The sequence below is a fragment of the Hyphomonas sp. genome, assembly GCF_041398465.1.
Classification (GTDB): Bacteria; Pseudomonadota; Alphaproteobacteria; order Caulobacterales; family Hyphomonadaceae; genus Hyphomonas.
In genome coordinates, this window is record NZ_JAWKUS010000005.1 from 1 (window position 1) to 54,646 (window position 54,646).

General features: G+C 60.1%; 58 protein-coding genes and 1 tRNA gene (1 of these 59 cut by a window edge). 23 read left to right on the forward strand and 36 right to left on the reverse strand.

Annotation, left to right across the window (positions count from 1 at the left end; all coding sequences use genetic code 11):
* Positions 1-203 precede the first annotated feature (203 nt).
* Together R3C98_RS15005 and R3C98_RS15010 are read left to right on the forward strand one after the other, a co-directional pair.
* Positions 204-440, forward strand: coding sequence for a DUF2274 domain-containing protein (locus tag R3C98_RS15005; protein ID WP_371314886.1), 237 nt, complete (start codon positions 204-206; stop codon positions 438-440).
* A gap of 4 nt (positions 441-444) precedes the next feature.
* Positions 445-753, forward strand: a complete 309-nt coding sequence (locus R3C98_RS15010; protein WP_371314887.1) for a DUF736 domain-containing protein — start codon at positions 445-447, stop codon at positions 751-753.
* Positions 754-770: 17 nt separating this feature from the next.
* On the opposite strand, the gene R3C98_RS15015 is transcribed toward R3C98_RS15010, so the two are convergent.
* The 6 genes from R3C98_RS15015 to R3C98_RS15040 form a co-directional block, all read right to left on the reverse strand.
* Positions 771-1,487, reverse strand: coding sequence for a hypothetical protein (locus R3C98_RS15015; RefSeq protein WP_371314888.1), 717 nt, complete (start codon positions 1,485-1,487; stop codon positions 771-773).
* Positions 1,487-2,749 carry a type II toxin-antitoxin system HipA family toxin gene (locus R3C98_RS15020; protein ID WP_371314889.1) on the reverse strand — a complete coding sequence of 421 codons (1,263 nt, stop codon included), beginning with the start codon at positions 2,747-2,749 and terminating at the stop codon, positions 1,487-1,489. Before R3C98_RS15020 ends, R3C98_RS15015 begins: the two co-directional genes overlap by 1 nt.
* A complete protein-coding gene (locus R3C98_RS15025) occupies positions 2,746-2,964 on the reverse strand; it encodes a type II toxin-antitoxin system Y4mF family antitoxin (RefSeq protein ID WP_371314890.1) in 219 nt (72 codons plus the stop codon). The genes R3C98_RS15020 and R3C98_RS15025 overlap by 4 nt, the downstream gene beginning before the upstream one ends.
* A gap of 502 nt (positions 2,965-3,466) precedes the next feature.
* Positions 3,467-4,876, reverse strand: coding sequence for a DUF6538 domain-containing protein (locus R3C98_RS15030; RefSeq protein WP_371314891.1), 1,410 nt, complete (start codon positions 4,874-4,876; stop codon positions 3,467-3,469).
* A 127-nt stretch (positions 4,877-5,003) separates the two neighbouring features.
* Positions 5,004-5,078, reverse strand: a tRNA-Gly gene (locus tag R3C98_RS15035).
* A 98-nt stretch (positions 5,079-5,176) separates the two neighbouring features.
* Complete coding sequence (locus R3C98_RS15040; protein WP_371314892.1) at positions 5,177-5,641, reverse strand: winged helix-turn-helix transcriptional regulator; 465 nt, start codon at positions 5,639-5,641, stop codon at positions 5,177-5,179.
* Between the two features lie 81 nt (positions 5,642-5,722).
* On the opposite strand from R3C98_RS15040, the gene R3C98_RS15045 reads away from it, so the two are divergent.
* The 3 genes from R3C98_RS15045 (at position 5,723) to R3C98_RS15055 (ending at position 8,762) form a co-directional block, all read left to right on the forward strand.
* Complete coding sequence (locus R3C98_RS15045; protein WP_371314893.1) at positions 5,723-6,817, forward strand: esterase-like activity of phytase family protein; 1,095 nt, start codon at positions 5,723-5,725, stop codon at positions 6,815-6,817.
* Positions 6,818-7,092: 275 nt separating this feature from the next.
* Positions 7,093-7,698: a 5-formyltetrahydrofolate cyclo-ligase gene (locus tag R3C98_RS15050; RefSeq protein WP_371314894.1), complete on the forward strand. Its 606-nt coding sequence runs from the start codon at positions 7,093-7,095 to the stop codon at positions 7,696-7,698.
* A gap of 44 nt (positions 7,699-7,742) precedes the next feature.
* Positions 7,743-8,762: a family 16 glycosylhydrolase gene (locus R3C98_RS15055; protein WP_371314895.1), complete on the forward strand. Its 1,020-nt coding sequence runs from the start codon at positions 7,743-7,745 to the stop codon at positions 8,760-8,762.
* Between the two features lie 75 nt (positions 8,763-8,837).
* Here the strand turns inward: R3C98_RS15055 and R3C98_RS15060 are convergent, their stop codons facing one another.
* Positions 8,838-9,155, reverse strand: coding sequence for a DUF1476 domain-containing protein (locus tag R3C98_RS15060; protein ID WP_371314896.1), 318 nt, complete (start codon positions 9,153-9,155; stop codon positions 8,838-8,840).
* A 182-nt stretch (positions 9,156-9,337) separates the two neighbouring features.
* On the opposite strand from R3C98_RS15060, the gene purC reads away from it, so the two are divergent.
* Together purC and purS are read left to right on the forward strand one after the other, a co-directional pair.
* Complete coding sequence (purC, locus tag R3C98_RS15065; protein ID WP_290932324.1) at positions 9,338-10,111, forward strand: phosphoribosylaminoimidazolesuccinocarboxamide synthase; 774 nt, start codon at positions 9,338-9,340, stop codon at positions 10,109-10,111.
* A gap of 92 nt (positions 10,112-10,203) precedes the next feature.
* Positions 10,204-10,449 carry a phosphoribosylformylglycinamidine synthase subunit PurS gene (gene purS, locus R3C98_RS15070; RefSeq protein ID WP_371314897.1) on the forward strand — a complete coding sequence of 82 codons (246 nt, stop codon included), beginning with the start codon at positions 10,204-10,206 and terminating at the stop codon, positions 10,447-10,449.
* A gap of 3 nt (positions 10,450-10,452) precedes the next feature.
* Here purS and R3C98_RS15075 read toward each other — a convergent pair whose 3' ends face one another.
* Both R3C98_RS15075 and R3C98_RS15080 read right to left on the reverse strand, forming a co-directional pair.
* Positions 10,453-11,022, reverse strand: coding sequence for a hypothetical protein (locus R3C98_RS15075; RefSeq protein WP_371314898.1), 570 nt, complete (start codon positions 11,020-11,022; stop codon positions 10,453-10,455).
* Positions 11,023-11,079: 57 nt separating this feature from the next.
* The gene (locus R3C98_RS15080; protein WP_371314899.1) at positions 11,080-12,351 is read right to left on the reverse strand and encodes a glycosyltransferase family 4 protein; all 1,272 of its coding nucleotides are present in this window, start codon (positions 12,349-12,351) and stop codon (positions 11,080-11,082) included.
* Positions 12,352-12,535: 184 nt separating this feature from the next.
* Here R3C98_RS15080 and R3C98_RS15085 point away from each other — a divergent pair, with 184 nt between their 5' ends.
* Both R3C98_RS15085 and R3C98_RS15090 read left to right on the forward strand, forming a co-directional pair.
* A complete protein-coding gene (locus R3C98_RS15085) occupies positions 12,536-13,144 on the forward strand; it encodes a TetR/AcrR family transcriptional regulator (protein WP_371314900.1) in 609 nt (202 codons plus the stop codon).
* Positions 13,145-13,181: 37 nt separating this feature from the next.
* Positions 13,182-13,988: a lysophospholipid acyltransferase family protein gene (locus R3C98_RS15090; protein WP_371314901.1), complete on the forward strand. Its 807-nt coding sequence runs from the start codon at positions 13,182-13,184 to the stop codon at positions 13,986-13,988.
* Here R3C98_RS15090 and R3C98_RS15095 read toward each other — a convergent pair.
* The 8 genes from R3C98_RS15095 to R3C98_RS15130 all read right to left on the reverse strand — a co-directional run bounded on the left by R3C98_RS15095 (position 13,985) and on the right by R3C98_RS15130 (position 21,297).
* Positions 13,985-14,482 (reverse strand): DNA-deoxyinosine glycosylase, encoded by a 498-nt coding sequence (locus tag R3C98_RS15095; RefSeq protein ID WP_371314902.1) that lies wholly within the window; start codon positions 14,480-14,482, stop codon positions 13,985-13,987. The genes R3C98_RS15090 and R3C98_RS15095 overlap by 4 nt on opposite strands.
* A gap of 28 nt (positions 14,483-14,510) precedes the next feature.
* A complete protein-coding gene (locus tag R3C98_RS15100; RefSeq protein WP_371314903.1) occupies positions 14,511-14,870 on the reverse strand; it encodes a HesB/IscA family protein in 360 nt (119 codons plus the stop codon).
* Between the two features lie 35 nt (positions 14,871-14,905).
* Positions 14,906-15,289, reverse strand: a complete 384-nt coding sequence (locus R3C98_RS15105; RefSeq protein WP_371314904.1) for an SUF system Fe-S cluster assembly protein — start codon at positions 15,287-15,289, stop codon at positions 14,906-14,908.
* A gap of 9 nt (positions 15,290-15,298) precedes the next feature.
* Positions 15,299-16,534 carry a cysteine desulfurase gene (locus R3C98_RS15110; RefSeq protein WP_371314905.1) on the reverse strand — a complete coding sequence of 412 codons (1,236 nt, stop codon included), beginning with the start codon at positions 16,532-16,534 and terminating at the stop codon, positions 15,299-15,301.
* Positions 16,519-17,745 carry a SufD family Fe-S cluster assembly protein gene (locus R3C98_RS15115; RefSeq protein WP_371314906.1) on the reverse strand — a complete coding sequence of 409 codons (1,227 nt, stop codon included), beginning with the start codon at positions 17,743-17,745 and terminating at the stop codon, positions 16,519-16,521. Before R3C98_RS15115 ends, R3C98_RS15110 begins: the two co-directional genes overlap by 16 nt.
* On the reverse strand, positions 17,742-18,503 hold the full coding sequence (sufC, locus tag R3C98_RS15120; protein WP_371314907.1) for a Fe-S cluster assembly ATPase SufC: 762 nt from the start codon (positions 18,501-18,503) through the stop codon (positions 17,742-17,744). Before sufC ends, R3C98_RS15115 begins: the two co-directional genes overlap by 4 nt.
* An 86-nt stretch (positions 18,504-18,589) precedes the next feature.
* Positions 18,590-20,152, reverse strand: coding sequence for a Fe-S cluster assembly protein SufB (gene sufB / locus R3C98_RS15125; RefSeq protein WP_371314908.1), 1,563 nt, complete (start codon positions 20,150-20,152; stop codon positions 18,590-18,592).
* Positions 20,152-21,297: a cysteine desulfurase family protein gene (locus R3C98_RS15130; RefSeq protein WP_371314909.1), complete on the reverse strand. Its 1,146-nt coding sequence runs from the start codon at positions 21,295-21,297 to the stop codon at positions 20,152-20,154. Before R3C98_RS15130 ends, sufB begins: the two co-directional genes overlap by 1 nt.
* A 108-nt stretch (positions 21,298-21,405) precedes the next feature.
* Between R3C98_RS15130 and R3C98_RS15135 the strand changes: the two genes are divergently transcribed.
* Positions 21,406-22,083, forward strand: coding sequence for an alpha/beta hydrolase (locus tag R3C98_RS15135; protein WP_371314910.1), 678 nt, complete (start codon positions 21,406-21,408; stop codon positions 22,081-22,083).
* Here R3C98_RS15135 and R3C98_RS15140 read toward each other — a convergent pair.
* Complete coding sequence (locus tag R3C98_RS15140; RefSeq protein ID WP_371314911.1) at positions 22,080-23,207, reverse strand: anhydro-N-acetylmuramic acid kinase; 1,128 nt, start codon at positions 23,205-23,207, stop codon at positions 22,080-22,082. The two genes, R3C98_RS15135 and R3C98_RS15140, sit on opposite strands and share 4 nt — an antisense overlap.
* A gap of 50 nt (positions 23,208-23,257) precedes the next feature.
* Between R3C98_RS15140 and tyrS the strand changes: the two genes are divergently transcribed.
* Positions 23,258-24,508, forward strand: a complete 1,251-nt coding sequence (gene tyrS / locus R3C98_RS15145; protein ID WP_371314912.1) for a tyrosine--tRNA ligase — start codon at positions 23,258-23,260, stop codon at positions 24,506-24,508.
* Between the two features lie 3 nt (positions 24,509-24,511).
* Here the strand turns inward: tyrS and R3C98_RS15150 are convergent, their stop codons facing one another.
* Positions 24,512-27,895: an AsmA-like C-terminal domain-containing protein gene (locus R3C98_RS15150; RefSeq protein ID WP_371314913.1), complete on the reverse strand. Its 3,384-nt coding sequence runs from the start codon at positions 27,893-27,895 to the stop codon at positions 24,512-24,514.
* A 96-nt stretch (positions 27,896-27,991) separates the two neighbouring features.
* Here R3C98_RS15150 and bcp point away from each other — a divergent pair, with 96 nt between their 5' ends.
* The 3 genes from bcp (at position 27,992) to R3C98_RS15165 (ending at position 30,403) form a co-directional block, all read left to right on the forward strand.
* Positions 27,992-28,462: a thioredoxin-dependent thiol peroxidase gene (gene bcp, locus R3C98_RS15155; RefSeq protein ID WP_371314914.1), complete on the forward strand. Its 471-nt coding sequence runs from the start codon at positions 27,992-27,994 to the stop codon at positions 28,460-28,462.
* Between the two features lie 197 nt (positions 28,463-28,659).
* Complete coding sequence (locus R3C98_RS15160; protein ID WP_371314915.1) at positions 28,660-29,889, forward strand: peptidoglycan DD-metalloendopeptidase family protein; 1,230 nt, start codon at positions 28,660-28,662, stop codon at positions 29,887-29,889.
* Complete coding sequence (locus R3C98_RS15165; protein WP_371314916.1) at positions 29,873-30,403, forward strand: polymer-forming cytoskeletal protein; 531 nt, start codon at positions 29,873-29,875, stop codon at positions 30,401-30,403. The genes R3C98_RS15160 and R3C98_RS15165 overlap by 17 nt, the downstream gene beginning before the upstream one ends.
* Before the next feature lie 79 nt (positions 30,404-30,482).
* Here the strand turns inward: R3C98_RS15165 and R3C98_RS15170 are convergent, their stop codons facing one another.
* From R3C98_RS15170 to R3C98_RS15180, 3 genes are all read right to left on the reverse strand, one after another.
* A complete protein-coding gene (locus tag R3C98_RS15170) occupies positions 30,483-30,959 on the reverse strand; it encodes an NfeD family protein (RefSeq protein ID WP_371314917.1) in 477 nt (158 codons plus the stop codon).
* Between the two features lie 71 nt (positions 30,960-31,030).
* Positions 31,031-31,948, reverse strand: a complete 918-nt coding sequence (locus R3C98_RS15175; RefSeq protein ID WP_371315183.1) for an SPFH domain-containing protein — start codon at positions 31,946-31,948, stop codon at positions 31,031-31,033.
* A gap of 175 nt (positions 31,949-32,123) precedes the next feature.
* Positions 32,124-32,606: a peroxiredoxin gene (locus R3C98_RS15180; RefSeq protein ID WP_371314918.1), complete on the reverse strand. Its 483-nt coding sequence runs from the start codon at positions 32,604-32,606 to the stop codon at positions 32,124-32,126.
* Positions 32,607-32,730: 124 nt separating this feature from the next.
* On the opposite strand from R3C98_RS15180, the gene R3C98_RS15185 reads away from it, so the two are divergent.
* Positions 32,731-33,291, forward strand: a complete 561-nt coding sequence (locus tag R3C98_RS15185) for a YqgE/AlgH family protein (protein ID WP_371314919.1) — start codon at positions 32,731-32,733, stop codon at positions 33,289-33,291.
* A 12-nt stretch (positions 33,292-33,303) separates the two neighbouring features.
* On the opposite strand, the gene R3C98_RS15190 is transcribed toward R3C98_RS15185, so the two are convergent.
* From R3C98_RS15190 to coxB, 11 genes are all read right to left on the reverse strand, one after another.
* Positions 33,304-34,332 carry an EAL domain-containing protein gene (locus R3C98_RS15190; RefSeq protein WP_371314920.1) on the reverse strand — a complete coding sequence of 343 codons (1,029 nt, stop codon included), beginning with the start codon at positions 34,330-34,332 and terminating at the stop codon, positions 33,304-33,306.
* Between the two features lie 12 nt (positions 34,333-34,344).
* Positions 34,345-34,914: a GNAT family N-acetyltransferase gene (locus R3C98_RS15195; protein WP_371314921.1), complete on the reverse strand. Its 570-nt coding sequence runs from the start codon at positions 34,912-34,914 to the stop codon at positions 34,345-34,347.
* Position 34,915: 1 nt separating this feature from the next.
* On the reverse strand, positions 34,916-36,301 hold the full coding sequence (gene thrC / locus R3C98_RS15200) for a threonine synthase (RefSeq protein WP_371314922.1): 1,386 nt from the start codon (positions 36,299-36,301) through the stop codon (positions 34,916-34,918).
* On the reverse strand, positions 36,298-36,987 hold the full coding sequence (locus R3C98_RS15205; RefSeq protein WP_371314923.1) for an SURF1 family cytochrome oxidase biogenesis protein: 690 nt from the start codon (positions 36,985-36,987) through the stop codon (positions 36,298-36,300). The genes thrC and R3C98_RS15205 overlap by 4 nt, the downstream gene beginning before the upstream one ends.
* Before the next feature lie 108 nt (positions 36,988-37,095).
* Positions 37,096-37,974 carry a cytochrome c oxidase subunit 3 gene (locus tag R3C98_RS15210; RefSeq protein WP_371314924.1) on the reverse strand — a complete coding sequence of 293 codons (879 nt, stop codon included), beginning with the start codon at positions 37,972-37,974 and terminating at the stop codon, positions 37,096-37,098.
* A gap of 77 nt (positions 37,975-38,051) precedes the next feature.
* Positions 38,052-38,630, reverse strand: coding sequence for a cytochrome c oxidase assembly protein (locus tag R3C98_RS15215; protein WP_371314925.1), 579 nt, complete (start codon positions 38,628-38,630; stop codon positions 38,052-38,054).
* Complete coding sequence (locus R3C98_RS15220) at positions 38,627-38,965, reverse strand: hypothetical protein (protein ID WP_371314926.1); 339 nt, start codon at positions 38,963-38,965, stop codon at positions 38,627-38,629. Before R3C98_RS15220 ends, R3C98_RS15215 begins: the two co-directional genes overlap by 4 nt.
* The gene (gene cyoE, locus R3C98_RS15225; RefSeq protein WP_371314927.1) at positions 38,966-39,919 is read right to left on the reverse strand and encodes a heme o synthase; all 954 of its coding nucleotides are present in this window, start codon (positions 39,917-39,919) and stop codon (positions 38,966-38,968) included.
* An 87-nt stretch (positions 39,920-40,006) separates the two neighbouring features.
* The gene (locus R3C98_RS15230; RefSeq protein ID WP_371314928.1) at positions 40,007-40,405 is read right to left on the reverse strand and encodes a hypothetical protein; all 399 of its coding nucleotides are present in this window, start codon (positions 40,403-40,405) and stop codon (positions 40,007-40,009) included.
* Between the two features lie 99 nt (positions 40,406-40,504).
* Positions 40,505-42,175 carry a cytochrome c oxidase subunit I gene (gene ctaD / locus R3C98_RS15235; protein ID WP_371314929.1) on the reverse strand — a complete coding sequence of 557 codons (1,671 nt, stop codon included), beginning with the start codon at positions 42,173-42,175 and terminating at the stop codon, positions 40,505-40,507.
* Positions 42,176-42,198: 23 nt separating this feature from the next.
* A complete protein-coding gene (coxB, locus tag R3C98_RS15240) occupies positions 42,199-43,164 on the reverse strand; it encodes a cytochrome c oxidase subunit II (RefSeq protein ID WP_371314930.1) in 966 nt (321 codons plus the stop codon).
* 159 nt (positions 43,165-43,323) lie between these two features.
* Here coxB and R3C98_RS15245 point away from each other — a divergent pair, with 159 nt between their 5' ends.
* The 3 genes from R3C98_RS15245 (at position 43,324) to R3C98_RS15255 (ending at position 45,897) form a co-directional block, all read left to right on the forward strand.
* Positions 43,324-43,875 (forward strand): tetratricopeptide repeat protein, encoded by a 552-nt coding sequence (locus R3C98_RS15245; protein WP_371314931.1) that lies wholly within the window; start codon positions 43,324-43,326, stop codon positions 43,873-43,875.
* 62 nt (positions 43,876-43,937) lie between these two features.
* Positions 43,938-45,341 (forward strand): metalloprotease TldD, encoded by a 1,404-nt coding sequence (gene tldD / locus R3C98_RS15250; protein ID WP_371314932.1) that lies wholly within the window; start codon positions 43,938-43,940, stop codon positions 45,339-45,341.
* 127 nt (positions 45,342-45,468) lie between these two features.
* The gene (locus R3C98_RS15255; RefSeq protein WP_371314933.1) at positions 45,469-45,897 is read left to right on the forward strand and encodes a rhodanese-like domain-containing protein; all 429 of its coding nucleotides are present in this window, start codon (positions 45,469-45,471) and stop codon (positions 45,895-45,897) included.
* 93 nt (positions 45,898-45,990) lie between these two features.
* Here R3C98_RS15255 and R3C98_RS15260 read toward each other — a convergent pair whose 3' ends face one another.
* The gene (locus tag R3C98_RS15260) at positions 45,991-47,586 is read right to left on the reverse strand and encodes a peptide MFS transporter (protein WP_371314934.1); all 1,596 of its coding nucleotides are present in this window, start codon (positions 47,584-47,586) and stop codon (positions 45,991-45,993) included.
* A gap of 107 nt (positions 47,587-47,693) precedes the next feature.
* Entirely contained in the window at positions 47,694-49,073 is a 1,380-nt protein-coding gene (locus R3C98_RS15265; RefSeq protein WP_371314935.1) for a glutamate--cysteine ligase, read from the reverse strand.
* A gap of 105 nt (positions 49,074-49,178) precedes the next feature.
* On the opposite strand from R3C98_RS15265, the gene R3C98_RS15270 reads away from it, so the two are divergent.
* Positions 49,179-49,817, forward strand: coding sequence for a hypothetical protein (locus tag R3C98_RS15270; protein WP_371314936.1), 639 nt, complete (start codon positions 49,179-49,181; stop codon positions 49,815-49,817).
* On the opposite strand, the gene R3C98_RS15275 is transcribed toward R3C98_RS15270, so the two are convergent.
* Positions 49,814-50,575 (reverse strand): 16S rRNA (uracil(1498)-N(3))-methyltransferase, encoded by a 762-nt coding sequence (locus tag R3C98_RS15275; RefSeq protein ID WP_371314937.1) that lies wholly within the window; start codon positions 50,573-50,575, stop codon positions 49,814-49,816. The two genes, R3C98_RS15270 and R3C98_RS15275, sit on opposite strands and share 4 nt — an antisense overlap.
* A 58-nt stretch (positions 50,576-50,633) precedes the next feature.
* Between R3C98_RS15275 and R3C98_RS15280 the strand changes: the two genes are divergently transcribed.
* The 4 genes from R3C98_RS15280 to R3C98_RS15295 all read left to right on the forward strand — a co-directional run.
* A complete protein-coding gene (locus R3C98_RS15280; RefSeq protein ID WP_371314938.1) occupies positions 50,634-52,007 on the forward strand; it encodes an NAD-dependent succinate-semialdehyde dehydrogenase in 1,374 nt (457 codons plus the stop codon).
* A 62-nt stretch (positions 52,008-52,069) separates the two neighbouring features.
* On the forward strand, positions 52,070-53,200 hold the full coding sequence (ubiA, locus tag R3C98_RS15285) for a 4-hydroxybenzoate octaprenyltransferase (RefSeq protein WP_371314939.1): 1,131 nt from the start codon (positions 52,070-52,072) through the stop codon (positions 53,198-53,200).
* Between the two features lie 31 nt (positions 53,201-53,231).
* A complete protein-coding gene (locus tag R3C98_RS15290) occupies positions 53,232-53,891 on the forward strand; it encodes a DsbA family oxidoreductase (RefSeq protein WP_371314940.1) in 660 nt (219 codons plus the stop codon).
* On the forward strand, positions 53,888-54,646 hold the 5' portion of the coding sequence (locus R3C98_RS15295) for an enoyl-CoA hydratase/isomerase family protein (protein WP_371314941.1). 33 nt of this gene lie beyond the right edge of the window; 759 of the gene's 792 nt are visible here — the first part of the coding sequence; its start codon is at positions 53,888-53,890; its stop codon lies off the right edge, out of view. Before R3C98_RS15290 ends, R3C98_RS15295 begins: the two co-directional genes overlap by 4 nt.

Consider the following 54,646-nt stretch of genomic DNA (forward strand, 5'->3'; position numbering starts at 1 on the left):
TTTGGCACGAAACCGCTCAGACCGCTTTCTGCAGGCCCTGTTCATCGGAAAATCTCCGCCGCTCAGCACCGGATCCACCGGACTATGCCGACCGACAAATCCAATATTACCACGGAAAGGAAGAAGATGATCATTAAACACGGGATAGTTCCGAAGTCGGCATATGACCTCATTCTCAGACCCCATCCACAAGGAGCCACACGATGACCCTTCGTCTCGACAAATTACCTGACCGCACGCCGGTGCGCATGAGCCTGTCGGTCGATCCTGAGCTCGCCAGCGCGCTCAGCGACTATGCCGAAATTTACCGCCAGACCTATGGCGCGGAGGAAAAGCCCGAAGCGCTGATCCCCGCCATGATCGAAAGCTTCCTGGCGTCCGACGCCGGGTTCAAGCGGGCGCGCCGCGCCCTTCATTCCAACGCCAGCAAAGGAGACTGACCCCATGGCACAGATCGGCACGTTCACCCTGAAGGATGGCAGCTATACCGGCACCATCCGCACCATGACCATCAATGTCAAAGCTCAGCTTGTTCCCAATAGTGACAAGGCCTCAGACGGCGCCCCAGACTTCCGGCTCTATGCCGGCGGCGCTGAACTCGGCGCGGCCTGGCGCCAGGAAAGCAAGGATGGCGAGACACCTTACCTCGCGGTCAAGCTGGATGACCCAAGCTTCACCAGTCCCATGCGCGCAGCATTCTTCGAGAACGAGAAGGACGGCACCGGCGTCATGGTGTGGAACCGTGCGAAATGATTAGCCGCCGCGTGCTATCAATTTGGTTGGGGCCCATGAACGCGCATACTGTCGGAAGGCAGTGACAGCGCTGCATGCCAGAGCGACGATTTCTGGACGCGCCTATCTCCTGCGCTGTCCTCGGATTCCTGCATCAAGCCAGCCCACACAAGCGGGCGTATGACGTTCACATACAGCGATGAAGGTCGGTAGTCCCATTGCATTGGAGATGGACCGAGCAATTGTACGGTCAGGTCTTTGACAGAAACCCAGTCATCTGCCGCAAGATTAAGCATGTCGAGATAGTCATACAATTCACCCGGAATCTCCGAGCGCCCGCGCCCCATCGCGGCATGATCGATGTCGAACAAGAACCTTGGAACAATTTCATTGAAAGCGCGGCTGGGATTGCCGATGAGTAACCGTCCGATCTTTGTCGGTCTGAGTTGCCTCTTGACGTGACGAGCATGCTTTGTTTCGAGCAAGAGCTGATGGATCACCCACAGCGGAAACAAGTCCTCCTCATTGAGCACTTTGTTCACACGATACAGCTCGTCGACTGTGTAACCGGGCCAGTCGAAAGTCTCAGCCGCCCAATCGACATGCACTCGCTTGAGCGCACGCCCAGGCGTCAGTCCAAGACCGCCACTCTTGTCGGCATGCTCAAGCAGCGCGATCGCGCAGTTGGAGAGTCGCGCCAGCCTGATATTGGGCGAACCAGTTTCGATATTGCGTAACGGTGACTCGGTATCCATCAGGACTCGAACCGATCCAGAAGTAACTTCGCTCGCTCTGTCACAATGGCGCATATCTCATTCAGCCGCTGTTGCCGATCATTCGGCAACACAAGCGCGACCGCAACTCCATCCGATTGCCCAATGATGGCCTCTGCGATTTCTCCCATCCGCTTGCGGACAAATGGCGCGCGTATCTCGATGTCCTTCGCAAACTTGTCGAGATCGGCGGAATAAATCTCTTCCAGCGTCCGGCGTCCGCCGATCTTCATGGCGAAGCGCTGGCTGAGGTCCGGATAGGCGATGGTGGAGAGAAGATCATAGAGCGGTGCGAGCTGCGTTCGGTCAGGCAGATAGAGCAGGCTGAAATTCTTCGCATGGGCATCGGCATTGCCGATGATCGCGTTGAACAGGGCTGCATCCAGTAGCTTGAGAGCTTCAGCCGCAGGCCGGGTTGTCACTCGCCGCACGAGCGCAAAACAGTCCCGAAAGACCGGCCCGCCATCGCTTGCGTATTTGCGCGCAGAGGTGAAACCGAGGGCCTGGCAGAAATCCTCCTGATGGAGACGAACGGTCTTACCGTTCTCGCCGACCTTTCGGTCATAGCGTTCGATCAGCAGGAAACGCTTGTCGCCAACGGTCCGATACTGAACTTCGGCCACATCAAGCCCGATGGCGCGGGCGAGCCGCATGCAGAAGGCCTCGTTCTCGGCGGTGCCGTCAAACCGGGCGATTTCCGGCTTGAGGATATGTGTTGTTGGCTGCCCCGGTGCGGGCAGCGCGATCTGGCCATTTCTATAGATCACAGGCAGTTTCGACTGCGCGCCAGCGAGCGAAAGCCGCAATCCGTCCTCGCCGCCCGCCAGCATGGGTCGCGTGGGTAACCGGTCGATCAGCGCGACCAGCTCATCATCGCTCAGAATTCGGGACGTGCCTAATGGGCTGGATAAGGAGGGCTCGAACCCCTCCGGCCACACTTCGATCGCGCCCGCGACCTCGCCGCCAATCTCTTCCAGGAGGCGGAATTCATTTCGCTCGGAGATGCCGAGTGCCTGCGCAATCGCGGTGCGCTGCGACGCCTCAGGCAAAAGACCCTCGAAGAAAGGGAGGGTTGCCCGCCGGTCGAAGGGTTCGGGCTTTAGCGGCAATGAGGCTGATACTGGCCTCGCATTCGCCATAGCGAGCCAGTCAGCTGCATAAGTGAACTCAGGTTCGCCGTACTGGTTCAGCGCAAGCTCGCCCACCCGCACGCAATTCCACCAGACGATCAGCCGCCGCGTCACGCAGCATCCCCGTCAGGCAAGGTAAGCGAAACGTCGATACCAAGCGCCGCCAGAACGGCCAGCGTCTTGCCAATCTGGGCCGTTTCCTTGCCGGCTTCCAGCTCGATCAGAAAGCGCACGCCGACATTGGCCGCCGCCGCAAGCTCGTCCTGCCGGAGGCCCTGCGCCTTGCGTGCGGCGCGTATGGTGGTTCCGATGTCTGTAGTCGTAATCATGGCAATCTTCCTGAACGGGAAGATATACAATCGAAGCGACGGTGTCAAGAAAAATGTTCCCGAACGGGAAGAAGAAGGCAAGTTAGGCCTGCTTTGGGTAATTTATCCCCGTTCGGGAATTTTATGAACGGGTTCTGTGTTTGACGAAACCCGATTCTGTATCCCCACAGTGTACAAACGCGCCCGCTTTCAAAAGACCGCTCAAAATTTGCAGCATGCGCCGCATGCGCGTTCGGTCATCTTCCGAACCCTTGCAAAGTCATGTCGATCGCCCGGCGCATTCACGAGGTTCCGAGGTGGCGGCACTTGCGGTCCTGTCTGATCATGTCGAGCATGACGGTTTCGACGGAAGACCTTGAGCGAGCGCGCGCCCTCGCGGCGCGGATCGTTGCTGAGTTCGGCGACAGGTTTCTGCCGCTATTCGAAGTCCTCGACGCAGACTTCGAGCGCCGCAGGTCACTCACCGAAAAAATCGACCGTGTTCAGACGCTCTCGGCCCAAACTAGGCCGCGCGCGCTGCGTCGAAGTCTGCGAACAAATCCGTTGGCACAGGGTGCGCAATCTTCATCAGCTCATCACGACGATAGCTCAACGAGCCGCCATCCCCATATTTAGGCCGGTCATGCTTGTGCCCCATCAGGAGACAGCGCAAAGCGTAGTCGATGTTGGCCTCCTGCATCCGCTTCTCGAAGGAATGCCTGAACGAGTAGATGACATGATCCGCTGTCGGGAAGAGCTCGCGGCGGCGGAAGGCCGCGCTCATCGCTGCAGAGAAGGAATTGGATTTGTCGACATAACGCGGAAATCCGCCCGGCGCGCGTTTGGCTGCTTCAAGTGCGACACCGACCAGAGGGATTTCGCGGATCGAGGTCTCGGTCTTGGTCTCCCGGTCGTCCCGCGCCCGGATGGCGATGTGCGGGACCTTTGCTTTCAGAACAATATCCTCCGACCGCAGGTTGATGATCTCGCTTGGGCGGCATCCGGTTTCGATCAGCATGAAGGTGACGAGATGAAGCTCCTCGGTCAGGCCATCGAGCGCGCCGCGGATAAGGATCTTCTGGCGCACCCAGGCATCCGGAAACGCCGGGATGACCGTCCGCGACTTGCCCTTGAAGTTCATGTTGCGGAACGGGTTCTGGCGATCCTCTTCGCCCATGTATCGAAAATACTCGGCGTAGAGCTTGCGGATGTCGCTGAAGTGCCGCGCCGCGGTTTTCGGTTTCTTCGGTTTTTCGTCTGGATCGTCCGGCGAAAGCTGCTGGTTCCACCAGTCGAAATAGGCCTGCGCATGCTCGCGTGTGATCTCGGCGATAGGCAGGTCGCCAATCACTTCGACAAAATATCGAAGCGACCGATCCTTCGTGGCGTGCCAGAGCTTTTTCTGAGCCGGTGACTTGCTGCGCAACTCGCCAAGCGCGATCTTCGTCTTGTAGATATCCATCGCTTCCGAAACAGTCGTTTTCGGCTCGCTGACGCCGCCCAGGACGGCATTCACCACAGCTTCGTTCAGACGTCCGTCCGATGCGGTCTGCTGCTCGACAGTGAGTAGGCGCCTGACGATATCCTCAATCTGGGATGGATCAGCGAGCTGGTCCACGGGGCGATAGGTGTAGCCCGCCGCCATCGCGCGCGCCTTGGCGATTTCATAGCGTTTGCGCGCATGGGCCGTGTCCATGGCTTGCCCGGCTTTTTCCAGGTCAAGCGAGAGCTTGAGTTGGGCCCAATAGGCGTCATCCGCTTCGACAAGTTCATCCCGGCGCATTCGGGCGATGTCGGGCGATTGCGTGCTGAGCGCGAGGCGGATCGTCTGGCTCTCATAGAAGGGTTGAACCCGACGCGGAATGTGCCGGTAGTAGTAGTACCATCCCGCCCGCTGGCGGAGGTATCGATCACCATCGAGAGGTCGGGCCATGGCATTTTATGGCCCAAATTCTAGCAATATTCTAGCCCAAAAATTGCACGAAAAAGATTCGAATGCGCAGAGAAAGCAAGTAATTCCTTGCTTTTCAATGACTTATGAAGTTTTGAGAAAAGAAATCTGGAGCGGGCGATGAGATTCGAACTCACGACCCCAACCTTGGCAAGGTTGTGCTCTACCCCTGAGCTACGCCCGCGTCCTGATAGGGTATGCGGCAACCGGGGCTGCCGAGAGGCGTGATTAAGCGCATAGCGGACGGCTTTGCAAGGCCGAATTTCGGTGCCACTGCACAAATCATCCGCGGAGGACGGGGCGGATTTGATCAGGGCGTACTTCTCGCCCCTCAATATCCACAAAAGCCGCACGGATCGCCGATTTGGAGCCCGCTTTCGTAAAGCTGATCGGCGGCGTTTCCCCCTGCCCGAGCCATGCGTCACCCCACTGGGTCAGGCCAATCAGAATCGGCCGCAACGACAGCCCCATCGGGGACAGTACATATTCAGGGCGCGAGCGCTTTCCCGGAGATTTGTAGGCGCGCTTGGTCAGAAGGCCATCCTCGACAAGCTTTTTGAGGCGTCCCGACAAAACCGTCCGCGGGCAGCCGAGCTCTGCCTGGAAATCGTCGAAGCGGCGGACCCCGTAAAGAGCGGCGCGCAAGATAAGCAGCGTCCAGCGGTCGCCCACGGCATCAATCGCTTTGGCGAGGTTGCAAGCATCCGGCTGAACCGGAGAACGGCGGGCGAGAGGAATTTGCGTCATGCATCACATCTGTATGGGTTCGCAATTGAAATCCAGACTTCTTCGCGAAGCCTTCATGTTTCTGCCGCATCGTCCTGAAAGATGCTTGCTGAAACCGAGAGTCAGACATTGCGCCCATCCTTCCACTTCGCCTCACTGATCCTGCTCGCAACCTGCACCGCCACACCGGATGTGCCGGCAGCGCCGAAACTCGACATGCCAGATGCCGGAGCGGCCTGGACGCTCGAAACGGTTGCCAGCGAGCTGGCAGAGGCCTCATGTCCCGCCGGGACCAGCTATGCCTCGTTTACCCCGCTTGCCTTTTCGGCCACTCCGATAGCTCTCGGCCCGGCGGACGATGTTGCCAGCCGGATTCCCGATGGGGCGTCTTTTATAGGTGGCTGGGAACTGACAGCAGACAATTCGAGTTTTGGCGGCCTGTCCGATCTGGCTCTGGACGGTGACGGCAACCTGCTTGCTGTGGTGGACGACGGGGCGTTTGTCCAGATTGGCCTCGAGGGCGGCGCTCCTGACGGAACCGGTCAGCTTGCTTACATGCTGGGAGACGACGGAAACCTGCTCCAAGGCAAATCATTGGGTGATGCTGAGGGCCTGGCAGTCCGGAATGGTCTGGCTATAGTCAGTTTCGAGCGCACGCATCGCATTTCTGCGTTCAATCTTGATGCCTGCGGCGCAGCAGCGCGTGAGGCCACTGTCAGCCTGCTCCCAGACACGTATGCAGGTCGCATGATCGACAAGAACCGTGGGGCTGAAGCTCTTACAGTCACGCCGGAAGGCAATATCCTCTTTGGGTACGAAACTGTCGAAAATGGCCATTCGCCAATCGGGGCAGTCGCGGGGCTTGAACAAGCCGGCTGGACGGATGAGCGGGCGCCGAATCCCGCTGGTTATGCCTTTGTCGGCTTCGACACCGCACGCATAGGAGCCGCCGATCAGACCTTCTGGCTGTTCCGCAGTTATGACCCCATCCGCGGCAACCGCAATGTGTTGAGTTGGCAAGGCGGAAAAAAGGAAATCGTCCTCACACGCCCGCTGGCAGTCGACAATTATGAGGGCATCACCGTTCAGGACATCGGAAACGGGATTGCCCGCGTCTGGATCGTGTCCGATGACAATTTCAATCCTCAGCAGCGCACACTCCTGCTGGCTTTCGACATTGCAGTCGCGTCAGAATAAACCCGCTTACATTCCGGCGCATTCGCGCCTACATCTGGTTTCGCACAAGGGCTGTGGCGCTCGCGACGGGACTGATCTCCGGCGACCTTACTTACCGTCAGGGAGCTGGCAATCTGGATGGGGCCGTGGCCCTGTCTCACCTGGCACCCACCTAGTCTCTAGGTTGACGGGAGTGAATATGCCCTGCGGCGTTCGCGGTTCTTGTGCGCACTTCAGGCTCGTCAACCGTTCAAGAGGACGTGACGCCCCGCCCGGAGGTGTCTAAGGCTGGCAGCATGACCTCTCCTCCGCCCGACAAGATCCAGCTCCGGCATAGGATGCGCACCATTCGCGCTGAAGCCGCTGCGCGCGATCCCGATGCTGCAGAGAAGATTGCCGATATGTTTCCGATGAAACTGCTCGAGCGGTATGGGCCGGTCGTATCCGGCTACGTCGCGATCAATGAGGAACTGGACCCGATGCCGCTTATGAAGCGGTTGGCAGACGCCGGGGCTGAGCTGTGCCTGCCTCGCATGTTGCCTGGCGGCGGGGTTTCCTGGCGCCTGTGGAGCTTCGGAGAGCCGCTTGAGCGGCGTCCATTCGGCCTCAGCGAACCGACCGAAGACGCCCCCGAAGCGCACCCAACGCTGATCCTGACGCCGCTCCTGGCCTTCGACGCGAAAGGGAACCGCCTCGGTTACGGTAAAGGCCACTATGATCAGGCGCTGGAAACGTTAAGATCTGACGGGCGGGCTTTCGCCTGCGCTGTGGCTTACGCGGCACAGCAAATCGATGAGGTTCCTGCCGAGCCACACGACCAGCCGCTTGATTGGGCAATCACACCAGCCGGCTCAATTCCGCTGTTTATGATGCGCAATATGGCGGCTTTGAAACAGGGCTAATGGCCCGTTTCTTGCGATGGCCCGAATTGAGATCGGACCATCAAATGGCAACAGATATTTCAGATCGCAGCCTGAAGAATTTCTTGCAGGACTGGCAGCCCGGCACTGTCGTGGCCGTGGTTGTGCTGGCATTTACCATCTGCATTGCCATTTTTTCGGCACTCCAGCCTCACTCGGAAAAGCCGATCGGCACTGCCAATCGGCTTCCTGCGCCGCGGGTCGCAGACATGGCCCCTGTGATTCCCTGGACGCCTGATGGTGTGGTAAATAGAAAGGAGACGCTTCCAGCGCGACGGGAAGGTCCCTATACCCTGATGCCGGACGCACCTTTGCTGGAATCCGCCGGGGGCTTCGTCTCCTTACTCGGAAACGGACTGTCGAAAACGCAATTCTATATTTCCGAACATAGCAATGACAAAAGCTTCCAGGGGGGCGACTGGGTTCGGGAAAACGTATCTGAGGGTCCGGACGGTTTGCGTCTCGATGTGACCGCAACAGGTGACCCGGAGAAACCCTATGCACTCGCTGAAGTGCAGAGGCTCGGTTCCTACGGCTATGGGCGTTATGAAACGATCATGCGGCCCGCAAAGGGCTCGGGCCTGGTTTCAGCCTTCTTCACCTATACCGGTCCATATTTCGGCGATCCGCACGACGAGATCGACATTGAATTCGTGGGAAAGAATCCCAGTTTCGTCGAACTCAACTATTTCCATAAGGGTGAAACTGGCCACAGCGCGCGTATCAAGCTTCCCTTCGACGCTACGGAAGAAGATCACCTGTATGCCTTCGATTGGAAACCGGAAGGCATCAGCTGGTATGTCGATGGCAAACTGATCTACCAAACGCCACCGAACGATCCCAAGCTGCCTAAAAGTGCCGGTCGGCTTATGATCAGCAATTGGACAGGCAAGAAGCAACTTCAACAATGGCACGGCGTACCGGACTTCGGCGACCGTGGATCAGCTTACTATTCCTGTATTTCGTTCACGCCCCTCGGTGAGAATACCCGCCGTTGTTCAGATGTCTTCCAATCAGGGACGAAATTTCCACCATCGGCCGAATAAATACGCATAAAGCGACGACGCCGCTCGATGTAGACCGGCGCCGCACTTTCTGAGCGTAAAATCAGTACTCAGGTATCAGTCAATGACCTGCGAACGGGCTTCCGGGAGGAGAACGGCCATCTGCTCGCGAATCTCCGCGTCAGTCGTGCCCGTCTTGGCCTGGTCGAGGTCTGCGCGCACCTTGCGGAAGACATCTTCTTCACCAGCTTCTTCCAGGTCAGACAAGACCACCGTTTTCGAATAGGCTTCAGCATCATCTTCGCTCATGCCCATCAAGCCGGCGGCCCAAAGGCCCAGTAGTTTGTTGCGCCGGTTCATGACTTTGAACTGTTGCTCCTCGGTGAGCGCAAACCGCGCTTCTTCCGCGCGCTCCCGATCGTTGAATGTGCTCATCACAGGACCTTTCCAATAAGTAGACCTTGGCGGGATATAGAGTCCCCAGCAAGGTGTGTGCAATAATTGTTTCCCGCGACGGATTGGCGTAACAGGAGCCGCTAGCGAAGGGGCTGTGGCGATTCCAGCCGGATGAAGCCGTCCCGGCCCCCGAAAAAGGGGCCCATGAAAGGGGTGTATCCATGAACAAACGGCGTGTCGTGTATGAAGGCAAGGCCAAGATCCTCTATGAGGGTCCGGAACCAGGCACCCTTATCCAGTATTTCAAGGATGACACGACGGCGTTCGACGCCCAGAAGCGCGCTGTTCTTGATGGCAAGGGCGTCCTGAACAACCGCATCAGCGAATTCATGATGACCCGCCTGGCGGGTGTCGGCATCCCGACCCACTTCATTCGCCGCCTCAACATGCGCGAACAGCTGATCAAGAAAGTCGAGATTATTCCGCTGGAAGTCGTCGTGCGCAATGTCGCGGCTGGCTCGCTCGCGAAACGCCTCGGAATCGAGGAAGGCCAGGTCCTGCCCCGCCCGATCGTCGAGTTCTACTACAAGGACGACGCGCTACACGACCCGCTGGTGACCGAGGAACATATCGCGGCCTTCGGTTGGGCCGGGCCGCAGGAATATGATGACCTGATTTCCCTCGCCCTGCGTGTGAACGACTTCATGTCTGGCCTGTTCGCTGCTGTGGGTATCCGCCTCATCGACTTCAAATTGGAGTTTGGTCGCTATTTCGAAGGCGACGCCGAGATCCCGCGGATCCTGCTGGCTGACGAGATCAGCCCCGACTCCTGCCGCCTGTGGGATTTTGAAACCGGTGACAAGCTGGACAAGGACCGCTTCCGCCGCGACCTCGGCGGTGTAACGGAAGCCTATGCCGAAGTCGCGCGCCGGCTCGGCATCATCAAGGAATCCGGTGAAACGGATAATGTCGTCAGCTTCAATAGCGGCAAATAATCCCGGCATCCTCGGTGCCGCTGGGAATGTTCCAATCGACAGGCAATTGCGCTAGACGAAGCGCGACTCGTACCCCGCCAGGAGACTACAGGATGAAAGCCATTGTTCACGTTGCCCTGAAGAACGGCGTGCTCGACCCTCAAGGCAAGGCGGTCGCCGACACACTGGCGCGCATGGGTTACAAGGAAGTGGAAAGCGCCCGCATCGGCAAGGTCATCGAGCTGGACCTCGAGGACGGTCTTAGCGAAGCGGACGCCAATACTCGCGTCAAAGAGATGTGCGAAAAACTGCTCGCCAATACGGTGATCGAAAGCTACCGCATCGACTTGCAGGCCTAGGGCCTATTCTTTCGCCTGTTTCACATACCGGCCGACAAACGAATCGGACCATTCGCCCGTGTCGGTTGATTGCTGGCGGAAGTGCTGTGTAACCGATCCGTCATCGTTCGGAGTCCACTCACCGGTGAAGGGCGCAACAGCGCCAGTTCCCTGAGCGTGGATTTCCCCCTCCAGACGCATCACCCCCTCCTCGGTCAGCCCGCCCGAATAATCAATGATCGATCCCGCACTCACCCAAAGCTGTCGCCACTGTCCTGTGCCCGGATCGTAGAAATTATAGCTCTGCCCGGTACCGCCTCCAGTATTGGTCCAGTGTTCGATTAGCAGACAGCCTGACTCCGCAGATGTGATCGAGTTGGTACCAACGAGATTGCCCGCCGGATCATAGACATCCCAATTGCCAAGCCAGAAGTCGAAGGCATGATATATTTCATCCTGGCAAGGAGGTGGCGGAGGCGCGGGGGGCGTTGCGACGGTCTGCGAGGCGCTGCCTTGACCAGCCTCGACCGAGCCAGCCGGTACCGCCATGCAGGCGGCCGTAAACAGAAGCGGTACAATCAGCGAAACTTTCATCGGGCTTCCTCCTGTGAATTTTCACAAAATAAGCCCGACTTTCCACCGCAGCGCAAATCACGTCACGCTGGGCGATGCGCCTTGAAACAGGAAATCTGCGGATTCAGGGGACGATTGGTCGAGAACCGGATCGCATACCGCCGGAGACCGGACATCTTCGCCTGCAACGCGTTCGTATAGACTATCCCACCGGTTGGCGGCCATCTCAGCACTGAACATCGACTCCGCTGTAAGCCGTGCATTGGAACGCATGGTCTGAAGCAGTTCCGGTTTGCCGATGACAGTCTTCAGGTATTCGATGCTTTGTTGAGCCAGGTCTTCAATCGTGTCCCTGAAATGCTGGGCATAGGCCGGCGTATGCCGCAAGTTGGTATGCGGCCGAACCCAGTGGCCTATGTCTGTGCGTTCGAGTTCCAACAGATAGCCGTTGCGGCCGGGAACGATGAATTCCGGCAAGGCACAAACCGCCGTGCCGATCACAGGCGTGTACTCGGCCATGGATTCGATAGCTGAGAAGCCAAAAGTGTCTTCAAAAGTCGGCAGAAGCGAGAAATGCGATTTCCCCATCAATTCACGTGCTTCTGCATTTGGCAGGCCGCGATGATGCGTAACATTCGGTAGTTCCAACAAACGAAAATAGGGCTCGAAGAAATCCTCTTCGGTCGGGTCGCACCAGACGCTCTCACCGGCCTGCAGCGACGAAATGATGTTTACGTGAACCGGCAACCCCTGTTCCAGAGCCAATTCGGCAATCCGTACGGCAACGCATCCGCCTTTCCGGCCAAAATGCCCACCAAGAAAGGTGAGAACGAGCGAAGAAGCGTCATCTCCGGCCAGACGGTCACCCGCTTCCCCAAGCTCTACATTTGGGTGCTGCACCATCATTTTCGCGCGGATGATGTCGTATGTCGGTTTGCCTTCGTGCATTGCGAGCGTGGTGCGCTTTGCAAAATGGGACATGCCGACCAATCGACGGCACCGGTTGGACGTAATTTCATGCAGCATCAAACGGTCAAACATACCATCTTCCGGCAACCCGATCCGTCGCGGCATATGGCTTTCGAACGAACAGATCATCCGGCGCGAACCGAGCGGTATCCGGTTGTGGGCATGGACGACATCTGCGCCGGGCAGCATGGGCACGTAGGTGAAACCATCCAACTCCCGGCGTAACTTGTTGAAAGGTATGAATAATTGGCGCTGCACATCGTGCCGCGAGGAACGCGGGCTCATAAACAGGCTTTGGTACCGGTCCTTCAGGACAGCCACACGTAATGGTTTTCTGCGGGTCACATGTTCTCCAGCCACCGCTACCACCTGTTGGTTCACGCCCAATCTCCTGTCGCCAGCCACGCTGGCCTAGCGCGCTTTTAAGATTATTGCTGCGACATCAAGCAAATAGGAGGCCAAATCGTAGTTTCCGCCAGAAAAACAAGCACATAATAGTTAGTGATCACTCACTTGCTTTTGTCGGGATTCTGTACTAATCCACAATGCGAAACGGAGACTCTTTATGGCAAGAAATGCAGCCACTTCCAAATCGGCAGAGAAAAAGCCCCGCGCCCGTAATGCACGCCCGAAGATCGAACGCGCCGCCTTGAAATTGTTTGTGCATGAAGGTGTGGACGCAGCAACTACGCGCGAGATCGCCGAAAAAGCCGGCGTTTCTGAAGGTGCACTCTATCGACACTACAGGGGCAAGGACGAACTGGCACTAAGCCTGTTCATGGAGACCCACAATCGCCTTGGCACGATGATGCAAACCGCCTTGTCGGGTCCTGGCACCCTCGAGGAGAAAGTACACGCGGCTGTGAAGGCATATTGCGAACTGGCGGATGAAGACTTCCTCTTGTTCTCATTTCACCTCGTCTCGCTGAACCGATACCTGCCCCATGACAAGCGCCGGGAAGATGATCCGGTATCGATCACAGAGCAGATCATTGACGCACTGATGAAAGACGGCATCGTTCCAAAAGGGGATCCAGCTCTGAAGGCTGCCATGGCTCTCGGCGTGGTGATGCAAGCCGGTCACAACAAGATCTACAACCGCCTGCCCGGCCCGCTGTCCCAGCATGCCGATGCAATGGCGCGGGCGGTGGTCGCAGTTCTCAGATCTGCCTGAGCACGGACAATCCACAGACAAGTCAAGGAGACACGCCATGCGCGGTACCCTGTTCACCCTCGTCTACTACATTCTTTCAGTTCTTTATGTGCTTGCGTCAGTTCCATTCCTGATCCTGCCCGGTCATACGCCTGTGCGATGGATCATCCGCAGCTATACCCGGGCCATCAATCTGAGCCTTCGATATATCTGCGGCATCCGAAAAGAAGTCCGAGGCCGGAGTAATGTACCTGACGGCGCCTTTATTGTTGCGGGCAAGCACCAGAGTTGGGGTGACGGATATCTTGTCTATCCCGAGATCGACAAATTGGCTTTCGTCACGGGTGACCACCTTGAAAAGTTCCCATTGGTCGGCGGCATCCTTCGGAAGCTGGGGGCCATCGTGATCGACACCTGCGGCGGTGGTGAGCGCAAAGCCGCTTCGCTCCGTGAAGGTATGGAAAGTGCGAAAAAGGAAGGGCAGCGTATTCTGATCTATCCGGAGGGCCATCTCGCCCCGGTCGATTACCACTTCCGCTACAAACCCGGTGTCTGGCATATGGCGCAGGCCATGCAGGCGCCCGTCATTCCGGTGGCTACGAATATCGGCGTATACTGGCAGCAACAGGAAAAGGAAAAGCGTCCCGGGACCGCCATCATCGAATTCCTCGATCCCATCCCTTGGAATCTACCGAAAGACGAGTTCATGGAACGCCTCACCGAAGTGGTGGAACAGCGTACGGCTGAACTGGTCGCCGAAGGCCGCGGCACCCCCGTCAAACGCGCGATACTTATCCCCGACCCTCCGAAAGGAATGGAAGCCAGCCCGACAATGTCGGACCTCACCGCATTCAAGAAAGCCTAGTCGGCGGGGTCCAGCAGCGCCGCCCGCCAAAGCTCGCACTTCCGGGGCAAGCTCAATGCGGCGTATGCGGGACTGGTAGACGGCAACAATGTCGCCACCGCTCCAAACGGAGCATGCGCCCCGGCGTACTTCCGGAAGCTCTTGGCAGCCTTGCCGCCGTTCAGTCCCACCCTGCGGATCTGCGGATGATCAGCGAAGAAAGCCGCGAAATCGTTAGGGACTTCGGCCTTGATGTTGGCGTCCAGGCTACCTTCCCGGCGGCAGAATTTCAGGACATCCCAGACGGCAACACCATTGGCTGTCAGAATTGCCTTACGCTCTGCATAAGGCTTTTCCGGACCTGCCCCGAACAACTCACCCATGATCGGCCAAAAGGCGTTCCGCGCATGTGCGTAGTACTGCCCCGCTTCCAGGGAGGCGACGCCTGGCATACTCCCGAGAATGAGGATTTGCGCATCGGGCGCCGAAATCGGATCGAAGCCCCGTATGATCACCGCTCAGCGTCCGTTGGCAGGGCGAGGGTCACGCCTCCGCGGCCGGGACGATCGTCACGCTCTCACCGCAACCGCAGGCATCGGTCTGGTTCGGATTGTTGAACACGAACTTCTCGTGGAGCGGCGTCATCTCGAAATCCACTTCGCTGCCGAGCAGGAATAGGACGGCCTTCGCGTCGATCAGGATGGTGACGCCATTGTCCTCAACCACCTCATCGAGAGGCTCAGGCGCCATGGCATAGTCCATGACGTATTCCATTCCGGCGCAGCCACCATTCTTCACGCCGACGCGCAGGTAACCTGCGCCGCGTTCCTCCATGATCTCCTTCACACGCGCCGCAGCGGCGTCGGAGAGTTTTACGGGTTTGGGTCTGGGTCGTCTGGCCATGAGGGAAAGATAGGGGCGCGCCCCTTTCCGTTCAATTACAGCATGTTCAAAGCGAGGCGGGCTTCGTCGGACATGCGCGACGGATCCCATGGCGGATCGAAGGTCAGCTGGACCTCGACATCCTTCACGCCTTCAACCGTGCGGGCGGCGGTTTCCACCCAGCCCGGCATGTCGCCAGCCACAGGGCAGCCGGGCGCGGTAAGTGTCATTTCGATATCGACCTTTCGATCGTCATCGATATCGACCTTGTAGATCAGGCCAAGTTCGTAGATGTCGACCGGAATTTCCGGGTCGTACACGGTCTTGAACGAAGCGATCAGATCGTCGGTGATCCGGTTCAGCTCATCCTGCGGAATCGCTGAAGGTACTGCAGTTTCCGCAGCTGCATCGACGTCTCGGGAGGTCATGTCATCGGCCATCTGAGCCACCTATACCAGCATTTTCCGGGCCTTGGCGAGCGCCTCTATGAAGGCGTCGACTTCGGCCAGGGTGTTGTAGATGGCGAAGGAGGCGCGGGCTGTCGAGGGGACTCCGAGATGTTCCATCAGCGGTTGGGCGCAATGGTGCCCGGCCCGGATCGCGACGCCGTAGCGGTCCAAAATCTGAGCAATATCATGGGGATGCGCGCCTTCGAGGCTGAAAGTGAGCACCGCGCCCTTGCCCGGCGCTTCGCCATGGATGCGCAGTCCGTTGATGCCGCGAAGCCCTTCTACGGCATGACTATACAGGACCATCTCATGTGCATGGACGGCTTCTGACGGATGACTACGCATCCAGGTCAGGGCTGCGCCAAGACCAATCGCTTCCAGGATCGGCGGCGTGCCGGCCTCGAACTTGTGCGGCGCCGTGTTGTAGGTGACCCGGTCGCGGGTGACGATTTCGATCATCTCGCCGCCGCCCTGATACGGCCGCGCCCGGTCCAGCGCCTCGGCCGTGCCGTAGAGCACGCCGATACCCGTCGGCCCGTACAGCTTGTGGCCGGTCATCACATACCAGTCGACACCCAGCGCCTGCACATCCACCGGGATGTGCACGGCGGCCTGACTTCCGTCGGCCAGCACCTGCGCGCCGGCGTCATGCGCCAAGCGCACGACCTCCGCCATGTCGGTCACCGTGCCAAGCACGTTCGACATATGGGTCATCGCCACGAATTTCGTTTTCGGCCCGATCGCTTCGGCCAGCTCGTCCATGTCGAGGGCGCCATCGTCCGTCAGGCCGACCCAGCGCAGCACGGCGCCGTGGCGCTCGCGCAGGAAGTGCCAGGGGATGATGTTGGAGTGGTGCTCCATCACCGACAGGACGATCTCATCACCGGGCTTGATCTCGCCCGCCAGCGCCGAGGCGACGAGGTTGATCCCCTCGGTCGAGCCCTTGGTGAAAATGATATTCTCTACCGCTGGCGCGTTCAGGAATGCCCGTGCTGCCTCCCGTGCGCCCTCATAGGCTTCGGTCGCCTCGTTCGACAGCGTGTGGATGCCCCGGTGCACATTGGCATAGGCAGTGCGCGACTGGTTCGCGACCGCGTCGATCACCGCATTCGGCTTCTGCGCGCTGGCCGCATTGTCCAGATAGACCAGCGGGTGGCCGTTCACCTCTCGGCTGAGGATCGGGAATTCCGCGCGGATGGCGTCGATATCCAGAACACTGCTCATCGTGCCAGCCATGCCCGTGCCTGCTCCCGCAGGACATCTTCCAGCTCACCCGCCTCTTCCAGCGCCTCGGCGATGAAGGCCTCAGTCAACAGCGCGCGCGCCTCTTCCTCGGCGATGCCGCGCTGGCGCATGTAGAACATCTGGTTTGCATCCAACGCACCGGACGTGTTGCCGTGCGCGCACTCCACATCGTCGGCGTAGATCTCAAGCTCGGGCTTGGCGAAGACCTCGGCGCCCTCCTCCAGCAGCAGTGCGTTGTGCTGCATGTCCGCATCGGTCTTCTGGCCGACATTGCGGGGCACGAAGAACTTGCCCTGATAGACGCCGCGTCCGCCATCCAGCACCGCGCCCTTGGTCAGCTGGCGCGTGCCGCAGGACGGCGCGCCATGGCGCACTTCCGTCGTGATGTCGGCATGATGGCCGGCCGCGCAGAGATAAGCCGCGTTCAGCGTCGCCTTCGCGCCAGTCTCCTGATGGGTCAGCCGGGTTTCAAGACGGGCAAGCTTGCTGCCGAAGGCCAGCGTGGTCTGGCGATAGTCGGCGCCTTCGTCGAGCTGCACCGCCGCCGTCGCCGCCAGCACGTCCGTCTTGCCGGAACGCTGGTAGACCGTGCGCGAAAACTCCGCACCCGCCTGCAGCGAGAACTCCATCAGCGAGGCCGTGAAGCCGGCACCGCCCAGATAGGATTCGCTGATCGCGAGCTTTGCGCCGGGACGCAGGATGATCTGCACTCGCGCGAAGTTCGCTTCGCCTGCGCCAGAAAACCGGAAATGAAGCCGCGGCAGGTCCTGCCCCGTCACTTCGATCATCAGCGTACCGGGCTTGGTCTTGCCGCCTGCCAGCGCTGCTGCGAGCGCACCGAGCGGCATCTCTTCCGAAGCGCCGAAAGCCTGCGCCTCCGGCTTGGCCAACACGCGGATACCTTCCGGCAGGTCTTCCGGCCAGGTGAACCCGGTGGGCGTAAAGCTGAATACCAGTGCGCCATCGGTCGGCAGCGGGTCTTCGCTCGGGCCGGGATCGGCAGGTGTCTCGATTACGGGAAGCGCCGCCTTGAAATCCGTCCAGCGCCAGCCCTCGACGCGGCGGTGCGGCAGGCCGCCCTTGGCAAAGGCCTCAAACGCCCGTTCGCGGCGCGCGTCTTCCGGCAGCATGCCATAGCGCGCGATGAGCTCCAGCTCAGCTGCGTTGGGATTGGCAATCAGGTCGCGCAGCGCGGTGGTCACACCGCTTCTCCCAGAACGCCTTCATAGCCTTCGGCTTCCAGGCGGAGGGCCAGGTCAGGACCACCGGTCTTGATGATGCGGCCAGCGGACAGGACATGCACCTTGTCCGGTTTGATATAATCCAGCAGGCGCTGATAGTGGGTGATCACCAGCATGCCCCGATCCGGGCTGCGCATGGCGTTCACACCTTCGGCGACCGTCTTCAGCGCGTCGATATCGAGGCCGGAATCGGTCTCGTCGAGGATCAGGAAGGACGGCTCCAGCATCATCATCTGATAGATTTCGAGCCGCTTCTTCTCGCCACCGGAAAAGCCGACATTGACCGGGCGCTTCAGCATCTCGGCGTCCAGCTTCAGCTGTTTCGCGATCTCGCGGGATTTCTTGATGAAGTCCGGCGCGGAAATCTCTTCTTCCCCACGCAGCTTGCGCTGGGAGTTCATGGCCGTGCGCACGAAGGTCATCACCGGCACGCCGGGGATCTCAACGGGGTACTGGAAGGACAGGAACATGCCCTTGGCGGCGCGCTCTTCGGGCTCCATCTCCAGGATGTCTTCGCCGTTCAGCGTGGCGCTGCCGCCTGTCACCTCATAGCCACTCCGGCCGGTGAGGACATAGGACAAGGTCGACTTGCCGGCGCCGTTCGGGCCCATGATGGCGTGCACCTCACCGGCGGGCACCTCAAGGGTCAGCCCGTTGATGATCTGCTTGGCCTCTTCGGCCTCGCCCACAGTGGCGGTCAGGTTCTCAATCTTCAACATGGGGCCGATGTAGGGCCGACTGAGGCTAAGGGAAAGCCCTTAGGTCAGGAATGGGGTGCTCAGAAAAGCTATTTCAGGGGCCAGTTTTAGCCGACACTGCCTTCCAGGCTCACTTCGAGCAGTTTCTGGGCTTCCACGGCGAACTCCATGGGCAGCTCCTGAAGCACTTCGCGGACGAAGCCATTGACCAGCAGGGCCACCGCCTGCTCCTCGCCGAGGCCGCGCTGGCGGGCGTAGAAAAGCTGGTCTTCGGAAAGCTTGGTCGTCGTCGCCTCATGCTCCAGCTGCGCGTCGGCGCGCCGGTTCTCGACATAAGGCACCGTGTGGGCACCGCAGCGGCCGCCGATCAGAAGGCTGTCGCATTGGGTGAAGTTGCGGGCCTTTTCGGCGCGCTTGTTGATCGAGACCAGGCCGCGATAGGTGTTGTCGGACTTGCCGGCCGAAATGCCCTTGGAAATGATCCGGCTTTTCGTGCGCTTGCCGAGGTGGATCATCTTGGTGCCGGTGTCGGCCTGCTGGCGGCCATTGGTGACGGCGATAGAGTAGAACTCACCCACACTGTCGTCGCCGCGCAGGATGCAGGATGGGTATTTCCAGGTGACGGCCGAGCCGGTTTCCACCTGCGTCCAGCTGATCTTGGAGCGGGGGCCGCGGCAATCGCCGCGCTTGGTCACGAAATTGTAGATGCCGCCCTTGCCGTTCTCGTCGCCCGGCCACCAGTTCTGGACGGTGGAGTATTTGATCTCGGCATCGTCCAGCGCGACCAGTTCCACTACGGCGGCGTGAAGCTGGTTTTCATCGCGCATCGGCGCGGTGCAGCCTTCGAGATAGGAAACATAGGCGCCTTCGTCGCAGACAATCAGTGTCCGTTCGAACTGCCCGGTATTTTCCGCATTCATGCGGAAATAGGTCGACAGCTCCATCGGGCAGCGTACGCCCTTCGGTACATAGACGAACGTGCCGTCAGAGAAGACCGCGCTGTTCAGTGTGGCAAAATAATTGTCAGACTGCGGAACGACGCTTCCAAGATACTTCTTCACCAGCTCCGGATGCTCTCGCACAGCCTCGGAAATCGACATGAAGATGACGCCGGCCTTCTCCAGTTCCTTGCGGAACGTCGTGGCGACGGACACGGAGTCGAACACGGCATCGACGGCGACACGCGGCGCCTCGCGCGCGGTGGCAGCGGTTTCGGCCGCGCCTTTCACGCCCAGCAGCACTTCGGCTTCGCGCAGCGGGATGCCGAGCTTTTCGTAGGTCTCGAGGATTTCCTTCGGGACGTCGTCGATCGACTCATACTTCGCACCGGATTTCGGCGCGGCGTAGTAATAGTATTCCTGGTAATCGATCGGCTCGTAGCGGACCTTGGCCCAGGTCGGCTCCTCCATGGTCAGCCAGCGGCGATAAGCGGCGAGGCGCCACTCCAGCAGCCATTCCGGCTCTTCCTTCTTGGCCGAGATGAAGCGGATCGTATCTTCCGACAGGCCTTTCGGCGAATATTCGGTCTCGATCTCGGTGGAGAAACCAGCGGAATAGTTCTCGGACTCGAGCGCCTTTGCAGCCTCGACGGTTTTCGCGTCAATGCCTTCCTTGACCGTCACTTCCGTGCAGTCGTCTTCGTGCTCGTCAGTTCCGCCGCAGCAGTCCATTACGCCTTTTCCTTCGCGATGATGCGCTCGGCCGCCTTCAGCCACGCATCGGCGACGCCGTCAAAGTCTGACGGCAGTGTACTCCATCCAAAGCTGGTGCGGATTGCCGATTCTGCAAGGTCATCGTCTGCGCCCATGGCCATCAGGACGAGGCTGCGCTTGACCTTGCCGGAGGAGCAGGCCGAGCCCGCGGAGATGCACACACCGGCCAGATCCATGGCCATGACCTGCGTTTCCGCCGGAAAACCGGGCTTCGCGAAATTAGAGACGCCCGCGAGTCGCGGCGAGCCTTTGCCTGTTACGATCACACCGCCTTCGGCCTCAAGACGCGCTTCCATGGCATCCCGGAGCGGACCGAGGGCCTGGTATTTCGGCAGGTCGCGCATGGCCGCTTCAATCGCTGCGGCGAAGCCCGCTATGGCGGCAACGTTTTCGGTGCCGGAGCGCAGCCCCCGTTCCTGCCCCCCGCCATACTGGACGGCCTTCAGTGGTGCTCCGGCCCGATGCCAGAGAGCACCCGCCCCCTGCGGTCCGCCGATCTTGTGGGCGCTGAGGGCGAGGTAGTCCACGCCCAGCAGGCCGACATTTACCGGCACTTTGCCGAGCCCCTGGACCGCATCGCAGATTGTCAGCCCGCCCGCTTCCCGCACAAGAGCAGCCGCAGCCGCGACCGGTTGAATGATACCCGTCTCATTGTTGGCGAGCATCAGGCACAGCACCGGCGTGCCTTTGGCGGCATGGTCCCATGACTTCAGGCGGCTTGCGAGGTCTTCCAGGTCTACCGTCCCGGCGGAGGTGAGATAGGCCGTTTCCATCACGGCGCCGGAATGGGCCGCTGCCTTACCGATGGCCTCATGCTCAAGCGCAGAGACGATCAGCGTGCATTCTCCGCCGAGGCCCGCAACGGCGCCATTCACGGCAAGGCTGTCAGCTTCCGTCCCGCCGGAGGTGAACACGATGTCTTCAGACCGGCTGCCGATAGCTCCGCCGAGGACCGTACGCGCCCGCTCCACAACGCCCCGCGCCGCCCGGCCAGCCGTATGTACGGAGGACGGGTTAACTGCCCCCATGTCATAGACGGCGAGCATCGCTTCGCGCGCTTCCGGGCGCAGCGGACTGGTCGCATTGTGGTCGGCGTAGATCATGGGCCCCATATAGGCCCTTATGTCTAACGACGCACCTGCAGAAAAATTTGCTTTTCAGTGCGCGTTTGGCTTATCACCCCGCGCTTAAACCGAAATTCCGAGGATGCCATGGCAGAACTCATCATTCCGGGCCCTCAGGGCCGTATTGAAGCGCGTTACACAGAGCCGCCGTATGAAGGCGCCCCGATCGCGCTAATCCTCCATCCCCACCCGAAAGCCGGTGGCACGATGCAGGACCCGATCTCGATCATGCTGTATCAGATGTTCGAAAAGCACGGTTTCGGCGTCCTGCGCTACAATTCCCGCGGTGTCGGCCGTAGCCAGGGCCAGTACGATCAGGGCATCGGCGAACTCGAAGATGCCGCCTATGTCCTTGATTATATTGAGAACCTGTCCGAAAGCCCGCGCTATGTCTGGTGTGCCGGCTACTCTTTCGGTGCCTGGATCACGCTTCAGCTGCTGATGCGCCGCCCGGAGATCGACGGCTTCCTCGCCATCTCCCCGCCGGCAAACCATTACGATCTGTCCTTCCTGGCGCCCTGCCCGGCCTCCGGCCTGATCGTATCCGGCGACAATGATTCCGTCTCCTCACCGGAAGACGTCGAACGCGCCCTCACCAAGGTGCGTGTCCAGAAGGGCGAGGAAATCGAGCGGACCACGGTGAGAGGCGCGAACCACTTCTACCAGGATCGCCGTGAAGAGCTGATCGGCACCTGCGAGGAATACCTTCTGCGCCGCCTTGCCGCCGCCGAAGAGAAACTGCGTCTCGAAGCTGAAGGCGACTAATCCAGCACGATTCCGCCCGTCATTGGCTTCGGCACGCCCGTCGTGCCGGGCCAACTGACCGGCAGGCCACGCGCCGTTCGTGCAGCGAGATAAGCGAAGGCTTCGGCCTCGATACTGTCGCCGCGCCATCCGGCTGCTTCCGCGCTCAGCACTTCGCAGGGCAATGCCCGGGCCAGCGCATCCATAAGTGCCGGATTGTGCCGCCCACCGCCGCACGCGATGACACGCGACGGGATTTCCGGCAGCTGTGCGACACCAGCCGCCACAGCACGCGCCGAAAACTCCGTCAGGGTCGCCGCGCCATCTTCCACGGACATGCCGGTGACCATGGCAGCGGAGAAATCATAGCGGTCCAGCGATTTGGGCGGCGCCTCGCCAAACCAGTCATGCTGCAGCAATTGCTTCAGAAGCGGCTCATCTGCGGTTCCTGCTTTTGCCAGCGCGCCACCAAAATCATGGGTGCCGTGCCCATGCCCCTCGACCCATTCATCGATCGGGCCATTGGCCGGGCCCGTGTCGAAGGCGATCAGCGTGCCGTCGGCGAGTTTTGCCGTGATGTTCGCGACACCGCCAAGGTTCAGGACGCAGGCGGCTCCATCGCCCAGCCGCTGCAACAGGGCCGAATGATAAGCCGGAGCGAGCGGCGCGCCCTGTCCGCCGGCCGCCACATCAGCTGTCCGGAAGTCACAGGCGAGCGGCACGCCGAGCGCGGTTCGCATGGCCGGGGCATCGATCAACTGTATCGTTGCCCCAGGTTTGCCTGGCATGGGCCGGCGGTGCAGGACGGTCTGGCCGTGCACGCCGGCGAGCACAGGCCCCGGGCCCGTCCAGCCTGACAGGAGCTGCTGCATCGTCTCGGCATGCGTGTGGGTGATGACCGCTTTCGCCGCTTCGAACGCCTCATCCGGCTGAGGACCGGTCCAGTTCCAGACGCGGGCTGCGTCCGTCGCGACCTGCAGGATCCGGCGCTCTTCGGGCAGGTATTTGCGCTCAGCCGTGGCGCCAAATTCCAGCACGCGCTCGCCATCGGTCAGTATCAGGGCCGCATCCACCGCATCCAGAGAGGTGCCCGACATGAAGCCAGCCACCCATTTTGCCTCGGAATCTGATATCGCGGTGTTCAAGCGGCTCCCTTTCCGTGCTACGCGCCCTGCCTTCACGGAGACACGAGAAGATGAGCGAATACAAGTCGGAATTCCTGAAGACGCTGCAGACGCGCGGCTTCATCAAGCAGGTCACCCACGAGGCCGAGCTTGACGCCTATTGCCAGGCGGGTGTCCCGATTGCGTATATCGGCTTCGACGCGACGGCGGACAGCCTTCACGTCGGCTCCCTTCTGCAGATCATGATGCTGCGCCACCTGCAGAAGGCCGGCGGCAAGCCGATCGTCCTGATGGGCGGCGGCACCACGAAAGTGGGCGATCCGACCGACAAGGAGAAATCCCGCCCCCTGCTCACCAATGAGCAGATCGAGGCGAACATTGCCGGCATCAAGAAAGCCTTCGAGCCGTTCCTCACCTTCGGCGACGGCCCGACCGACGCGATCATGGTCAACAATGACGATTGGCTGGGCAAGCTTGGCTACATCGAACTGCTGCGCGAAGTCGGCGTGCACTTCACCATCAACACGATGGTGAAGCAGGACACGGTTGCCCGGCGCCTCGCCAATGAGCAGCCTTACACCTTCCTCGAATTCAACTACCTGCTGATGCAGTCTTACGACTTCCTCGAACTGTTCCGGCGCCACAAATGCCGCATCCAGCTCGGCGGGTCTGACCAATGGGGCAATATCGTTGGCGGGGTGGATCTCGTCCACAAGGCGGCAGCCGGTGACGTGTTCGGCGTGACAGCTCACCTCATCACCACCGCGTCCGGCGGCAAGATGGGCAAGACCGCCGATGGCGCTGTATGGCTGAATGCCGACCGCAAGAGCCCTTACGAGTACTGGCAGTTCTGGCGCAATTGCGAAGATGCCGACGTCGGCCGTTTCCTGCGTCTCTTCACCGAAATGCCGCTGGAAGAGATCGAAGCGCTGGAAAAGCTCGAAGGCGCTGAGATCAATACCGCCAAGATTGCGCTCGCCAATGCGGCGACGACCATGCTGCACGGCGAAGCGGCGGCAAAAGAATCCGAGGCAGCCGCAGCGGCAGTCTTTGCCGGTGGTGGCACGGCCGCGGCCCTGCCGACAGTCGAAATTCCGTCTGCGGAACTGTTCAGCGACTATCTGGTTGCCGCCGCCTTCACGGCTGCAGGCCTCACCGAGAGCAATGGCGAGGCGCGACGCCTGATCAAGCAGGGCGCGGCCAAGGTCAACGACCAGCAAGTGAAAGACCAGAACGCCACGCTGGCAGAGTCGGACGTTGTCGACGGCAGCATCAAACTGTCCGCAGGCAAGAAACGCCATGCGCTGGTGAAGCCGGTCTAGGCGCTAGAACTCTTCGTCCGGAATCGGCGCCAGTTCGGATGGAATCGGCTCTTCCGGCGGACGCGGTTTGGCTTCCGGGATACGTGTATCCGACGGGTTTTCGAAGATCCGGCGGATCACGCCCGGCGCCAGCGCCGAGAGCGGGTTCACCGAAACGTTGGCCTTCTCCATCGTACCGCGAATGGCATAGGTGAGCGAGAACACGCCCTCGCCGTCCCGGCCGACAACCAGGTCCCCGAGGATCGGAATTGTTCCGAGAGCGGAGTTCATGCCAAAGCTCGGCACGAGCACACCGTCAAACTCGATCTTTCCGTCCGTGGCATCGAAATAGCCATTCGTGGTCAGCCCGAGGGCCGGGCCTTGCGCCTTGGCACCGGACACGACGTACCGGTCGCCTGCCACGGTCAACGGAATATCCAGCTTTGAAAACAGGACACCTTCTCCTCCCAGCGTATCCGCCAGCCCGCGCAACGATGCGAGCGAGAGGATCTGCGTCAGGAAAGGTGCATTGTTCAGGCGGGTGTTCGTGATGGAAATGTCGAATTTGGACGGCTTGTTGTCATTTGCCAGCGTGCCATCCATCTCCAGTTTGCCGCCATCGAGGTAATCAATTCCAAGGAACGCGCTGGCGATAAAACCGGCGTCACCGCTTGAAACGTGGAATGTCGCCGCCTGCCCGCCATTCGTGTTGAAACGCGCCTCGAAAGGAGAGCCATCGGCAGCGAGCCCTGTCGCCATGAACGTCTCGATGCCCGCTACCCCTGTTGCCATGGAGAATTTCGCTTCGGTCATGTCGAGCCCAGGTCGCAGCGTGAGCGTATCGACATTGGCCGAAACGCGAATGGGCGTTTTGCTCCCCGCATCATCCCTGTCGCCAAGAGCGCCCACTCCGGGCATCGCACCGGAGAGGTCCAGGTAGGAGCCCGTCAGACCGAAATTGAGCGCACCATCTCTGCGGGCAACCGTACCGCCTACATCCGCCTTGTTCTTGAGGTACGCCCGGCGCAACGTCGCAGATACGAGTTTGGAATCGCCGCCGAGTGTGAAGTCTCCATCAAGGTAGGCATCGTCCGCATGGAACACGACGGTAGCAGTGTAGCCGTCACCAATCCCTTCATAGTGAACTGAGGCCTTGGCAGGCTTGTCGCGCCCCTTCACCCAGCCGATTTCCGACAGATCCAGCCGGGACTCTGTCAGGTCGAGCGCCGTGTCGGCAACGATACTGGACCCCTCACCGATCTCCGCCTGCACTTCAATCGGGATCTCTCCCGAAAGATAGGCACGCCCGAGCACGCCGAATTCATTCAGGAAGTCCGGGGTGACGATGCTGGAGGCCGACAGGAGCGATGGCTGGTCGCCGTCATTGAAGGCGTCGCGCCAGGTGAATTGCACCGGGGACGGGCCAAGATTGCCGAAGCCGGAAATAGTCATTCCGTCCTGATCGACATTCACCTTCGCGGAGCCTTCGGTCAGGTCGAAGCCAAGAGCTGCATCCTCGAGGCCCGCTTCAGCAACAGTGCCGATCGCAGTGAACCGGATATCCTCGTACGGAACATCATCCAGCGCTGGCCGGAACATCTCGAATGTCATTTCCCCGTTACCGGAAAGGCGCGCCGGGTCAAAATCGATCTGCAGGCGGGAGTCGACCAGCGTCTTCATGACAAGAGAAATGGGTCCATGACCGCGCGCAAATACACGGAAATCGCCACCACGCTCGTTGAAGGCTGGCATCACAAAAGCGCCTTCGTCGATATCCCAGCCGCCATACTCACCGGAATCCAGCGTGACGCGGAACGAATTCCCGGTCAGGCGCCCTTTGCCGTTTCCTCTTTCGACCGGCGGCAGGTCTGACAGGAATTTCACCCAGGCATCTTCCGCCGAAAAGGTGAGCTCAAGATCGGAATCGCGCAGATAGTCGTCCTCCCCAAAGCTGTCGCGCTTCAGATCGATATGGCCCTTGATGTCCTTCAGCGCACCAGCCTCGATATGAGCTCGCGCGAAATTCCGGCCACCAGTCCCAAGACCTACCGGCCAGAATGCCATCACCGTATCCTTGGTCACATCGCCGCTCGTCTCCAGCGCGATGTGTCCAAGAATTGGCGGCTCACCTTCCTGCTTGTCCTGCGTCAGGCCAATGTTGCCCGTTACAAGAAAGCCGGCATCCTGTTCCATGAACACCAGAGCCAGATCATCGATCTGCCGCTCGCTGACACTCATCAGACCGGTTCCCTTGAGCCCTGTCAGCGTAACCGGCCGCTCAAATACGGGGACAAAATCAAGGGTCAGCTGCTCACTGGACAGTTCGAACTCATGGGCGGACTGTCCCTGCAGGATGTTTTTCAATGTCAGGCTCGCTTCGCCGCTGGCCGGACCAAACTTGTCACCCGTCACGTCGATGCGCATCGTGTCGTCATTGGCGAGGTAGGTCGCCGTAACATCCAGTCCCTTCACGTCGAGACCACCACCGAACGGCATATGGCCTTCACCCATGTTGGAATGGAAAGCGATCTCGCTGACCCCGGTCGCACGCGCGAAATCCAGGGTCGCATCGGCATTGGCCGGCAAGCCTTCGAACGCGTCCACTTGCGCGCCAAACCGGGCCGCCAGATCTGCCAGCGGCCAATCAGCCACGGCAAACTCGGCATGCAGCCTGTCTTCCAGCGTGTTGGACCTGACCGTAGCTGCCAGCCCTCCCGGTAATCCGGCCCCCGCACCCGTGCCAGCCGCGCTGACGAGGATGCCGTCGGCCTCACGCGAAATCCGGCCTTTCGCGTCGGTGATGTCGAACACCGGCTGCTTGTTGCTGTCGCGTACGCGGAATTCGAAACCGGAAACGCCCAGATACTCCAGCGCGTAATTTTGTTCCCCTTGCTTCAGCGCTTCCAGGATGGCCGGGAGGATGTCATTGGCGCGCTGCAGCCACTCTTGCGGAGTTTCCGGCAACTTGCCGACCGGAATCTCCGGCAGTGGTTCACCGCCGACGAACCAGGTGGAAGGGGTTTCCTGATCGATGTTGACCCAGCCATCCTCGAGATCGAGACGGAGCACTTCGATATCACCGAGAACAAGCGACGAGCCGGACAGGACGATATTGGCGCGCTGGGCCTCGGCACTGACGTTCCCTTTGGTGTCCATCATTTGCAGGCGCGAGCCGGATATGTGCAGGCGCTTGTCTTCTGCCGACCATTCGAGTTGAACCCCGCCGAGACGCACTTCCCGCCCATCGCGCGCTTCGGTCATCGCGCGCTCCAGATCATCCTTGAAAATCGACAGGTCCATGGGGCCGGAATACAGGCGCGCTGCGAGCAAACCCGCCGCCACCAGAACAAGCAGTATCAAACCGCCGAGGATTTCCAGAAAAATCAGTGAGGCGGTCTGGCGGACCAAGGGCACGCTCCGTACAAGTCGGGTCCAGTCATATACGCCGTTCAGCGCTGTGTCTGGTATAAGCAGTACAGCCGGAGCGCACCATAGGAGGATTACATGGCAATCGGGCCCAAAGAAGGCGGACGTGCCCCGAATTTCAGCATGGATTCAACGCAAGGGCCGATCAAGCTCGGCGACTACAAGGATCAGACCCTGGTCCTGTACTTTTATCCGAAGGACGATACGCCCGGCTGTACGACCGAGGCCAAAGATTTTACCGACCTTGCCAGGGAGTTTGAGAAAGCCGGCGCGAAAGTTGTGGGTGTTTCACGCGACACGCTGGCAAAGCACGAAAAGTTTGCAGCGAAACATGATCTCGCGGTCACGCTCGCATCCGATGAAGATGGCAAGGTTTGCGAAGCTTACGGCGTGTGGGTCGAAAAGAAAAATTACGGCCGGACTTACATGGGAATTGAGCGCTCAACTTTCCTGATCGGACCTGACAAAAAGGTAATCCGAATCTGGCGAAAAGTGCGCGTCAAAGGCCATGCCGAAGATGTACTCAATGTCATCAAATCCGGCGCCTAAAAACTGGCCTGCTGCGAACAATTTTTCCATGTTTAACAAGCCTTTTACCCTCATGGGCGAAAATTTACATGAATTCTGTGCCCGAGGGGTTACACCTCGTATCGAAATCGGTATGTATTATCTCCAAGGGTTTGGGAAACCTGCTGTAGTGGCTACTGCAGCGGGGGCGTGATTTTCCGGTTCTACGGGTGGCGTGAATGGCGAAGTTGAGCGCGAATCTGAAGGCGGCCTTCAATAAAGCCTTCCCTGAGCGTCAAATTTACCATCGTAGCGGCGGTACGGTCCGCTATATTTCTGTGTCTCCGTGGCAGCAGGCGATTTTTGCTGCAGGCATTGCCGCCTTGGCGGGATGGACCGTTTTTGCGACGGGTTCCTTCGTCCTGAGTGGCGGCAGCAGCGCCCTTTCCGGCAACCCCGATGGCCGCGAACTCGCCAAATATGAGCGCTGGGTGCAGGAACTGCGCGCCAAGGATGCCCTGTCCCGTTCACTGCTGGAAGAACGCACCGACGCATTCCAGAAGGAAACCGTGGAGTGGGAAGAGCGCCAGAAGGCCCTCGAAGACCTCTACAAACAGCTTAAAGGCGAGGACGACCTCGAAACCTCGTCCCTCAAGGGCGATGGCGCCGCGCTTCTCGTGCAAGCCTCCATCGAAGAAGCCGACAGCCGTCAGTCTCGCGAGCCTGTGCGCATCACGGCCCAGTTCGAAACCGCCAGTTCGCGCGGCTCGGTCCGGGCCCTCAAGATGGATCAGGAGCGCATTCTCGACGAAGCCGAGGAAATCGCCACGGAGCGGACCGAACGCGCTCGTGGCATCCTGGCACTCACATCTGTCGGTTCAGACCGCATTGTGGCCAGCAGCGAGACGGGCGGCCCGTTCATTTCGCTCGCCAATGCGACGTCCGGGCCTGACCTCAGCAATCTCTCGCTGATGGATACCGGCTTCTACTCTCGTCTCTCGCAGACGCAGGCACGCGTCGCCGAAATGCTTTACTACGAGGACATCGTCTCCTCGTTGCCGCTTGGTATCCCGGTCGGGGTGCCTTATCGGCTGACCAGTAATTACGGCGTTCGCGTCGATCCATTCAAGAAACGCCCTGGCTGGCACAACGGCATCGACATGGCGGCTTATCACGCTGCACCGATCGTCGCCGCAGGCCCCGGCGTTGTCTCTTACGCAGGTCCCCGTTCGGGCTACGGGCGCCTGGTAGAAATCGACCATGGGCACGGCTTCAAGTCGCGCTATGGCCACCTCAGCGGAATTACGGTAAAAAAGGGACAAACCGTGGAGGTCGGCGATCTTGTGGGCAAGATGGGTACAACCGGTCGAAGCACGGGGGACCACCTTCACTTCGAAGTCTGGTTTAACGGCAAACCTTATGATCCAATAAAATTCCTGAAAGCAGGCCGTCATGTTCACCAAGAGTAACAAACACAACGATACGCCGCCGGCACCTGAGCCAGCAAAGGTCCAACCTTCCGTCGATGCCATCCGTGGCGCCGCTTCGAAGCCGGCTGCCCGGGCTGCGTCCATCATTTGCGCAGACATGAAGATCAACGGCTCGGTGACCTCCGAAGGCGCGCTGCAGATTGACGGAACCGTCGATGGCGACGTGGCCGCAACCGACATCACGATCGGCGCATCCGGCCACATCACTGGCGAAGTGAAAGCCGAAGTGGTCAAAGTCAAAGGCCGCATCAAGGGCTCGATCCGTGCCCGCAAGGTCGAGCTGGAGACCGGCGCTCATGTGAAGGGTGACATCGTGCACTCATCGCTGCAGATCCAATCCAACGCCGTGTTCGAAGGACAGGTAAAGCATTCCGATGACCCGCTGAAAGACGCCGCTCCGCGCGCCGCTGCCAGCGATGCCCGTCCGTCGACCTCCGCGAGCGCCACGCCGAACGCCACCAGCGGATTTGGTATCTCGCCAACCGCTTCCTGATTATTTAAGCCAGACAACAAGAAACGCCGGCATCCTCAGGATGCCGGCGTTTTCTTTTGTCGTCTTGTTCTCTTGTGAACTAGCCAGTCTTTCTGACGAGCGCCGTGTTCATGCGGGCCCCCTCAACCACAATCACGTCGCCAGTGTGGATGATCTCCGATCCGTCAACGATTTCAGCGCCCCAGACGGTGTCACCGATCTTCACACGCCCCTGTCCGGCATTGGAAAAGTCTGACGTTGCCACGCCCCGCTGGCCGACCAGGCTGTCCATTCGTTTATTGAGCGTTGGGTGCTCCGGTGTCGTCTTTCGCATCCCGGACAGGACCGTGCGGCCGATAACGAACAAGGCAACGGACGCGGCGCCGAAGAACAGCACCTGCCCCTGCCATGTCGCGAGGCCGTCCGGAGCAAGCCAGGCGAAGGCGGCAGTAATCCACGCCGCGATGGAGATCATCAGCAGATCGAATGTCCCGGTCATCATCTCTATGCCGAAGAGCATCAGGCCGAGTGCGAGCCAGTGCCAGACGGTGAGATGGGTGAAGAGTTCTTCCAACATTGTCGGTCTCCTGGAAACGGGTTGGCGTTCCGGTGACCCGGCTGAAGCCGGGAAACCGGGAAACTCCAGACTTAAGTCCGCGTAGGCGGCACGGCGCCGGATTGACCCTGAACATCCTTTGCAGCGCCGGTGAGGCCCTTGATGCCCTCAATCGCACCGATGATGCTGGAGAACTCAGCCGGAATGATGACAGTCTTCTGCTGGTTGGACGTCGCCAACTTGCCAAAGGCTTCGACATAAGCCTGGCCGAGGAAGTAGTTGATGGCATTGACGTCGCCACGGGCAATCGCTTCCGACACCATCGCGGTGGCCTTGGCTTCAGCTTCGGCTTCCCGCTCACGGGCTTCAGCATCCCGGAAAGCGGCTTCGCGGCGGCCTTCAGCTTCAAGGATCTGCGCCTGCTTCTGTCCTTCGGCCTTTAGAATGGCCGACTGTTTGTCGCCTTCCGCGGTCAGGATCTCGGCACGTTTCAGGCGTTCAGCCTTCATCTGGCGGGCCATGGCCTCAGTAATGTCGGCCGGGGGGCTGAGGTCGGCGATCTCGATCCGGGTGACCTTCACGCCCCACGGATTGGTCGCCGCATCAATCACGTTGAGGAGGCGCGCGTTGATATCGTCGCGGTTCGACAGAACTTCGTCCAGGTCCATCGAACCCACCACAGTACGGATGTTGGTCAGCGAGAGGTTCTGGATAGCGTGATGAAGGTTGTTGACCTCATACGCAGCCGCGACGGGATCAATGACCTGGATAAACACAATGGCGTCGCAGGACACCATGGCGTTGTCCTTGGTGATGACTTCCTGCTGGGGAACGTCGAGGACTGTCTCCATCATGTTCATTTTCCGCCCCACCCGATCGATGAAAGGCGTGATGACGGACAGGCCGGGCGTCAGCGTCTTGGTGTAGCGGCCAAAACGTTCAACCGTGAAATTGTAGCCCTGAGGCACGAATTTGAATGCCGATACGAGGCCAATGATCGCGACGGCCATTACCAGTACGATCACTGCAAAAAACGGATCCATGGGGTCCCTCTCCTTTGTTACGCCTTTAAAGGTGGGGAGAGTTTTCCGTTTTTCAATAAATTTCCAACCAAAAACGGCGTGCTCGTCCCCCAAGCACGCCGATCATGGACTAAATTGGTTAAGGGGCGTTATGCCTGATAAATCAAAGTTGTCCGAGCATGTAGTCCGCGCTGGAAACCTTGAATTCGCCGCCCTGCTCGACATTCAGCTCCGTGACCACACCGTCTTTGACGATCATGGAGTAACGCTGCGAGCGCTGCCCCATACCGAAGCCTGAACCATCCATTTCGAGGCCGATTGCTTTGGCAAACGTCCCGTTGCCGTCCGCCAGCATGCGCACCTTGCCATCGGCACCGGCGCTCTTGCCCCAGGCACCCATCACGAACACGTCGTTGACGGAGGTACAAACCACGTCATCTACGCCCTTGTCCTTGAGGTCACCCAGCTTCTCGACGAAGCCCGGCAGGTGCTTTGCGGAACAGGTCGGTGTGAACGCGCCAGGCACAGCGAACAACGCGACGGTTTTGCCGCCGAAAACGTCTGCCATGCTAACCGGCGCAGGGCCGTCTGCGGTCATTTCCATGAAAGTTGCGTCTGGAAGCTTATCACCGACCTTGATGCTCATCTGCTTTTCTCCCTGCAGGTTTGACCAAGGACATAGGTCGCCGCGTTGTACGACGCAAGGATTCCCGCCCTTGCCAAAGCGCGCGGGATAGCCCAGCCTTGGAATTGAAGGATTTCCGCGCGCCATGGATACTGACCTGACAGGAAAACTCCTGATCGCCCTGCCCGGCATCGGCGACTCCCGGTTTTCTCGATCTGTCATCCTGGTGTGTGCCCATTCCCCGGAATTCGCGATGGGCATCGTGCTGAACAAACCGATGGCGCATTTGCGCCTGCCTCAATTGTTCGAGCAGCTCGATGTTCCCATCGAGGCCGATGTCCCGGACACGTTCGTGCTGGACGGCGGCCCGGTCAGCTCGGATCGCGGGTTCGTGCTGCACACCGACGATGTCTACAATGAAGGCGCCAGCCTGCTGGTTGAGGGCGACATCTGCATGACCGCAACACGGGACATCCTGCATGCCATGGGCTCGAACCATCCGCCGCGGCGCAGTGTACTAGCGCTCGGCTATTCAGGATGGGGCGCAGGCCAATTGGAAGCCGAGTTGGCGGACAATGCCTGGCTCGTTTGCGACCTCGACCCTGAGCTTATTTTCTCCAGTGCCCATGAACGCAAATGGCGTCATGCGCTCGGCCGGCTTGGCATCGACAGTGCCAGACTCCAGGTCGACCCTGGCAACGCCTGACTTGTCGCCCCATCAGTAATGCATGAAGCGAATGGCGGATTCGATGTCCATTGGCCTCGCAAACGCAAATCCTTGTACATAATCGAAACCCAGCGCTCGAAGTCGCCCTGCGTCTTTCTTTTGCTCGACCCCCTCAGCCGTGCTGGTCATGCCCAACCGGTTTGCCAAGAGCGTGATGGTCGAAAGGATTGTGTCTGTGCGGTGCTGTCCCAGACGCCGTGTCAGGCCGTGATCGATCTTCAGGCTGTCGGCCGGAAGGTCCGCCAGCCATGCGAACGATGAATGCCCGGTACCGAAATCATCAAGAACCAGTCCCGCCCCAACGGCCTTCAGGGCCATCGCAGCTGACAAGGCGAAATCCGCATCGCGTAAAGCGGCCTGCTCCGTCAGCTCGATTTTCATCGACCGTTCCGGCAGATTGTAGCCGTTGATCAGCGCCTCCACGAGCGCAGGCAGCGTGCCGCGGGCAAGATCCCGCGCCGTGAGGTTCACCTGCATGAACAAGTCATCGCGGCCGGTGATGTCGCGCAACCGTGCCAGCGCTTCAGCGGAACGGATCAACATGTTGGAGGCAAGGGCCTCATCTTCATATCGGCTCGGCGGAGATGTGAGGCCACCGTCATCCCAGCGGGCCAGGGCCTCAAATCCGGCCACCTGGCCATTACGCAGGGAGACGATCGGCTGGAAAACCGGCGCGAGATCTGGTCCCGGCTTCAGGTCTGACGGGTCGATCTCCTGCAGGTCGTCCCCCATCAGGAGCATGCCGCGCGCTTCGGTATCTCCGATAAAGGCCCCGACGAGATGAACTCCGCGCCCGCTCGAGAGGCGCAAATTGCAACGCACAGGACCTTCGCCTGCATCGAACGTCCGTTCCAGCCGTCCGCGGCTTAGGCCTTCGAGCATCTGTTCGAGCGCATCGATCGACCAGTCGCCGGACAGTTCTGAACAGTCCGACCCGCGCGGTACATCGATCACGAGGCGTTTGGCCTGAGCATTCCAGTGCCAGTTGCCTTGCGAGTTAATCTCTGGAGGTTGCGCCATGACAGGATGAATCTAGCGCTGCATTGCCGGCCTGACGAGGGCGAAAAGTATGTGATCCTCCCGCTTTCCCGCAATCTCCAGGTATTCCCTTGCGTATCCTTCACGCTCGAAACCAACATTTGCGAGGACGCGTTGCGAGCGCTCATTGGTCGGCAAGGTGCCAGCTTCAATGCGACAGAGGTCCAGAACCTGAAATGCCCAGGCGCATATCGTGCCGACCGCCTCCCGCATATATCCGTTGCCTTCGAACTCTGCGCCAATCCAATAACCGAGATTGGCTGCCTGTGCGGGCCAGCCACGGACATTGGTGATCGACACGCCACCGACCAACCGGTTGTCATTCTGCCGTCGGATCAGAAATACATGCGCCCGGCCACTGCGCCAGCTACTGTGCCACGCCTTCAGGCGCCGGCTCCAGTCCGCCTTGGTGTGCACGTCGCTTGGCCAGACAGGTTCCCATGGCTCCAGGTGCGCACGGCTACGTTCCCTGACATCCGCCCATTCAGCGAAATCGGCCCGGAACGGCGGTGCAAGCACCAGCCGCTCCGTCGTGACCAGCGTTTCGCGCAGGGGCGGCAGCATCTTACCGGCTCCGCCCCACATGCTGCTCGATGCGTTGACGCACCGCGGCGAGGGAAGCTTCGGTTCGCTCGAACACTTCTTCGCGTTCGTAGAGCACTTCGGCGCGAGCGGGCATAGTCGGTTTGCGGCCGGTCGCCTCTTCCACCGTTTCCGGGAATTTTGCTGCCGCCGCCGTCGCGAGCACGACGGTTTTGACATCCGCGTCCGGAAGACGGCGTGCGTGGAACGTACCCACTGCCGTATGCGGACAAATTTGCCAGCCGGTTTCCTGCTCGAACCGCTTCATCTCGCCCATCGTCTCGTCATTGCTGACGGACGCTGCAGAGAGACCGGAGCATTTGAGACGCGAGACAGCTTCCTCCGGCAGCGGAGCTTCACCAGCCTGCTTGTAAGTGTCGTAGGTATTGCGAACCGCATCGGCATCGCGGCCCGTCATTTCGAACAGAAGGCGTTCGAAGTTGGATGGCACGGAAATATCCATTGCCGGGCTGGGTGTGGCGACTGCCGAAGCTCGCGACATGACGCCGGTGTTGAACAGACGTGCCAGCGCATCATTGGCGTTCACCGCGCAAACCGCTTCGAACCCGCCGCTCAACAAGCCGCAGCGTGCCGCCACATAACCTGCCAGCGCATCACCCATGTTTCCGCTCGGCACGACAAAGCGCAGCGCCCCGCCAAGAGCTGCCTGCACGGTCGCGTAATAAACCGACTGCGCTGCGACACGAGCCCAGTTGATCGAGTTCACCCCGGACAGGTTTACGCGGTCCACAAACTCCCGGTCACCGAACATGTCTTTGACGATCGCCTGGCAATCATCGAAATCTCCATCCAGCGCCAGGTTCACGACATTCGCGGCACCAGTCGTGGTCATGAACATGCGCTGCACCGGAGAAATCCGGCCGTGCGGATGCAGGATCACCAGGTCCGCATGTTTCGCGCCAGCGAACGCAGCCGCCGCCGCCCCACCCGTATCGCCCGACGTTGCACAGACAATCATCATGCGCTGGCCGGACTTACCGAGCAGGTAGTCATAGATCTGCGCGATGATCTGCATCGCGATATCCTTGAATGCCAGCGTCGGACCGTGGTGCAGCTCCATCAGCCATGCGTCCTGCCGCCACTGGGTCAGCGGCGCGACGCACTGATGCGCAAAGCTGCCATAGGCGCGTTCGCAAAGCGGCTTCAGGTCTTCCAGCGGAATCGCATCGCCCGTGAAGGCAGACAGGATGCGCGCGGCCACTTCGTGGTAGGTTTCGCCCTTGGCAGGCGGAGCGATCTGCGGAAAGCTTTCCGGCACATACAGGCCGCCATCCGGCGCGAGGCCAGCCAGACATGCGCCGGCAAAGTCAGTGGACGGAGCCTGGCCCCGGGTAGAAATGTACTTCACGATTTGCCCTCGTTCCGGAACCTGAGCCGTCCCTTCTGATGATGAAAGGCGAGATATACGCCGATGAGCGCCATGGCCAGCCCCCACCACGTGATCGCATAGCCAAAATGCCTTTGCGGCGGCAATTCATCATCCAGACGCAGGCGGGCATAAGGATTGTCGATCAGGTAGGGGCCGCTTTCAGAGACGAAGCGGATGACTTCCGGCTCGAAGACATCTGGCGCCACGCGGCCCTCTGTCTCGTCTGGCAGCAGCGACGCGAATTCCGCGGGGTCGAGCACGTAGAAAACGCGATTTTCCATGTCGTCTGCAGCGGTGAAAGCATTGCGCTTGAAGGCGGGCTTGTAGATGCCTCTGGCTGACAGGCGCCCGGCCGGACAATGCTCTCCGTCGCACACGGCAGGCGGATCAATCTGCTGGATGATTTCGATGGGTGTGTAGACTACAGCTTCACCGGTATCGACCGCGACAACCCGCATCCAGCCGGATTGCCCTTCGACATAGTAGTAGGACAACACCTCGCTACCTGGAACGATCTCGCCGTCCAGAACGGTCCACTCCGGTGTCTGGCGATCGATCTCCATCTTCTGGAGGAAGCGGCCATATTGCCAGTTGCCTAGCCAGATCAGGATGCCCAGGCTGATGAGCGTGAACACCGTCATCACGGGATACGGACGAAAAGTCATCTTCGACCCTTTCAGCCGCAGGGAAAGGCCCTGCCCGAATAAGCAGAGCCCGCCGGGCGGTTGCGCGCCGGCGGGCCCTTGAAAGTCAGCGCTTGCTTGCGCGTCCGTCTAGTGCCCTGCGCCCAGTGCGAGGTACGGAGTGACGTAAACGAAAGCGAAGAGGAACAGCCAGACGACGTCAACGAAGTGCCAGTACCAGGCAGCGAATTCGAAGCCGAGGTGCTTCTTGGCCGACATGCCACCCACGAGAAGGCGGAGCAGGCAGACGATCAGGAACAGCGTACCGATCACGACGTGGGCACCGTGGAAGCCGGTCGCCATGAAGAAGGCCGAGCCGTAGAGCGTGCCGTCGAAGCTGAACTGTGCGTGGCTGTATTCGAAAACCTGCAGCGCGGTGAAAGCCATGCCGAGCAGGATAGTAACCAGAAGGCCGAGCTTCGCGCCGGAACGGTCATCGTGCTGGAGCGCGTGGTGGGCCCAGGTCACGGTGGTACCGGACAGCAGCAGGATCAGCGTGTTGATCAGCGGCAGGTGGAACGGGTCGAAGGTCTCGACGCCAACCGGCGGCCAGTCCTTGAACTTGGCCAGCGCATCCGCGAACAGCGGGTTGGCAGCATCCCAGTTCTCGCCGACGCGAGCGCTGTGGAAGATGGCAAATTCGAAGAAGCTCCAGAACCAGCCAACGAAGAACATCACTTCAGACGCGATGAACAGGATCATGCCATAGCGCAGGCCAATGGAAACAACCGGCGTATGGTCGCCAATCTTGCCTTCCTTGATGACTTCGCGCCACCAACCGAACATGACCCATGCGACCATGGCGAAACCGACGGCCAGCAGCCACACGGTTCCCTTTTCCATGCCGAAAAGGCCCTTCATGTAATTGACGCCGCCAAGCGCCAGAACCAGTACCGACAACGAGCCGAGAAGCGGCCACGGTGACGGGTTGACCAGATGATAATCGTGTTTGACTTCGCCGTGAGCCATGTCTGGCGGACCCCTTGATTTATATCCCTAGAATCTCTGAGCTGTTTAGACCGCTCCGGACCGAAAGTGCAACAGTTTCAGCCGCCCGTGGCTGAATTCGCCGCACCCCAGGCTGCCTGGGTCTTCGGCCCTTTGTATTTCGAACTTTCATAGAAAGTGTAGCTGAGCGTGATGGTTTCCAGCTGGTCGGCCACATGATCTTCAACCATATCGGGCGAGATAAAGTAGACCACTGGAAGCTTCTTGGTCTCGTGCGGGGCGATGACCCGCTCGTCAAAACAGAAACACTCCAGCTTGTTGAAGTACTTGCCGGAATAGTGCGGCGTCACATTGTAGGCCGCGATGACGTGGATTTCTTCATCCGTCGGGTTGGAAACTTCAAAGAAGGCAAGGCCATGCTGGCCAATCTTGACGTCTTCGGAGCGCTGAAGCGGACGGAATTCCAGAGGCGTATCGGCCACATTCGTATCGAAGCGCACCGTAATCGTCTGATCGACAATCTCTTTCGGGGCGGACGTCGCGATGCGGGTCGTACCGCCATATCCGGTCACCCGGCAGAATGTGCCGTAGAGCGGCTTGGCCGCAAAGCCGAGCCCCAGCATGGCGGTGAAGACGGTCAGCGAGATCCCGGCGACCTTTGCATTCGACAGCTTCATTGCTCAGGTGCCTCCTCTTCGTCGACCGTGGCATCAGCCGCCGCAGGTTCTGGCGACAGATTCGCCGGCGGAACAGCCTGATCCGGCGACATGCCGGGCGGAAGCGCCGGTGCCTCGTCCTGCCCCGCTTCGTTCATATTGTAATAGAAGTTGGCCTTGTTGTCCTCTGAACCGCTGAGGCGCACAAAAGTTGTGAGACCCACAAGAAAAACAAAGCCCAGCAATGCCAGCCCAAGCCAGAGGTTGCGCCGCTTTTGCGCCGTTCGTGCCGCGTCATCCAGATGTGCTGGTTCCGGGAACTGCTCGCCGCCCTTCTTCACGCCATCATCGCTCATTTACAGGCCTCCGACAGGGAAATGCAGACCGGCTGCGTGCTCCACGATCAAGGCCGCGAAGACGAGGAAAAGGTACAGGATCGAGAAGAGGAACATGCTACGCGCAAGTTTCTGGTCGGCACCGGGTGCGCCGTTGTCCCCCGCATGCGAACGCCAGACCCGCACGGCGAAATACAGGAAGGCCAGGTTCAGCACTCCGGTGACCACGCCGTAGATCCAGCCACCCAGTCCGGTCACCAAGGGTGTCATCGAAACCGCCGCAAGGACGATCGTATAGACCAGCATTTGCAGCCGGGTCGCCTTCGCGCCATGCGTGACAGGGAGCATGGGCACGCCGGCTTTCTCGTATTCGGAATGCGCCAGCAGGCTCAGCGCCCAGAAGTGCGGCGGCGTCCAGAAAAAGGTAATTGCGAACAGGATCCAAGCGTCCAGCGGCGTATTGCCGGTGACCGCAGCCCAGCCGATAACCGGCGGGAAAGCCCCGGCCCCGCCCCCGATCACGATGTTCTGCGGCGTCGAGCGCTTCAGCCACATCGTATAGATGACGCCGTAATAGAAGATCGAAAACGCCAACAGCCCGGCCGCCAGCCAGTTCGACGCGAGCCACATGAGCAGGACAGACACGCCGCTCATGATCATGCCCAAGGCAATCGCCTCTTCGCGCGGCACGGCGCCGGATGGAATCGGCCGAGTGGACGTCCGCGTCATCACGAGATCGATATCGGAATCGTACCACATGTTGATCGCGCCCGCCGCGCCGGAACCAAGCGCCACAGCCAGCACCGCAATTGCCGCCATGAGAGGGTTCATGGATTGCCCGGTCACACCGGTTGCCGCGATGAGACCGGCTACGGCGGTGAATACAACCAGCATCATGATGCGCGGCTTCAGCAGCTGCACATAATCGCCAGCTGTGCCGTAGCGCTTTTCTGGAGTAGCGGGGGCGTCGGTCATTGCAGGTCCGGTTGGTGTGTTTCTGGTATGGGTCTGCGAGCCAGTGCTGTCAGCGCGACAATTGGGCCGTCGCGGCCACAGATGGGCTCATTCCTTATCAAACTTGCGGTTCAGGCGCCATTCGAGCGCGAGGTAAGTAGCTTCGGCGATCATGAAGGCGATGGGCACCAAAATCAGGCTGATCAGGTCTGTCGAGGCGCCGGAAAGCTTCTGCATCACGTCGAAGATCGCCGCGAACACGATACCGACCAACCCCGAATTGACGATCACCAGCTTGCGGCTGGGCTTTGTCCGCAACAGCCCCTTCGGCTGACGCCAGAGCACCCAAAGGCCGATACCTCCGGCAATCAGCGCGATGACGGACACGGTAATCGCGATGTTCGGATCTATTGTCCGCACCTTGTCGAACAACCGGTCCACGGCCGGGTTGCGCGGCAGGAACACCACGATGAAGGCATACATGCCAATCACGATGGGCAGGCGCATGTTCAACAGATCAGGTCCTTCTTTCCGGGACTTTGGAAAGCGAACGGCCTCCCGTGATACGAGAGGCCGCTGCGATTGAGTGGATCAGGCGGAGATCGCTTAGTGACCGCCCTTGGCCGTGACGTGCGGCAGTTCGTTGTACTGGTGGAACGGCGGCGGCGAAGGCAGCGTCCACTCCAGCGTCGTGGCGCCTTCGCCCCACGGATTGGCTTCACCCTTGCGGCGGCGGATCAGCGCTTCGGCCAGGCCGACGAAGAAGACCAGCGTGGCAACCATGGTGATCGCGTAACCGACCGAAGACCAGTGATGCCAGGTGGCGAAGCCGTCGGCATAGTCGATGTAGCGGCGCGGCATGCCCTGCAGACCGAGGAAGTGCTGCGGGAAGAACAGGACGTTCGAACCGATGAACATCAGCCAGAAATGCAGGCCACCGATCATGCCGTTGTACTTGATGCCGAACATCTTCTCGAACCAGTAGTACCAGCCCGCGAACAAGCCGAACACGGCACCCAGCGACAGCACATAGTGGAAGTGCGCCACAACGTAGTACGTATCGTGCAGCGAGTGGTCGATACCGGCATTGGCCAGAACAACACCCGTCACACCGCCAACAGTGAACAGGAAGATGAAGCCGATTGCCCACAGCATCGGGACCTTGAACTCGATGGAGCCGCCCCACATCGTGGCGATCCATGAGAAGATCTTGATGCCCGTCGGGACCGCGATGACCATGGTCGCAGCAACGAAGTAGGCCTTCAGGTCGACGTCCATACCGACCGTGTACATGTGGTGTGCCCACACGACGAAGCCGATGACACCGATCGACACCATGGCGTAAGCCATGCCGAGGTAGCCGAAGATCGGCTTCTTGGAGAAGGTCGACACGATGTGGCTGATGATGCCGAAGGCCGGCAGGATCATAATGTAGACTTCCGGGTGGCCGAAGAACCAGAACAGGTGCTGGAACATGATCGGATCACCGCCGCCGGCCGGATTGAAGAACTGGGAACCGAAGTTCCGGTCCGTCAGCAGCATGGTCAGCGCAGCGGCAAGCACCGGCAGCGACAGGAGCAGCAGGACAGCTGTCACCAGAACACCCCAGGCGAACAGCGGCATCTTGTGCAGGGTCATGCCCGGCGCACGCATGTTCAGGATGGTCACGATGAAGTTGATGGCGCCAAGGATCGACGCGATACCCGCGGTGTGAAGCGAAAGGATCAGCACGTCCATCGCCGGGCCGGGGTGACCTGTCGTCGACGACAGAGGCGGGTAAAGAACCCAACCGCCAGCAAAGCCATTACCAGCGGAACCACCCGGGATCATCATCGAAATGGAAGCCAGGACGAATGCCGCAACGGTCAGCCAGAAAGAGATGTTGTTCATGCGCGGGAACGCCATATCCGGCGCACCAATCATGAGCGGAACGAACCAGTTGCCGAAGCCGCCGATCAGAGCCGGCATAACCATGAAGAAGATCATGATCAGGCCGTGATAGGTGATGACCATGTTGTAGAAATGCTTGGCATTCTGGATCGCCACGTCGCCTTCGCCGGCGACAAAGCGTGTCAGCACGCCGATACCCGGCTCAGCGAGTTCCCAGCGGATCAGGCCGGACAGGGTGTACCCCACGATCCCCGCAATCATCGCGAAGATCAGGTACAGCGTACCAATGTCCTTGTGGTTGGTGGAAAACAGCCAACGCGTGAAAAAACCAGGCTTGTGGTCATGATCGTCGTGGGCGTGGTCGAGGGCGACTTCATCCATAGGCATGGGACGTACTCTTCTCTCTCGGTTTATTCAGTGACCGCAGCGAACTTGGTCGCCGGTTCGATGGACGCGATATTCTGCACCGAGGCGGCTGCAGCATCATATTCGCCAGCCAGCATCAGCTGCGCCCAGCGATCGAATTGCTCTTGCGGCACAACGCGCACCTCAATCGGCATGTAGGCGTGGTTCACGCCGCACAGTTCGGAACACTGGCCGTAGTAAGCGCCCGGTTGGTCGACAAGGAACCAGCCTTCATTCAGGCGACCCGGCACAGCGTCAGTCTTGATGCCGAATGCAGGCACAGCGAACGAGTGGATCACGTCAGCAGCGGCCGTGTAGTAGCGCACATAGCGGCCAGCGGGCACAACCATCGGATAGTCGACGGACAGGTTGCGAACACCCTCAGTGGAATCTGTCGACAGGCCGACATGAAGCGGGTTCGACACGAACTCCAGCGGGTAACCGGCATCGTCGGTGATATCCGGGTAAGTGTAGGTCCAGTTCCACTGGTTGCCTTGCGCCTTCACGTTCACGAAGCCTTTGGCAGCCGCTTCCGGATTGTATTCCTTCGTGAAGCGCTCGTATTCGGCCGACTTGCCATCTGCCAGAAGCTTGTTCGCTTTGTCCTGAACCTGCTGCAGGTTCGGCGGAACGTCTTCATAGTAGAGGTTCGGGAACGACTGGCTGGCAATCGCCACCAGGATCAGCGCCGGAACAACCGTCCAGATCACCTCGATAAGCGTATTGTGGCTGAATTTCCGCGGCGTCGGATTCGAGCGCGAATTGTGACGCAGCATCACGTAGAGCAACAGCAAAAGAACAAAAATCGTAATGGGAATGATGATCCACAGCAGGAAAGTGTGGAAGTGGTGGATACGCTCTGCAATGCGCGTCGCGGCAGGTTGCATACCGAGCGCGCCATCGCGCGGAATGGCAGCAAAAGCCGGAGCGGCGAACAACGCTGCGCTAAGAGCGGCAAGTAGGTGTCGCACGAAGGAATCCTCGTCTCGTTGGAATCTCTGCTCCTGTATCTACAATACGTACTAGCCGCAACCTACCTCTTTCCGCGCTCAATATTGTCGCAGCCTGTCGTCGCTTCATCGCAATGATGGTAAACTGTTCCTACATAAACTCGTTATTCGGAGGCTATCATGATCCGATCTACCCTGCTTGCAGCCAGCTTCATCGCCCTAATTGCACCTTTCGCGTCCGCGCAGGTGTCCGTTATCGGTGGCGGGATCGCCCGTGACTGTTACGAGGCCGCGCTCTACGGCCGGACTTCCAACCAGGAAGGCGAGAAGATCTGCACCAAGGCCATCGAGGCCGAAATGATGAAAATGGAAAACCGGGCGGCAACCTATACGAATCGCGGCGTGCTGCGCATGCGGGCTGGCAATTACGACGGTGCCCTGTCCGATTACTCGACCGCCAAGAACATGAAACCCGAGCTTGGGGCCATTTGGCTGAACGAGGGCGCTGCCTACATTTTTCAGAAGGATTTCGACTCGGCACTCATCTCGCTCGATAAGGCAATCGAGCTGGACAGCCAGGAACTCTATGCTGCCTATTACAATCGGGCCATCGCGCGCGAAAATACCGGCGATCTGGCTGGCGCCTATTCGGACTTCCAAAAAACCCTCGAACTCAATCCCGAGTTCGAACGGGCCAAATGGCAGCTCACCCGGTTCACGATCGCCAATTGAGCCGCTGAGAATCAGCACGTCAGCCTCTTGCCGCTCCACGCGCGGGCGCGCATCTAGTCTGTATGACTGAAAACGCCCTTCCCTTCGATCTTCGCCAGGCCACCGAAATCCTTGCCGACGCCGTGCGTGGCGGCGACGACGGAGACCTGTATGTGGAACGCTCACGCTCGGAGAGCTTTGTCTTCGACGATGGCCGCCTGAAGTCGGCAGCATTCGATACGGATCAGGGTTTTGGCTTGCGCGTCGTCGCGGGCGAGGCGCAAGGCTCAGGCTATGCTTCCGAGCTTTCGCTGGAAGCCATCCGGCGGGCCGCATCGACGGCATCCGAAGCGAAACGCGGTTATTCCGGCAAACTGGCTGCCAGCCCCATTCCAACCAATCGCCGACTGTATCAGCCGATCGACCCGACCGTTGCCCCGGACTTTTCGGTGAAGACCGGGCTGCTGGCCGAGATCGATGCCTGGGCCCGGGCAAGTGACCCGCGTGTTGTCCAGGTCTCCGTTTCCCTTTCTGGCAGCCATACGGAAGTTGATATCCTGCGTCCCGATGGTGCGGCGTTTTCCGACATCCGGCCGCTCGTTCGTCTGAACGTCTCGGTTACTCTGGAGGAGAATGGCCGGCGCGAGTCAGCTGGTGCGGGTGCGGGCGGACGCGCCGCTTACGATGAGTGGATTCGGCCAGAGCGATGGCAGGACATGGTACGCCGCGCCATTCGAAAGGCATCGGTAAATCTTCAATCCATTGCCGCTCCGGCTGGCGAGATGGAAGTTGTGCTTGGCCCGGGCTGGCCGGCCGTCCTGTTGCACGAAGCTGTCGGCCACGGACTGGAAGGTGACTTCAATCGCAAGGGCACCAGCGTCTATGCCGGACGGATCGGCGAGCAGGTCGCCGCAAAGGGCGTCACCGTCATCGACGATGGTTCCATTGAGGCACGCCGCGGCTCGCTCTCCTTCGATGATGAAGGCACACCGACCCAACGGACCGTGCTGATCGAAGACGGCATCCTGAAAGGCTACATGCAGGATCGTCTCAACGCCCGCCTGATGGGCCAGCAACCGACCGGCAACGGACGGCGCGAAAGCTATGAAGCGCAGACCATGCCCCGCATGACGAACACCGTGATGCTGGGCGGCGACAAGGATCCCGAAGAGATCGTTTCATCGATCAAGCGCGGTTTGTGGGCGGTCGACTTCGGCGGCGGACAGGTCGATATCACCTCCGGCAACTTCGTCTTCCAGTGCACCGAGGCCTATCTCGTCGAGAACGGAAAAGTTATCGCGCCGGTGAAAAACGCCACCCTGATCGGGCACGGCCCGACCGTGCTTCAGGACGTCACCATGATCGGCAATGACTTCGCCATGGATGACGGCGTGGGCATGTGTGGCAAGGCCGGGCAGTCCGTGCCGGTGGGCGTCGGGCAGCCAACCCTCAAAATTGGTGCCCTGACGGTAGGCGGCGCAGGCTAAATTTGCTGTAACAACCGGGGCTTGGGACTTGAAGGGCCGGAATCAATTTGTCACTTTCTGGCCACAATCGGGCAGAGGGATGCGAATCGATTCGTTCGCACGCCCGATCAGTAGAGGACGGTACACGATGCGTTTCCTGGTGGGTGCCCTGATCGGGGCGACTTTCATAACGGCCCCCGCTTTTGCGGAGCCGGGCGCCCTGCCCGCAGATTCAGCCTGGCAAATGGTGCAACGCGGTGAAATCGTTGTGCTGGATGTGAGAACGCCATCGGAATGGGCCATGACCGGCCTGCCCCGCGACAGCCATGGCATCAATGTAAAAGACCGGGACTTCATCGCCCAGGCGCGTGGCGCTGTGCTTGGCGACCTGGATCATCCCATCGCTGTCATCTGCCGGAGTGGCAAACGCTCCGGCGAAGCGGCCAGCGAACTCGAGAAAGCCGGCTTCACGCATGTGTTCGATATCAAGGAAGGCATGGTCGGCAATGATGAAAGCGGCGAAGGCTGGCTGAAACGCGGCCTGCCGACAGACCCGTTCATTCCGCCGTACAACTGAGATCTGGCATCCGCAGGCATTTTATCGGCCGGCAGACAGAAAAAAGGGCGGCTCCAGATGGGGCCGCCCTTTTCTTGCTGTGCCTATCCGATGCTAGCTCAGTGTCTTATCCGGTGCACCCGGATCGGTATTCGACCCGAACGTATCTACCGTGCCCACGTCCGCAACCGAGTCATCCGACAAGGTGTCGAGATGCATCATCCTGGTCATGAAGGGCGCCGCAATCGCGAACAGGACGCCCACTCCAATCGCGAACCAGCCGACCTTGGTGTAGACGGACAAGACCTGGCCAACGCCTTCCCCGCCCGAGGCAGTCGCCTGAGCGATGATCGCAGCCACCGCATTGCCAGCGCCGGACGCAAGGAACCACGCGCCCATCATCAGGCCGACCATCGAGGTCACCGACAGGCGGGTCATGGCTGACAGGCCCACAGGGCTCATGCAAAGCTCACCAGTCGTGTGCAGAAGATAGATCAGGAAGATGAAGATCACCGGAGTCATTGCACCAGCGTTGGAACCGAAAGCCAGCACAAGGAAGCCCAGTCCAAGCTGCATCAGCGCCAGCGCGAACTTCATTGGCGCACTTGGTTCCCAGCCCTTCTTGCCGAGCCAGACCCACAGGCCTGCGAACACCGGACCAAGCGTCATGATGTAGAAGGCATTGATCGACTGGAACATGGATGCCGGAACTTCCCAGCCGAACAGGTTACGGTCGACATGCTCATCGGTGAACAGATTCAGCGACGAGCCAGCCTGCTCGAACAGCCCCCAGAACAAGACATTGGTGGTGATCAGGATCAGCGCAACAATGATCCGGTTGCGCTGGTGCGGGTTCAGCTTCGCGACCGCACGCCAGACGATGTAAAGATAAGTAATCGTCATCGCGATCAGCAGCAGCGTATTCACCGTGCCCTGGCTGCGCACCAGGAACCAGACGATGAACGTAACCACGATTGCGCCCAGCCAGATCATGTGTTCACGGTTCAGCGGGCCCACCATCGGAGCGGCGAGTTTTGCCGGATCACTCGGCTCGCCTGCCCCACGCAGGGCAGGCTTGCCCCAGACGAAGACGATCAGGCCGAGCAGCATGCCGACACCGGCCGCACCAAAGCCGTAGGCCCAACCGAATGTCTCACCCAGGTAGCCCGCGATCAGCGCCCCGAGGAAGGCGCCTGTGTTGATGCCCACATAGAAAATCGTGAAAGCGGAGTCGCGACGCGTATCCGTCTTTTTGTACAGCGAGCCGACGATTGTGGAGATGTTCGCTTTCAGGAAGCCCACACCCACGATGATCAAGGCGAGGCTGAAATAGAAGATGTTCAGGACGCCGGAGTCCGGAGACTGCCCATCAAGGACCGGATCTCCCTCAATCGCCATCCCGAGGTGTCCGGCCACAAGGAAGATGGCACCGATCGTCACCGCCTTGCGCGCACCGAGGTATTTGTCGGCCAGGAATCCACCGATCACCGGTCCGATATAGACCAGCGTCGTATAGGCGCCGTACAGTCCATACGCGGCTTCACGGTCAAACAGGAAATGCTTGGTCAGGTACAAGACCAGCAGCGCTCGCATCCCGTAGTAGGAAAACCGCTCCCACATCTCTGCAAAGAACAGGACGAACAGCCCTGTCGGATGCCCCAGAAAGGTCTTCTCCTGCCCCTGTCCGGCGGCAATCGCGTTATCGGTCACCTGTTTCACTCCCTCAGCTTCCCTGAATTGCGCATATTGAGCGCGCTATGGCGCTCGGCTCAAGGCAGTTTCTGCTTTTTCGGAAGGAATAGAGGGAAAGCTTTGCCTCAGTATGCCTGTTCCGTGAAAACGTGGCGCACGTCGCGATTCCACGGTCCGTAATAGCGTTCCAGCAGCCGGTTGGCCGGTGATTTGCCTGAACGGGCAATCTCGTCCAGTTCCGCCAGGTATCCGGTCTCGTTATCGCCGGATGCGGAGAGGTTATTACGATTGCTGAGGCCGATACGCGCAAGATCCAGCATTTCCATCGCCAGATCCTGCATGGTGGCGCCACCCGGAATGGGGGTCTTCAGGCCGAGGGTTCGCACCGACTGGCGCATGGCTTCACGCTCTGCCGCCGTCCAGTTCTTCACCCGGTCCCAGGCACCATCAAGGCAGACAGGGCAATACAGAAGGCCGACCCAGAAGGCCGAGAAAGCACAGAGGTGCGACCACGGCCCGGCATCAGATCCGCGCATTTCAAGGAATCGCTTCAGGCGCACTTCCGGGAAGATCGTCGAGAGATGGTCCGCAAAGTCATCCATCGCGGGCAGCTCGCCCGGAAGGATTTCCAGCATTCCTTCCATGAAGTCCCGGAAGCTGAGGCCGCTGGCATCGAGATACTTCCCGCCCCGGCGCACGAAATACATCGGCACGTCGAGGGCATAGTCGACATAGCGCTCAAAGCCCATTCCGTCCTCGAACACGAAGGGCAGCATGCCGGTACGGTCCGGGTCCGTATCTGTCCAGATCTGTGACCGGTAGGAGAGGAAGCCATTAGGCCGGCCTTCCATGAACGGAGAGTTGGCGAACAGCGCCGTACCCAGTGGCTGCAACGCCAGCGCCACGCGGAATTTTTTCACCATGTCGGCTTCGGACGCGAAGTCGAGATTCGTCTGCACGGTGCAGGTACGGAACATCATCTGGCGGCCAAGGCGCCCGACCTTGTCCATGTATTCCATCATGATCTTGTAACGGCCCTTGGGCATCACCGGTGTCTCAGCCAGGCTCCACAGGGGGCTGGCTCCGAGCCCAAGGAATGAGATGCCCAGCGGATCGGCGATCTCGCGGACTTCTTCGAGGTGACGCCCCACCTCGGTACAGGTCTGGTGGATCGTTTCCAGGGGGGCACCGGAGAGCTCAAACTGGCCACCCGGTTCAAGCGAGACGCTGGCGCCATCGCGCTGCAGGCCGATCAGCTTGCCGCTTTCAACAATCGGATCCCAGCCGAACCGGTCGCGTAGACCTTCCAGCATGGCCAGCACGGAGGCTTTTCCCTCATAGGGCAGCGGCGCGAGGTTCTCGCGCAGGAAGCCGAACTTCTCGTGCTCGGTCCCGATGCGCCAGTCTGCAGCCGGCTTGCAACCGGCCTCCAGATATTCGGCAAGCTCATGCTTTCCCGCGATACGCGGGGAGGTTTCGTCGATGTCCGACGTTGGCGTGGTCATCCCGAACCCCCTGTTGCGAACCAGAATGAGGCTTGCAGATAAGGATGTTTCGCTTGAACGCCAACCGCGTTATTCTCACGAATTCGTTTTGTTGAGAGTCCGCAGATGACCAAGATGACCACCGATGAACGCGACGACCTGAAAATGTGGGCGCGTCTGCACGTTCGGGGCGGCTATGAGCCGCTGGAGGAGATCGAGGAGATTCTGCTGGATTACGCTCAGGACTTCCGCAGCCCCCTCACCGACCGGGACCGTCAGATCGAGGTGCGCAATGCCTTGGTGCATGCCGTGTCGGCACTGGTGGAAGAGCAGGATTCGTGGCCGGTTCTCACGGATTTTGACCGCCTCTCCCTCGCCTTCGATATGCTGGAAGAGGAAGACATCGTCGCGCGGCAGCATTTCACCTGCTGCGGGACCTGCGGCGCGGCCGAGATCGGTATCGAAATGGACGACTTCCAGGACATGTCCGGCCGGGAGCCGAAGGGTTATGTCTTCTTCCACCAGCAGGACACGGAAAGCGCGGTCGAAAGCGGCAGCCTGTACATCAGCTATGGCGCGGCCGATGCCACGGCCTCTCCGGAGGAAAACATCGCCATTGGCCAGCGGCTTCACGACATTTTGCAGTCCGTCAGCCTGAAACCAGTCTGGGACGGAAAGATCAATCACCGAGTCGGTCTCGCCATCGACTGGAAACGCCGCTGGGAAGGCGCCACACCCAAGCCTATCAAACGCTGGTTTTACTAACGCCAATCCCCTTTTAGCGCCTGCCACACGGACAGCGCTGCCACGGCAGCCGTTTCGGCACGCAGGATGCGTGGACCAAGACTCACGGCGGCGGTGTCATGCCGGCTGCGTAGCCAGTCGCGTTCTTCGGACGTGAAACCGCCCTCGGGACCAATCAGTATGGCGACCGGCCCTTCTCCCAGACCGGCGAGCACATCGGCAATCGGCCCTGCCCGGCCCGTCTCGCCGCCCCATGGCGCTTCCGTATCATCGCCCCGTTCATCGCAGAAGATCACCATCGTGCCTTCCGCGAGCGCATCGAGCGCTTTCGGAAGCGACTGCAAGTCTTCCACCGTTGGCAGGTCCAACCGTTCAGTCTGCTCTGCCGCCTCCAGTGCGATTTTCTGGAACCGGTCCATCCGCACGGTGCGGGTCTGCGTGCGCTCGGTCAGCACAGGGCAGATCCGGGCAGCACCCAGCTCCGTCGCCTTCTCCACGATGAAGTCTGTTTCAGCCTTTTTTACCGGCGCGAACAAAAGAACCGGGGCGTTGGCAGCGACGTCCGGTTGTGCCCGGACAAGCGAGACAGGCTCCAGGCTTGCGCGCTTGCCCTGAACTTCGCTTATCCGAGTGTCCCATTCGCCATCGCGGCCATTGAACACGCGCACGGGCGCACCGGCGCCGAGGCGGAGGACACGCAGCAGGTAATTCGATTGCGCATCGTCCAGCGGAAAGGCAATGCCTTCGCTCAGGTTCTGCGTCACAAAGAGTCGGGGCATGGAACTCATGTCCGGGATATAGGCTTATGCATGCTGAAGGTTAAGTCAGGAGCGCGGTATGTCAGATAAACTGGTAAAATCAATCAATCCGGCAAATGGCGAAGTGCTCGAAATCTTCACGCCGTTTTCCTCGGCTGCTCTCGAAACCGCTCTCGAGAAGGCTGCTGACAGGTTCCGCAAATGGCGCGCGGTGCCGCTTTCCGAACGGGCAGAATTGCTGAACCGCGCCGCGGAGGTGCTGGAGGCGAAAGTCGCCGACTATGCCCGCGACATCACGCTGGAAATGGGCAAACCCCTGACTGAGGCCGAAGCCGAGGTGAAGAAGTGCGCGCTCGTCTGCCGCCACTATGCCGAACATGGCCCCGGCTACATGCAGGACGAAATTGTCAGCACCGAAGCGCGCCGCGCCTTCGTTCGTCACCTGCCCATGGGACCCGTGCTGGCGGTAATGCCGTGGAACTTCCCTCTTTGGCAGGCCTTCCGGTTCGCCGCACCGGCATTGATGGCAGGCAATGTGGGGCTCCTGAAGCATGCTTCGAATGTCTGGCGCTCAGCACTCAATATTGAGGATGTCTTCCACCGTGCAGGTTTTCCGGAGGGATGCTTTCAGACACTCCTGATCGGCGCTTCCAGAGTCGAAAGCGTGATCCGCGACAACCGCGTGAAGGCAGTCACGCTGACCGGGTCCGGCCCCGCCGGACGAAGCGTTGCCGCGATTGCAGGGGATTGCATCAAACCCAGCCTGCTGGAACTCGGCGGCTCGGATGCATTCATCGTCATGCCCTCGGCAGATCTGGACAAGGCTGTTCAAACGGCGGTCAACACGCGGGTACGAAACTCCGGACAGTCCTGCATCGCTGGCAAGCGCTTCTTCGTGCACGCCGATATCTACAATGATTTCAGCAAACGCTTCGTGGCCGCTTTCGATGCGCTGAAAGTCGGCGATCCCATGAAACCCGAGACGGATGTCGGTCCGCTCGCCATGTTGGCCCTCCGGGACGAACTCGTCGATCAGGTCGAACGCTCCCTGAAAGGCGGGGCCGAACGCCTGACGAAAGAGCGCACCGTGCCTGGCAAAGGCGCATGGATTGCGCCGCAAATCCTGGCCGATGCACATTCCGGCACGCCTTCAACCGACGAGGAGATGTTCGGCCCAGTCGCAAATCTCTGGAAAGTCTCCAGTCTCGACGACGCCATCACACGCGCCAATCGCAGCGTGTTCGGCCTCGGCTCCGTCTTGTTTTCAAAGGAAGAATCCGAGATCGACCAGGCAGTTCGGGAGCTCGAAGCGGGCGCCACATTCGTCAATTCGATGGTCGCGTCAGACCCGCGTCTGCCTTTCGGCGGAATCAAGCAGTCCGGCTTTGGCCGGGAACTCGCCGCGGACGGGATGCGAGCCTTCATGAACCGCAAGACCGTCTCGGTGGCGTAACCATTCCCCTGACAGGTGCGATGCCCTGTCGGAATCGGGAATCCGCGCTATAAGCCGCTCCGATGACCGCGCCCCAGATCTCTCCTGCCGACAGTGCCTTGCCGGGCTGGCTCTCCAGCCTGCCGGAGGGCTTGCGCCCCTACGCCATGCTGGCGAGGTGGGACCGGCCGGTCGGTATCTGGCTGCTTTACCTGCCTTGCCTGATCGGCCTGGCCTTTGAGCGGATCGAGACCGGGCTCTACCTGACCGACTTCCTGTGGGCCATCCTGTTTCTGATCGGCGCGACCGCCATGCGCGGGGCGGGCTGTACCTGGAATGACATCACCGACCGGGATTTCGATGCGCAGGTGGAGCGCACAGCCCTGCGACCGCTGCCCGCCGGGCTCGTGACCCTCCGCGAGGCTCACATCTTCCTCGGCGCCCAACTGGCCGTCGGCTTCCTGGTCTGGCTGTGCCTGCCGGGGGACGCAAAGATCGTCGCCCTGCTGTCCATTCCGCTGGTTGCCGCCTATCCCTTCATGAAGCGCGTCACCTGGTGGCCGCAGGCCTGGCTCGGCGCCACGTTCAACTGGGGCGCCCTTGTCGGCGTCGCAGTCGCCGGCACAGTCGGCTTTCCGGCGATCCTGCTCTATGTCGGTCTCGCCTGCTGGACGGTTGCCTATGACACGATCTACGCCCTGCAGGACCGGGAAGACGATGCCCTGATCGGCGTAAAATCCACCGCGCGCCTCTTCGGCAAGCATGCCGCGCTCTACAGTTTCGGCTTCTTCATCATTGCCGCCGCCCTGATCGCTGCCGCTTCCGGAATCCAGGGAGCAGGCCGCATGGGCGCGGTGACGTCACTCGCCTTCCTTGGCCACGCCACGGCACAGATTTCCCGCCTGAAACGCCGCGGCGAAGGCGTCGCGCTGGCGGTGTTCAAGTCCAATGTCTGGACAGGTGCCCTGGTGGCCCTCGGTCTGACGCTCGCGGCCATGACACCAGAACCGGCCCCCCGCACCATTTTCTCCGGACCGGAAATCGTCCCCGATGGCAGTCCGGACAAGGTCACCCTGCCCTTCGGCCTGGAACTCAAGACGGGCGCCCGCGAGCCCGGCTTGCCGGAAACATGGCTCGCCAGTGAAATACGCCGCACACTGGAACGTGATGGCTATGTCTTCCCTGACACCCCGGAATCGCCAGACGAGCCGTGACGCAGACCATGTGATCGCTTAAGGTGACACCATGTCTGTTGTCATTGAAATGGTTTCCGATCTCGTCTGTCCCTGGTGCTGGCTCGGCAAGCGCCGCATCGAAGCCGCCATGGCCCTGGTGCCGGACGTGGACGTACAGCTCCTGTTCCGCCCCTACGAACTCGACCCGACCATCCCGGCGGGCGGGGTCGACTACAAGGAATACATGCGCAAGGCGTTCAGCTCGCCGGAAGCCAAGGAACGGTCCGGCGCAATGCGTCAGGCGCTGATTGATTATGGCGAGGCCGAAGGCATTCCTTACCGGTTTGAAGAGATCAGCTGGCGCCCGAACAGTCTGGATGCCCACCGCGTCGTTCACTGGGCGCAAGGCCAGGACAAAGGACCTGCTGCCAAAGAAGCCCTGTTCCAGGCCTTCTTCCATGATGGACGCGATATCGGCGACCATGGCGTTCTGGTGGACATAGCCCGGCAGATCGATCTGGATCCAACGATCGTCGCAGACTTGCTGGCAACTGACGCAGATGTGGTGACTGTACGCGCGGAAGAGAAGTTCTTCCGCGAAATCGGCATTTCGGGTGTTCCGACCTATATCGCGAACCGCCAGTTCGCTGCTCAGGGTGCCGAAACGCCCGAGAAGCTCGCCCGCTTCATTCGCCACGCTGCCGAACACCCGCCCGAGGCCACCACATGAGCGATCTTGTCCGCATAGAAACAGATGGCCGCGTCGCCACCGTGAGGTTTGACACCGGCGCCCGCGCCAACGCGCTCAGCCAGCAGCTTATGCAGGAACTCACCGAAGCGGCTCTTCAGTTCCACGACGCTCCGGAGATTTCCACAGTCATTCTGACCGGCCGCGCCGACCAGTTTTCGATGGGCGCAGACCTGAAAGACCCTGCCGGCTCGACAGCCGCCAAGTCTTCCCTCCGGGAGCGGAGAATATTGTTGCGACGCGGCCCACGCATGTGCGAGGCGTGGGAAGCCGTGGATGCATTGACGATCTGCGCGATTGAAGGCTGGTGCGTCGGCGGCGGCGTGGCGCTTGCCACTTCGTGTGATCTACGTGTCGCTGCCGAGAACTCGACCTTCTATGTTCCGGAAGTCGAGCGCGGCATGAACATGAGCTGGGGCTCGATCCCCCGCTTCGTGGCACTGGTCGGCCCGGCGCGCGCCAAACGGATCGCGGGGCTCTGTGAGAAGATCGATGCCGCGACAGCTCTGAACTGGGGCCTTGCGGATCATGTCGTGCCAGCCGGAACCGCCATGCATAAGGCCCGCGAAGTGGCTGCTGCGGCCTCCCGCTTGCCGCCCACAGCGCTCAAAATGGTGAAGCAGGATGTGAACGTGGCCGCACACGCCCTTGCCAAGGCCACCGCGCATCGCGATCTGGAAGCCTTCGCCCTGCTCCAGCGTTCCGACGATTTCCGGGAAGGCATCAAGGCGTTCCTG

What these genes read in the sequence shown, in the direction of transcription:
- R3C98_RS15135 (WP_371314910.1), top strand. Translation starts at nt 21,406, where the DNA reads ATGGCAGAACTCATCATTCCGGGCCCTCAGGGCCGTATTGAAGCGCGT.
- R3C98_RS15170 (WP_371314917.1), bottom strand. Translation starts at nt 30,959, where the DNA reads ATGTTGGAAGAACTCTTCACCCATCTCACCGTCTGGCACTGGCTCGCA.
- ctaD (WP_371314929.1), bottom strand. Translation starts at nt 42,175, where the DNA reads ATGCCTATGGATGAAGTCGCCCTCGACCACGCCCACGACGATCATGAC.
- R3C98_RS15205 (WP_371314923.1), bottom strand. Translation starts at nt 36,987, where the DNA reads ATGACTTTTCGTCCGTATCCCGTGATGACGGTGTTCACGCTCATCAGC.
- tldD (WP_371314932.1), top strand. Translation starts at nt 43,938, where the DNA reads ATGACTGAAAACGCCCTTCCCTTCGATCTTCGCCAGGCCACCGAAATC.
- R3C98_RS15010 (WP_371314887.1), top strand. Translation starts at nt 445, where the DNA reads ATGGCACAGATCGGCACGTTCACCCTGAAGGATGGCAGCTATACCGGC.
- R3C98_RS15100 (WP_371314903.1), bottom strand. Translation starts at nt 14,870, where the DNA reads ATGGCCAGACGACCCAGACCCAAACCCGTAAAACTCTCCGACGCCGCT.
- R3C98_RS15185 (WP_371314919.1), top strand. Translation starts at nt 32,731, where the DNA reads ATGGATACTGACCTGACAGGAAAACTCCTGATCGCCCTGCCCGGCATC.
- R3C98_RS15075 (WP_371314898.1), bottom strand. Translation starts at nt 11,022, where the DNA reads ATGAAAGTTTCGCTGATTGTACCGCTTCTGTTTACGGCCGCCTGCATG.
- R3C98_RS15005 (WP_371314886.1), top strand. Translation starts at nt 204, where the DNA reads ATGACCCTTCGTCTCGACAAATTACCTGACCGCACGCCGGTGCGCATG.
- R3C98_RS15160 (WP_371314915.1), top strand. Translation starts at nt 28,660, where the DNA reads ATGGCGAAGTTGAGCGCGAATCTGAAGGCGGCCTTCAATAAAGCCTTC.
- R3C98_RS15130 (WP_371314909.1), bottom strand. Translation starts at nt 21,297, where the DNA reads ATGATCTACGCCGACCACAATGCGACCAGTCCGCTGCGCCCGGAAGCG.
- purC (WP_290932324.1), top strand. Translation starts at nt 9,338, where the DNA reads ATGAACAAACGGCGTGTCGTGTATGAAGGCAAGGCCAAGATCCTCTAT.
- R3C98_RS15220 (WP_371314926.1), bottom strand. Translation starts at nt 38,965, where the DNA reads ATGAGCGATGATGGCGTGAAGAAGGGCGGCGAGCAGTTCCCGGAACCA.
- R3C98_RS15050 (WP_371314894.1), top strand. Translation starts at nt 7,093, where the DNA reads ATGACCTCTCCTCCGCCCGACAAGATCCAGCTCCGGCATAGGATGCGC.
- sufC (WP_371314907.1), bottom strand. Translation starts at nt 18,503, where the DNA reads ATGTTGAAGATTGAGAACCTGACCGCCACTGTGGGCGAGGCCGAAGAG.
- R3C98_RS15175 (WP_371315183.1), bottom strand. Translation starts at nt 31,948, where the DNA reads ATGGCCGTCGCGATCATTGGCCTCGTATCGGCATTCAAATTCGTGCCT.
- R3C98_RS15270 (WP_371314936.1), top strand. Translation starts at nt 49,179, where the DNA reads ATGACCAAGATGACCACCGATGAACGCGACGACCTGAAAATGTGGGCG.
- R3C98_RS15085 (WP_371314900.1), top strand. Translation starts at nt 12,536, where the DNA reads ATGGCAAGAAATGCAGCCACTTCCAAATCGGCAGAGAAAAAGCCCCGC.
- R3C98_RS15060 (WP_371314896.1), bottom strand. Translation starts at nt 9,155, where the DNA reads ATGAGCACATTCAACGATCGGGAGCGCGCGGAAGAAGCGCGGTTTGCG.
- R3C98_RS15265 (WP_371314935.1), bottom strand. Translation starts at nt 49,073, where the DNA reads ATGACCACGCCAACGTCGGACATCGACGAAACCTCCCCGCGTATCGCG.
- R3C98_RS15230 (WP_371314928.1), bottom strand. Translation starts at nt 40,405, where the DNA reads ATGCGCCTGCCCATCGTGATTGGCATGTATGCCTTCATCGTGGTGTTC.
- purS (WP_371314897.1), top strand. Translation starts at nt 10,204, where the DNA reads ATGAAAGCCATTGTTCACGTTGCCCTGAAGAACGGCGTGCTCGACCCT.
- R3C98_RS15015 (WP_371314888.1), bottom strand. Translation starts at nt 1,487, where the DNA reads ATGGATACCGAGTCACCGTTACGCAATATCGAAACTGGTTCGCCCAAT.
- bcp (WP_371314914.1), top strand. Translation starts at nt 27,992, where the DNA reads ATGGCAATCGGGCCCAAAGAAGGCGGACGTGCCCCGAATTTCAGCATG.
- R3C98_RS15165 (WP_371314916.1), top strand. Translation starts at nt 29,873, where the DNA reads ATGTTCACCAAGAGTAACAAACACAACGATACGCCGCCGGCACCTGAG.
- R3C98_RS15195 (WP_371314921.1), bottom strand. Translation starts at nt 34,914, where the DNA reads ATGCTGCCGCCCCTGCGCGAAACGCTGGTCACGACGGAGCGGCTGGTG.
- R3C98_RS15275 (WP_371314937.1), bottom strand. Translation starts at nt 50,575, where the DNA reads ATGCCCCGACTCTTTGTGACGCAGAACCTGAGCGAAGGCATTGCCTTT.
- R3C98_RS15110 (WP_371314905.1), bottom strand. Translation starts at nt 16,534, where the DNA reads ATGGCTGGCACGATGAGCAGTGTTCTGGATATCGACGCCATCCGCGCG.
- R3C98_RS15245 (WP_371314931.1), top strand. Translation starts at nt 43,324, where the DNA reads ATGATCCGATCTACCCTGCTTGCAGCCAGCTTCATCGCCCTAATTGCA.
- R3C98_RS15210 (WP_371314924.1), bottom strand. Translation starts at nt 37,974, where the DNA reads ATGGCTCACGGCGAAGTCAAACACGATTATCATCTGGTCAACCCGTCA.
- R3C98_RS15105 (WP_371314904.1), bottom strand. Translation starts at nt 15,289, where the DNA reads ATGGCCGATGACATGACCTCCCGAGACGTCGATGCAGCTGCGGAAACT.
- cyoE (WP_371314927.1), bottom strand. Translation starts at nt 39,919, where the DNA reads ATGACCGACGCCCCCGCTACTCCAGAAAAGCGCTACGGCACAGCTGGC.
- R3C98_RS15255 (WP_371314933.1), top strand. Translation starts at nt 45,469, where the DNA reads ATGCGTTTCCTGGTGGGTGCCCTGATCGGGGCGACTTTCATAACGGCC.
- R3C98_RS15180 (WP_371314918.1), bottom strand. Translation starts at nt 32,606, where the DNA reads ATGAGCATCAAGGTCGGTGATAAGCTTCCAGACGCAACTTTCATGGAA.
- R3C98_RS15025 (WP_371314890.1), bottom strand. Translation starts at nt 2,964, where the DNA reads ATGATTACGACTACAGACATCGGAACCACCATACGCGCCGCACGCAAG.
- R3C98_RS15055 (WP_371314895.1), top strand. Translation starts at nt 7,743, where the DNA reads ATGGCAACAGATATTTCAGATCGCAGCCTGAAGAATTTCTTGCAGGAC.
- R3C98_RS15280 (WP_371314938.1), top strand. Translation starts at nt 50,634, where the DNA reads ATGTCAGATAAACTGGTAAAATCAATCAATCCGGCAAATGGCGAAGTG.
- tyrS (WP_371314912.1), top strand. Translation starts at nt 23,258, where the DNA reads ATGAGCGAATACAAGTCGGAATTCCTGAAGACGCTGCAGACGCGCGGC.
- R3C98_RS15030 (WP_371314891.1), bottom strand. Translation starts at nt 4,876, where the DNA reads ATGGCCCGACCTCTCGATGGTGATCGATACCTCCGCCAGCGGGCGGGA.
- R3C98_RS15045 (WP_371314893.1), top strand. Translation starts at nt 5,723, where the DNA reads ATGCTTGCTGAAACCGAGAGTCAGACATTGCGCCCATCCTTCCACTTC.
- R3C98_RS15190 (WP_371314920.1), bottom strand. Translation starts at nt 34,332, where the DNA reads ATGGCGCAACCTCCAGAGATTAACTCGCAAGGCAACTGGCACTGGAAT.
- R3C98_RS15090 (WP_371314901.1), top strand. Translation starts at nt 13,182, where the DNA reads ATGCGCGGTACCCTGTTCACCCTCGTCTACTACATTCTTTCAGTTCTT.
- sufB (WP_371314908.1), bottom strand. Translation starts at nt 20,152, where the DNA reads ATGGACTGCTGCGGCGGAACTGACGAGCACGAAGACGACTGCACGGAA.
- R3C98_RS15290 (WP_371314940.1), top strand. Translation starts at nt 53,232, where the DNA reads ATGTCTGTTGTCATTGAAATGGTTTCCGATCTCGTCTGTCCCTGGTGC.
- R3C98_RS15040 (WP_371314892.1), bottom strand. Translation starts at nt 5,641, where the DNA reads ATGACGCAAATTCCTCTCGCCCGCCGTTCTCCGGTTCAGCCGGATGCT.
- R3C98_RS15215 (WP_371314925.1), bottom strand. Translation starts at nt 38,630, where the DNA reads ATGAAGCTGTCGAATGCAAAGGTCGCCGGGATCTCGCTGACCGTCTTC.
- ubiA (WP_371314939.1), top strand. Translation starts at nt 52,070, where the DNA reads ATGACCGCGCCCCAGATCTCTCCTGCCGACAGTGCCTTGCCGGGCTGG.